Here is a 56,592-nt window from a genome sequence, read left to right on the forward strand (position 1 = left end):
TGAGGTGGAAGACTCGCCCCGGCTGAGATGACCAAACGGTCCCCAAGCATCGCGAATCACGCGTTTCGGTTACGGATGAGGGAGGCGACCATGAGCGAAAAGGAAAGAGGCTATCTCGACGCTTTTCGACGGGTGGTGCGAGTGGTGAGCGCCACCCTGGACGTGGGGGAGGTGCTGGACCTTCTGGTGCGTACCCTGCCCCAGGTGCTGGATGTGAAGGCCTGTGCCGTTCGGTTGTTGGATCCCAAGAAGAGGACGCTGGAGCTGGTGGCGTCCCAGGGGTTGAGTGAGGCCTATGTGAACAAGGGGGCGGTGGACGCAGACCAAAGCATCGCCGAGGCCATGGAAGGAAAGATCGTGGTGGTTCGAGACGCCGCCACCGACTCCCGGGTCCAATACGCAGAAGCGGCCAAGGCCGAAGGAATCTCAGGTATCTGCTCCGTCCCCCTGGCGGTCAAAGGGCGGATCATCGGCGTGCTGCGCCTCTATACGGCCGAAGCCAGGGATTTCGACCAGGAGGAGATCCACTTTGCCGAGGCCCTGGGAGAACTGGCCGCCATCGCCATCGAAAACGCCCGGATGTATGAGCGCCTGAAAAAGGACTATGAAGAGGTCATGGCCGATGTCTTTCGGTTCGTGGGTTATCGGAGAAGCCTGTAACGGGTGGGCCCCGGGACGCTGCACTCAACAAACGGCTGGAGATGGCACGGCGTCTTGAAGACGCGGGAGCGCGAAAAAAGGGCCACGGGACGGGGAGCAGGCCAAGGCCTCTTGAAAGTCCGATGTCAATGCCGATGCAAGATGATGTCGCAATTCCCAGCAATGTGGTCGAGATAAAATCTTGAAATGACAAAAACTATTAAAGGATTTGGCCGGATCGACCGAATTAAGAAGACAGGATAGGGTGCTTTGTGCTTTTGGCAATCGGCGAAGGAGAAAGTGGTGGCCATGGCCGGCAAAACCGAGGCGTTGAATCTGGCGGACCGATTGGAGATCGGCAAGGTCCAGGCGCGATCCCTTCCCACTGATCTGAATCTGCGCGAATTGGGATACGTACCTTTTCGGCTGGACTACCTCTTTTCCGAGTTTCATGTGCCGTGTGCTCTCTATGTGCCGGTGCTGGTCCAAGGGGAAGAGTCCCCCACCTTTGTGAAGGTGCTGGAACGGGGCCAGATGTTTTCCGAGGATTGGCGTTGGAGGCTTTCGGAAGAGCAGATCACCGTCCTCTATGCGGAAGAAGCAGACCTGGTGGCCATCGGCAGCTACTTTCGAGAGTCCCTGGAGGCGGCGCTGGAGGATGCGTGGGTGAGCGTGGAGGATCAGGCCCGGATGCTGCGGGCGCACGGCGCCTTCCTGGCGGAAAGCATCTTCGGCGACCCGTACCACCCGGACGTCCATGAGTCTGCGGCTTGGTGGACGGGTGCCGCGTCCCGCTTCATGGCCCAGAAGACCCCGGGGGCGTCGGTGCTTTATCGCCTCTTTTCCCGGCGCTATCAGGTCTATACCCACTGTGTGCAGGTGGCGCTGCTGGTCATGGCCGTGTGCCGGGCCATGGGGTGGCGGAGCCGGGATATTCGGGATGCCGGCACGGCCGCCCTCTACCATGACATTGGGAAGGCCTGGGTCGACTCCCGCATTCTCAACAAGCCGGGTTCCCTCACCCGGGAAGAGTTGGAACACATTCACCGCCATCCCCTGCAGGCCCATGAACACTTGAAAAGGATGGGGTGGATGAATGCCAATCAGCTGGAAGGCGTCTTGTCCCACCACGAGTCCATGGACGGAACGGGCTATCCCCACGGACTCAAGGGCAAGCACATTCACCCCTACGCCCGCGTGATCCACGTGGTGGACTGCTTCGATGCCATCACCACGGACCGTCCTTATCGACTGCGCACCTCTCCCTACAAAGCCTTGAGGATCATGCTCAATGAGATGAGGCTTTCCTTCGATCACCACATTCTGTATAAGTACATTCAATTCCTTGGTTCGTGACCACAGCCGGCACGGCCTGGCCGCCGGCTTTTTTTTCACCACAGGCAGGAGGGGCAGGTGCGTGATGAGGCGTGTGAGTATCTATGACACCACCTTACGGGATGGCACCCAGGCGGAGGATTTCAACTTGTCTTTGGCGGACAAGATCCGCGTGGCCCTGAAGCTGGACGACTTGGGAATCGACTATATCGAAGGAGGGTGGCCGGGTTCCAATCCCAAGGATCAGGGCTTCTTTGAGGAGATCCGAAATTATGAATTGAAGCATGCCAAGATCACCGCCTTTGGGGCTACGCATCATCCCGGTACACGGCCGGAAAAGGACGCCAATCTGCGGGCCCTTTTGGACGCCAAAACCAGGGTCATCACCCTTTTCGGAAAGAGCTGGACGATTCACGTCAAAGACGCTCTCAAGATCAGCCTGGAACGAAACCTGGAGCTCATCCGCGACAGCCTGGCCTATCTGAGGCCCCATGTGGAAACGCTCTTTTATGATGCCGAACACTTCTTCGATGGTTTTCGGGCGGATCCCGACTACGCCCTGGCCACACTGGAAAAGGCCGTGGAGGGCGGGGCCGAATGCCTCATCCTGTGTGACACCAACGGGGGCAACCTGCCGTCCTTCATCGAGGAAGCCATGCGGGCAGTGCAGCAGCGGTTTCCCCATGTGCCGCTGGGCATCCATGCGCACAACGATTCGGACGTGGCGGTGGCCAATTCCTTGAAGGCCGTGGAGATGGGCGCCGTGCAGGTGCAAGGGACCTTCAACGGTGTGGGGGAACGCTGCGGGAACGCCAACCTGTGTTCCATTATCCCCAATTTGTGTTTGAAGATGAACGTGGCCTGCCTGGAGCCCGATCGGGTGAAGAAATTGAGGTCGGTCAGCCGGTTCATCCTGGAGCTGGCCAACATGCCCCCCAACCGGTATCAGCCTTACGTGGGGCGAAGCGCTTTCGCTCACAAAGGGGGCGTCCACATCGCTGCCGTGGAACGCAATCCGGCCACCTACGAGCACATCAATCCGGAACAGGTGGGCAACCGGCGCCGCTTTCTCATCTCGGAAGTGTCCGGTAAGGCGGCGGTGCGTTACAAGGCCGACGAGTACGGCATCCCTCTTTCTTCCACGGATCCGGTGGCTCTGGAGGTTCTCAAGCAAATCAAGGAACTGGAATACCAGGGTTACCAGTTCGAGGCGGCGGAAGCCAGCTTTGAGCTGCTTCTCAACCGGGCCATGGGTCGGTACAAGCGTTACTTTGAGCTCATCGGCTTCCGGGTGGTGGATCAGAAGATGAGCGAAGACGAGGAGCCGGTTTCCGAGGCCACCATTCGGGTGCGTGTGGGAGGCCAGGAAGAACACACGGCCGCGCTGGGACATGGCCCCGTCAATGCGTTGGACAACGCCTTGAGAAAGGCGCTGGAAAAATTCTACCCCGAACTCAAGGGCGTGGAATTGAGCGATTACAAGGTGCGGGTGTTGCCCGGCAAGGAGGGAACCGCCTCCAAGGTGCGCGTGCTCATCGAGTCCTTCGACGGAAAGGAACATTGGGGAACAGTGGGGGTTTCCCACGATATCCTGGAGGCGAGCTGGCAGGCCCTGGTGGACAGCATCAACTACAAGATGTACATGAGTGAACAGGGGAAGGGCAAAGGCCGCAACGGATCATGACGGTGCCGGGCGTTCCGCCCGGGCACCCAAGTTCCCCCCGGAAATCAAAAGCAATCTGCTTTCACATCAAGGGACTGCGGGAGAGTCTCCGGTCGTCCCATGGGCCGACGGGTCCTGCCGCGCGCTTCGTGGGACCCTGGGGGCCCTTTTCTGCAGGTCTCAGGCCCCTCGGCTCCGAATGGAATGGAAATGTCCCGGCGTCTTGAGCCGAAGAGCCAGTCTCGGACAATTCCCATGAGCCTGTCTGAGAACGCCCAAGTTGCTCCCTTCTTGTTCGGACGGAGGGTTGGGGCTACCGGGTCCGTGTTGCCGGCCTGGCCTTGCAGCAGTAAGGGCGTGTCCCAAACCCGCCCCTACAGGGCTGCCTGAGCGCTCAAAAAACACCGCAGGCCCAGTGGAATTTTAACAGGTCAGAAAGCCCCAAAAGGCTCACAGGGTCTTGCCAGACAAGCTCTTAATTGATCAGGCTTTGGGTTGGGGCGGGGAGGCGTCCTCTCTGAAATGGCCACGGTGTCCCCCAGTCCCCTGGATGATCCGGCTCTGTGAGCAGTAATGCTTCGGAGAGTGAATCGGTTTAGCCACCCAAGGGCGTTGGCCGATTTCGACTGAGAGTCTATTGCCTGGCCGGGTATGGTCCAAGCTGGTAACTTCATTATGGGCCTTCGCGCCACGGATAGACAAACCATGGGGTTCCAGGAAGCCTATGGTCGTGCCGGGTGGTCCTCCTCACCCTCTCCCCCGCGCGGAACAGCTTGTGCCGGCAAGCGAGCAGAGTCTCGGGAGGAAAGGCAGCCGACTAGGGGAGCAGTTCGGGGTTAGGCCTGTCGGCCGATAAAGCTTGTGCATGAGCAATCTCTGACAGAATCCCCCATATATTAACAGCATTAGGGGGGCGCAGGTCTCCACCCAGGATCCTCGACCTGGCACCCAGCTTCGGCGGCTGTGCCGCGTTGGATGCAGGATACGTTGCTGCCGAACCGAACCGGGTGCGCCGTGTCGCAATGATCCCCGGTCAGGTCAAATGGGGCCCGCTTCAGGTCCCGGTGGTTTTCAGGAACCCGAAATAGTCCTGGATGAATTTGCCTGAAACCACGTGAGGAAGGGGAAAAAGAAGGCTCCGTCCCTCGATGAACACGCCGTTCAACGCGAAGAACAGATCCTGGGAAATCCGGTAGAGGAGCGTTCTGCTTTGGGCCGGAGATAGCCCCTCGGCCGGGTTCAAGTTTTCACCCCGGTTGGCATCTTCCAGCCCGAAGAGGCGGCAGGCCAACGGCCGATGATCGAAGAGGATGCAACGATCCTCCACACTCAAAGGGCAGCGGTATGCGTCTTCATTCGGTCCAGGTGGGGCCGGAACTCCGTATTCAGTCGCCTCCGGGGCGGCTGCCGGGATTAGACCCCGGGCGTTATCGGTCGACTTTACGGGTCCGGAGGAAAACCGCCGACTGCATTCGACCGCGCGCTCGACTGCGGCCAGTCGCTGTTCCCTGGTGAGAACCTTGTTCATGGTGTGACTCAGGTAGGCCGCCTCGATGAATTGGAGAAACAACAGGCGACCGCAGCAGGTTGCCGTTTCGGTTCCGCATACCAGAAGGCCCGGAGAACGCTCGGCTTGTCTGCGGAAGGTGACGTCCGCCTGTCGGGCCAGTTCCCGGTAGTCGGCGAAGTAGGGCGCCAGGTCCAGCACGTGCTTTCCTTCCAGGGAGGGTTCCCGGACGGTGAGCTGCTTTTCCTGCTTGCCGACCTTTCGAAGCATTCGCCACTGGCTGAAACTGGTGGGGCTGGAACGGATCTGCTTCAAGCGTTTCTTGGCCGATTTGATCCCGAAGCCGCAACGCAGCAGGTACGAGGTCACAAAGGTACCGGTGCGGCCGATCCCGAAACGGCAGTGGACCAACACCTTTTTGCCCAGATAAACGGATTCATCCAGCCAGTCCAGGGCCTTTTCCAGTTCCGCCAGGTCCGGTGCCCGTTCATCGGGGATCGGTAAATAGTACACCTCGAAGCCATGCCCTTCTTCCAATTCGTGCAGATCGCAATATTCCCCGCACAGGTTGACAATGGCGGTGATCCCCTGAGCCCGGATTTCATCCAGGTGACGGTAGCTCATGGGCGCGTGGCCCACCGCCAACTGATCGGTGATCCAGCGAATTTCATAATCGGACATGTTCGGATCCCTGTCGGGCACGGTTCATTCAGCGGGCGCCTCGCCGAGAGTGGCGAGCAGCGCGGCAACCTTCTGTTCCAGATCGTCTTTTTCGATCGGTTTCACGCAATATTCCCCGGCTCCCAGTTCCAGCGCCCGACGGGCCGTGTCCAGAGTCGGGTAGCCGGTCAACATCATCACCTGGATCCCGCTGTCGATCTCCTTGAGGAGGCCCAGTACTTCGATGCCACTCATTTTTTTCAGCTTGATATCGAGGATGGCCAGGTCCACCGGGTTCGACCGGGCATATTGGATTGCATCGTCTTCGTCGGTGAAAACATGGACGGTATGGCCTTTGCGGGTCAGAATTCTTTGAATCAAACGGCCGGCGTCCAAAACATCGTCGAGTACCAGAATCGTTGCCATGCTCACATCCTTCATTGCGGTGATTTATCCCGGACCCGATTCGATTGGGCGGGATGGGGGACGGCAGTGTCATCGGGTGGCGCAGCCGAATGGATGGGAAATCTGCAGATGAAGGTGGCACCCGTCGATTTCTGTCCGTTTCCTGCTGTTGCCGCGCGCGCCTCTTCCAGTTCCGATTCGTGGAGAGTTTCCACTTCGATCGTGCCGCCATGATCCTTGACAATCCCGAAGGTAACCGAAAGACCGAGGCCGGTGCCTTGACCGATCCCCTTGGTGGTGAAAAAGGGATCGAAGATGCGGCCGCGGATCTCGGGGGGGATTCCCGGGCCGTCGTCGGCAATGATGACCCGCACCTGCCCGTTGCCGCTATCGGTTGTGACCCGAATCCGGCCATTGGAGCCGATCGCCTGGTAGGCGTTGTTCAAAAGATTCATGAACACCTGCTCCAACTTTTCCCGATCGCCATGGACCAGCGGCAGGGAATCGGCGAAGTCCCGCTCCAGCAGCACGCGATCTAGGGAAAAGCTGTGTTCCACCAGGGCCAGAACTTGAGCCAGAACCTCGTTCAAGTCGAGCGGTTCCTTGATGCTCTCGGTGTGTCTGGAAAATCGCAGCAAGTCGGCCACAATCTTGCGGCACACCCGGCAATGCTTTTCCATCAGGCGCAGATCCTGGTGTTCCCGGGAATCTTCCGGGAAGTCTTCCAGCATCAACTGCACATAGCCCAAGATGATGCCAAGGGGTGTATTGATTTCGTGGGCGATCCCGGCCGCCAGTTGGCCGATGGATTCCAGTTTCTGGGATTCGGCGATCCGTTCCTGCAATTCCTTGAAATCGGTGATGTCCCGTTCGTTGCAAAGCACCCCGATGACGTTTCGCTGCTCATCAAAGACCGGGGTCTTGACCACGTGAAACCAGCGTTGCTCTTGCGCTCCCGTGACTCGTTTTTCCATCTGCAACGGCCGCGCCTCCTGCATGACCAGAAGATCCTCCTCGCGATTCTTCCGGGCTGCCTGCGAGTGGAACAGATCGAAATCCGTCCGCCCCAAGATCTCTTCTTCCTGTTTTCCAAAGAAGCGGCAGAAGGCTTTGCTCACGGCCTGGTAACGGGACTCGCGGTCCTGCAGGCAGACGATATCCGGAGTCACCTCGAGGATGGTTCGAAACACCTGCTGCTGCCGACCGAGTCGCTGTTCGGCGGCTTCCAGGGCACGCATGCGATCGCCCAGGGCGAGAGCCATCACATCGAAATATTCGGCCAGGTCCTGCAGTTCGTCGCCGGAATTGGTCTGGAACACTTTGCATTTGCGGCAACTTTCGATTTTTTTGGCATATTCGCCTTCCACACACAGGGGGCAAAGGGTGCCGGCCAGGTACCAGCAGCGCCGCCGTTCGTCGCCATGGGCGGGACACTCGGAGCGATCGCAGTCCATCAGTTCCCAGCACATGTGGGCGGGACGAGGCGCCGTCGCCACATCCAGGTTGCCTTTGATGATTTCTTCCGCAGACCGGCGCAACAGGGCCACTCGCCGGGTCACCGTGCGCGCCAGGCCGGTTCCCACCAGGGCCGCGATCCCCACGCCCAAAGCGGTGGTGAGCAGAATTGCCCCCAGCAACTCATTGAGTGTCGCCGATACCTTTTCCCGGGACATGCCGATCCGAACGGTCCCCAACCGATCGCCGCTCACCAGCACAGGGGCGGCGATATCGTAGAACCGGCTGGACCCATCGGTCAACAGCCGCACTCGAAACGACTCATCATCGGCCACCTCGTTGGCATGCGCCAGGGCCACAGGGAATCCTCCCTGGAAGGTATGCACCAGAGGAACCCCTGCCCGATCCAGCACGAACCCGTAGGAGACGTCGGGGCTGGAGCGGGTCAGTTCGTCCACCAGGTTTTTCATGGTGAGGAAATCGCGGCCGAGCATCGGTTCGGTTACCCGGGCCGCCAGGTTGAGGGCGCTCACAGCGCCCCGCTTTTTGTTTTCTTCCAGCAGGCTGCGGGTGGCGATCCGGCTGATGACCACCGCCAGGGACACACCGAACAAAAGCAGCAGGGCGATGATGCTGCAATAGATCTTGGTACGGAATCGCATTCGTCGGATCATCTGTTTCCCCGTCTCAACGGCCCAAGTCCATCAATGGTTCAAATCCATTTTGAGTCGCGTGGCCAATCGACGTACGGCATCGAACTCGGAATCATCGGAGGGGATGATGCGCTGGAAGTTGGCCGCTTCCAGTATCCGTCGGTCTTCCGGGCGATCGGGGTCGAGATCGATCAAAGCCTGGCGAATGCGTGCGACCGTCTTCGGTGGCAGCCCGCGGCGAACCGCGTAGACCCAACCGGGATACCAGGGGGTGTCGGCCAGTACGCGGATCAGCCGGCGATCGATCTTGTCGGCCACCACATCCAGGGTGCCTTCGCGTATGGAACCGATGTCGTAGCGTCCGAAAAAAACCGCCAGCACCACCTTTTCCTGCTTACCGGCGGAACCGGGGGCGAAGGCGATTTCCGCGAAATCGTTCGGCCCCAGGCCATGGTCGACAAAGAATCCCAGCGGGTACAGGTAGCCGCCGGCCGATGACGGGTCCACGGCAATCCATCGTTTTCCCCGGCAATCTTCAATGGATCGAATGTGGCGATTGTCGGCCCGGCAGATGATCCGACCGCGAAAATCCTTCTGGCCGTTTTTCTCCACGCTGCGTGCAATGGCTTGCGCCCCGAACTGACGGGCCAGTTTCACGTAGATGAACGGGTTGGAAAAGGAGATGTCGATCTGCCCCTGCCCCACCATCTTCACGTGCTCGTCGAAGGTGTTGGGAAAGATCTGGCGCACCGGGAGTCCTGTTTTCTTGCGCAGGTATTCCACCAGCAGGCGATGCCTCTGGTACGACACCCGGTGTGCGTATTGGGGCAGATAGGCGTAGGTGATGGCGTGTTCCGATTTTCCGTAGGAAATCTCCACCCGTTTTTCCATGTCCACCCAGGTGGCTTCTTCGTCCGGCCCGCACCCTCCGAGCCCCAGCACAACCAGCAGCAAGGCAATGACGCCCGCTGCAATCTCTTTGCTGCCGATTTTTCGCAGGGCGATCTCAATCATCTGCCGGATCCTCCAGGGAGAAATCGTAGCGGCCTTGCATGAATTCGTCCACGCAACCGGCCACCATGGAAGCGTCCTTGAGGCGCATGTCCAACAACCGGGTTGCCCCCAGGAGCCGGCCCAGCTTTTCGAGCTTTTCCTCGATGGCAGCGGCTTCGGCACCTTGATATTGGGCATCGATCAGATCTCCTGTGACCGTCACCCGGAACTGGAAATGGTCCAACACCCGCCGCAGAAATTCGGCTCGCAAGGACCTCTGATAGAAATCGGCACCGCCTCCGGTGAACCGAAACAGGATGTAATTGTCCTTTACACTTTCTCCGCACAGAGAGTCGAGGATCACGAAATGGTAGCCGAATTTGAGGTTCAGGTTCAGGTAATCCCGGGAAACGACGGCATAGCTTGCAAACTGGGCGGAATCGGCACTGATGATGCCGCCGCTCATGACGATCCGGTCATAGTCCGCCCAGTTGAAATGGGAGACGTGGGACCAATGGATATCGGGATGGGTCAAGCCCTGCCAAAGAGCTCGAAACGGTATGCTGAAGATATTTTCCACCGGAACCCCGCGTGCCTTGCCCGGAGTCGGTTCCATGCCGTTGCCCACGTCCAGTACGTAACAGAGCATCGGCACCGAAGACACCAGCCGGTAGGCCCCTCGCTTGCCGGCAAATCGTCGATTTCCGGTGGCGAACATCTCTTGCACCGCCTTCTCATGGCAGAATCTCAGAATGTCATGGAGCGAACGGCATTGGCCGGGTGCAAAAGCAGGCGACAGCGGGTCTGTCAAATTGAGCGGCGAAACGAAGTTCACCAGGTAACGGAGCTTACGCAGGTACGGGCTGTCATCGATGGGGTCCTGGCGAGAACAGACTTGTTCCTGCAATTCGCTCACCCGGCCGGCAAAGATCGTCCGCTGGTCGGCTGCCAGAGTGACTTGCGCTCCGTTGGGAAGTGCCGCCGCGGCATCGCCGGTGTTCACCAGTACCGGGATTCGAAACTCACGGGCCACCGAAGCGAAATGACCGGCCGGACTGCCCACTTGCGTCACCACTCCGGCCACCTGTTCCATGACCTGCACGTAATGGGGCGAGGTGTGGCGCGTGACCAGGATCGCGCCCTCCGGGACCCGATCGATATCCGATTCCCGTTCGAGCCTGAAGACGGGGCCCACGGCGAGGCCTCCCGAAGCACACTCGCCCCCGGTGAAGAGAACCCGGTTGGGGATATCTTCCAAACGACAGACCGGAAGCTCACGGGCTTCCGGTTCCAGTCGCAACGGTCGTACCTGTAGCAGCATCGGTTGGCCGTCTTGGTCCAGACACCACTCGATATCCAGGGGGCCACCGTAGAACCCTTCCAGTTTGAGGCCCCACTGGGCTAATTGGACGGCTTCTGCTTCATCGATACAGGGCGAGGAAAGTCGGTCGCGGGGCGGGGCCACTGTCCGGGTTCCGCCTTGTGGGTCCGCCACCATCTCCCGATCCTGACCGCCCAGGCGGATGTCCACCAGCCTCGGTTCCGGGTCCCGACTCATCACCAGGACATCCGGACTCACCCGGCCGGCCACCAATATCTCTCCCAGCCCCCGGACTGCATGAATGGAAAGCGTTTCGGACGTCGCTTGTTCCAGGTTTCGAGTGTAAATCACACCGCTCGATCGAGCCTTCACCATCTTGAGCACCAGCGCGGCCATGGCGGTTTCGTCGTCGCCCAGTCCGCAACGGATTCGATAAAGCAGAGCCCGCTCGGAATACTTGCTGGCGATCACCTGCTTGTAGGCATCGACCAGGCTGCTTTCGCTTACATTGAGTACGGTGCGGTATTGGCCGGCAAAGGAAAGTTCGGAATCCTCGGCCATGGCACTGCTTCTCACCGCCACCTCGAACGGCTCCCGGGCTTTCGACTGCAGTTCCCGGAAAGTTCCGAGCAGCGCCCGCTCCACCTCTTCGGGCAAGGTCCCCGCCAGGATCCTCGCCGTCAGATGTTCCGCGGTCTCTTTCAGAGTCGCCCGATCGTCCATATCCAGGCGAGCCAGCCGGCGGTCGATCTCTTCGTGCAGGCCATTGTGAACCAAGTAAGCGCGGAAGGCGTTGGTGGTAACCACAAACCCGGGCGGCGCCGGAATCTCCAGTTCCGATACGGCGCGAGCCAGCTGGTAAGCCTTGCCTCCGACCAGCTCCCGATGTTGATCTCCGATTTCATCCAGGGCCACGATCCAGGGTGGGCCCTGTTCGGCTGGCGCTGCGTTGTGTAAATGGCGCGCATAGGAATCGAGTTTCTTGAAGTAGAGATTGAGATGCTGATAGCGAGCGGGGCAGATCCGATCGAGACAGTCGATGATCGATCCCACATGCTCCGAGAGCCGGTCGTAGATATGTTCAAGGGCCTTCAAGTCCACCTTGCGGTGGTTGTAGTAGATGTCTTCCAGTTGAGCGATCAGGTCGTGGCTCGCCTTGTCGTGGCTCAGCAACATTTTAAACGCTTCATACTTTTTCTTTAGTTGCGTACTTGGTGAGAAGATCTGCCGGGCCCAGTGGCCAACCAACCGATGGAACCACATGAAATCTTACCCCCCATTTCTTCGGGCGGATCACGATAGACCTGATCTTTATGAATTATAGGCACAATCCGTGCCCGCGTCGACAGAATTGGAGTGTTCCGATGCAGTGGCCTTGTCAGCGCTGTTCCGCTAAGGGCTCGTCCGATAATCATTGCGCCGTTGGCGGGAGCGGGAGATCGGTCACAATGCATTGCCATCGGTTTCGGGACAGGTTGTTTCCTGACGAGCCCCAAGATCCCGTTCCTTGTTCTGAGCCTCGGGGAGGCTCAGCCTCGAAGATATCCTCTGAGGAGCTTGTCCGAGACCGCCCAGATTGCTCCCTGTGGGCCCGTGCGGTCGGCCTGGCCAGGCCCGCCGTAGGGGCGGCCGAACCCGTGGCTACAAAGCTCAAGAAACCTCACAGGGCACAGTTGAATTGCATTTGTCAGAAAGGCCAAGAGGCCATTGTCAGACAAGCTCTGAGCAGGCCTTCGGGTCGGGGACCGCAAATGAGACCCAGAGGGCGGGGTGGCTTGGCAGTTGTTTTTTTGCTGCCTTGATTGACCCCGGATGAAGAACGGATTCTAATTATTGTGTGGGAAGAGATTGACAAGGAAGACGTGTAGGCATGGGTGGGCCTGTTTGCACCGGTGATTCCCGGCCAATTTCTTCCTGAATCCGGGGCAGTAAAAATGCCTGCGTCTAAATAAATGCAGGATATGTCAGGGAAAACGTGGCTAAATAGGGTCCTTGTTAACTCACTCATGAGGTGATGCAATGGCGCGGTCCCCAATCAAGGTAAAGCACGGCAAGGAATCCCTTGTTAGTCACAGTGGATTGGTTTTGGTTGGTGATCTGTTGGAGGCCACCGAGCTGAAGCAGCGCCCGGCGCAAACCGATATCTACTGCGACCAGCGTAAGTTCACCCACGCGGATATCGCCTTTGCCATGGCAGGTCTGATCAGCGTCGGAAAGCCCCACTATGACGCCATTGAGTCCTTTCGGAGCAATCCAGGGTTCTTCAACAATGCCCTGGGGATTTCGGATTGTCCCTCAAGTACTACCCTAGCGCCAGAGATTGGAACTGTTGGCGGAGCAGCCGACCCTTGATTTGCTTAAAGAGGAATCGGCGTCCTTGGTTCGGCGAAAGGCGCCGTCAATCACGCCCGTGTCCACCAGTGCAGGTTGCCTTGTTCCGCTCGACATTGATGTGAGCCCCCTGGACAATTCGACGACCCATCAGCAAGGAGTGTCCAGGACCTACAAAGGTTGCGACGGCTATGCGGCGATCTTTGCCTATCTCGGCCAAGAAGGCTACCTGGTCAATCTGGAGCTGCGAGAAGGCAGCCAACATTGTCAGAAGGGCACCCCAGAATTCATCAGGCAGACCCTGCGCTCTGTTCGTTCGATCACAAACGAGAGGATCTTGATGCGCCTGGATTCGGGTAACGATAGTCGGGACAATTTCCCGGATGACGAATTCAACAACGTGGAGTTCATCATCAAGCGCAACCTGCGCAAGGAGAAGCCCTGGGCGTGACTCGCGTTGGCCAAGGCTTGCGGGCAGGAAAGATCTTGTCGCCAAGGGAAAAGAACCTGGATCGGCAAGACGGATATGGGCATCGACGGTCGCAAGTTGCCCCATGAGATCGTCTTCGAGGTTACCGAGCGCACCATGGTCAAAGGGCAACTGCTGGCGATTCCGGAAATTGAAGTGGACACCTATTGGGTCAGCCTGAAAGATCTGGAAGCTCAAGAGGTGATTGATTTGTACCATGACCATGGTACCAGCGAGCAGCTTCACCCGGAGATCAAAACCGATCTGGACCTTGAGCGTCTTGCCAGCGGCAAATTTGCCGCCAATGAACTGATCCTTCATCGGTCGGGAGAGCCTGGTTGTGAGCGATGGCGTCGAAGGATTGCCGTTGCCACGCCAAAAGGGGGGTGAAGCGGCGCAGGGTGAGGACCATTATGCAGGACTTGATCTATATGGCCGGTCGTCTGATCCGTGCGGGCAGGCAATGGTTCATTTGCTTCGGCCGGCTCAATCCTTTTGTCGATTTGTGGGAGAAACTCGAGCGTTGCCTACGAGCGGGACCCGCCGCGGGCTGATGAGACGAAACGGGCTTCACGTGGGAAAAGCCGGACAGAGCTGAGGGGGTATCAAGAAACAGGGGAGATCTCTGTCCTTTAATGTCCTAAAGCCATAAAATCGGGCGGCACCAGGCTAGGAAAGGGTCCGATACGCAAGCGAGGAGTGAAGCCCTTAACGATCCAGCCCAGCGGTGGGCATACGGCATGCAGTGTGCCACGGATTCAGGTTCTTCTTAACGATCCTTCCTCACGCCTGTGCGCGGCTTCGTCCGGAAGGCAGATCCAACCGGTTCCCGGGCGATCTCCTACTCGCGATTCTTCGCTTCTCACTGGTTCCAGTGGCTTGGCTTGGTCGGAGCACCAACCGGTAGCGACGAAATCTCCTCACAGGTGCTGTGGCAAGGTTCCTTCAGCATGGGAAGATTTTTCGGCCAATGAAAGGAATTGCCATGGAGCGGCCGGGGTATTGAAGTCTGGATTGCACCGGCTATTGATTTTTTCTCAGTCCTTACCCAGAAAGGGGGCGCAACCATGAAAAAGCAGCTTCTCAGTTACGATACCTTGCTCAGGGTTACCCAGTCCATCTCCCATTCCAGAGACCCGGAAGAAGTCGTGTTGATGACAGCCGAGAGCATAACCAGGGCTCTGGAAGTCAAGGGATGTGCGGTGTTCCTGATCAATCGCAACACCAATGAACTGGAACTCGCTGCATCGTTTGGCCTGAGCGAAGAATATCTGCACAAAGGCCCGGTGAGCGCCTTGCGCTCCATAACCCGGTCTCTGAATGACGGACCGATAGCCATTTACGATGTGGCTGATGACCCGCGGATTCAGTACCCCAAGGAGGCGCAAAAGGAAGGAATTGCATCGATTCTCTCGGTACCGATCGTGACGGCTGGTCGTCCCATCGGGGCCTTGCGGGTTTACACCGCCGAGCCCTGGGAATTTACCCTGAACGATGTGAATTTCGTGCAGGCGATGGCCACGATTACCGGTATGGCCATCGAGATGGGCAGACAATATAAGGGATTGAAGGACAGCATCGAAATCCTCAAGACGCTGAGAGATCCGAAGGCCCTCAAGTCCGGATCCTGAACATCGTACGTGGGACCCGCGGTCAGTTCAGTGCCTGAGAAAGGTCGCGCATCTCGAGCAGAACCGAGCGTTGCCACGGAATGTGTCAATGAAAACGAGACACCTCCGGCAAAAAGCTAGACTCATGCGGCATCACTCGACGGCTTGATGATCCATGCGGCAGTCGGCAATGCCGGAGGTCTGGGTATCTTGCCTTTGAAACGGCTCGGATTGGCCTCGAATGTTTGCGTGATGACCTGCTGACGATGCTCCATTACCTGAGGCGCCAACCCGTAATGGCAATGGTCCGGTGTGACCAGCCCGAGACCCGAGTGACGATGTTCTCCATGGTGCCCATTGAAAAAATTTCGGCAAAAGGAGCGGGCATTCTCGATGGAACTGAAAGGTCTTGGAAATTGCGGACAGTGCTTGAGGGTCTTGAACTGGGCTTGCGAATAGGGATTGTCATGGCTCCCATGATGCCGGCTATGAGTCTAACTTCCGGGAGCGGAAAGCCCACGCCAATACAGGGCTATTTGCGTTGAAGCGCCAGTGGCGATGCTCAACGCATCGCAACTGGCGCTTCAACTACTGGAAAAGAAAACATTCTTGCAAGAGTCAGGTGCCGGGTGTCCACAGCTCAAAAGGCCATGCAAGCAAGCCGCCTTCGATAAAGCAGACCCGGTCGTAGCCGTGAGCGTTGAGGATGCGCTGCGCTTCATAGCCGCGCATGCTCACTTTGCAAAAGGCCAGAATGTCCTTGTCCTTGGGCAGTTCCTGCCAGCGCTCGCGCAGGGCTCCCAGAGGGATATGAACGACGCGTTCATCCGGCAAACGGACCGCTTCGAATTCTTGCGGCGTGCGCACATCCAGGAGGATGAGATCCTTTTGTTCCTCCATCCTTTTCCTGGCCTCCAAGGGCGAGATGCCGTTGGCCAAGCCGTTCAGCTTGTTCAAAAGGACGTGGGCCGCCGTGACGATGGGATCGATGGGTGGGGAAAACGGCGGCGCGTAGGCCAAGTCCACATATTCCAGGTGATCCAGGGTGGCCTCAAAGAGGATGGCACTGGCCGCCACATCGAGACGCTTGGCGCCATCGCCCAGGCCCACCACCTGGGCCCCCAGAAGGCGGCGGTAGCGTTTGGAGGCGATGAGCTTGATGACGATGGGCTGGCTGCCTTCCATGTAATGGGGCCGATCCGGACCCGACCAAAGAACCGTCTCGCAGTCCAGATTGAGCTCCCTGGCCTGCTTTTCGGTGAGGCCCGTACGGCCCATGGTGTAGCCGAAGACCTTGCAGATGCTGGTGCCGCTCACGCCGAGGAACGGGGAGGTCAGTCCTGCGATGTGGTTGGCGATGACCCGGCCGTGTTTGTTGGCCGTAGAGCCCAACGGTACGTAGATCGTAGCGCCCGTAATGGGGTGTACGTAGTCATTCACCACACAGTCGCCCCCGGCATAAATGTGGGGATCCGATGTCTGACAATAGGCGTTGATGCGTATGCCGCCCCGAGGGTCGCAATCCAAACCCGCTTCTCGTGCCAGCCGGTCGTTGGGCCGAACCCCCACGGCCACCAGGACCAGATCTGCGGGCAGGACCTGTTGGTTGGTTCGAACGGCTTCCACCTTGCCGTTACCTTCCACGGCCGTCACCCGTTCACCCAACACGAGTCGGATGCCGTTGGATTCCAGATGTTTGGCGGCCAAGGCCGCCATCTCCCGGTCTAGGACCTGGGGCATGATCTGATCGAACATCTCCACGATGGTGACGTCCAGACCGCGCACCCGGAGCGCTTCGGCCACTTCCAGGCCGATGAGGCCTGCGCCCACCAAGACGGCACGCCGCAGGCCCTGCGCCTCAATGTTGTCCACCATGCCGGTGGCGTCTTCCAGACGCTTCATGAACCACACATTGTCCAGTTCCAATCCAGGGATGGGGGGGCGAAACGGTGAAGCGCCCGTGGCAATGATCAGCTTGTCGTAGGCAAGCTCGTCTTCTTTCCCGTTGTCCAGGTTCCGCACCTTCACCGTCCTGGCCTCTCTGTCAATGGAGACCGCCTCGGTTCGCACAAGCACCCGAAAACCCTTGGCTTTTTCAAAGAATACAGGCGTTCTGGAAACCCCCACCGGTGTTTCGGTGAGCATCCGCACATCGGGAAACATGCCTTCCACGTAATACGGAAGGCCGCACGCTCCGTAGGACACCACGTCCTCTCTTTCCACCATGGTGATGTCTGCATCGGGCAGAAGCCGCTTCAAGCGGCTGGCTGCCTTGGGACCACAAGCCACACCCCCAATCACCACCACTTTCAATCGAGAATCCATTCCAGCCTCCTTTTATCGCACGGGAATTGTCGCGATCTAAACAACCGCGTTCGTCACGCTGGGAGTATACAAAAAATATACCCGAAAACAAAGTCTTCGGCGGTGGAGCACGTCTCAGGGCGGAGGGTGGCTGTAAAAGGTGTTGATAAGGATAAAAATCGCTGCGGCCAGCGTGGTATAGGCAAAGAGAGGTTTCAACTTTTTCGGTTTGGTTTTAAGGGTTCACTTGCCCCCCAGGATGCCGCCGGGCACTGTGACAGAGGCCAGAGGCACAGCCCACATGGGGGCGAAATCTCCCTGCATGGAATGTCCCAAAAAGCCCATGGATGCCGTGGTGGCGATAGGCCGCACGGCACGGGGAGGCTGGCGAAGAATGGACGGTGGCGGGCGACGAATGACGCTGGGATGGCGGGGTAAGGCGGGGAGATGAATGGAACCCTGGGGGGCAAAATGCCCCCGGGGTTTTGCGGCTAAGGTGTGTTGTGCATCCTATGTGGCTGGGAACCGGTGGGCTATTGCTTGGCTTGGGGCTTTTGAGCCAGGGCCTCCAGCTGCTTTTCGGTCATTGGCTGGCCGTAGGCGGCAAATTGAATCTTCGCGGGTTGGGCGTCCTGGAGCGGCCTCCAGCCTTGGGGCGTTTTGTCCAAGTAAACCCAGTCCAGTTTGTTCGGTATCGTAGGTACAACACCTTGCCACGGGATCAGTGTGCCGTTTTCGAAGCGCATGACGGGGACCTTTTCACCCTTCACCATCCTTTGAACGGCGGCATTGCCGTGGCAGTCGTCACAGCGACGCCCTTGAGCGGAAATGGAATGGGTGAAATAGGGAACATAAGCGACAAACGGCCGATTCTTGTAGACCAGAGACATGACGTTTCCGGAGGTGACCTGCCCGTTGTAGTTGATGAGAAGCATCCAGGATTTCTCAGGCAGGAAGTTCCCCTTCTTTTGTCCAGTTTTCAAAAATGCTCCGAAATGGCAATTATAACACGACATGGTGTTCGTGACATGGCAAGCGGCGCAGGCCAATTTGCCGCCGTGAGCCGAGTGACTGGGCGTGTCGGGGTCGTAGGCCGGGGACTCTCTTTCCTGCTGAACGTGGCACTCTTCGCACGTGGCCCGAACGGCCTTCGGATGGCGCATGGATGTGCGTTCCCGGCCGTCACCGTGAACGTCGCTTCGGTAATGGCAGTCAGAACAGACCATTCCAGCGGCGACGTGCACATCCAATTGATTGTGCCGGCCGTCGAGCTTAAAGGTCAGCCCCTCGCGCGAATGGCAGGCCATGCAGGTGTTCATGGATTTGGCGGCTCGCTTGGAAAATCGCTTCTTCTCCCCTTTTTGGGTCATGTGACACGCGTCGCAACTGGTGGCATGGCATTTCTTGCAACCCAGCTGGTTGTAGGGAATTCCGGTGATACTCATGAATCCGTTGGGTTCTTCGTACCAGTAGCGCATTCCTTTCCCGCTGAAGTGGAGACTCTTGGTGAAAAAGGACGTGAGACAGGGGCCCTCGCCCGCCTCGGCGGGCCCGTGTGCGTACAGAACCACGGCACAGAGAAAAAGCACGGCAAGTAGCATTCTTCGCATCATGGCACTCCCTCCTGTCTTGTTTGGTTTCAAACACCCTCTATGCCAATGTGGTTGAGTCAACAACTAAGGTGGACCCCCATGTCAAGACCCTCAAGCGGTGTCCGTAATTTCCAGGACGTTTCGGTCCCATTGAGGATGCCCGCTCCTTTTGCGGGAATTTCTTCAATTGGTACCATCGAGAACATCGTTACTCGGGTCTCGGCTTGGTCACAGCGGAGCCGCTCCATTACGGGTTGGCGCCTCAGATAGTGGAGCAACGTCAGCAGGTCCTCACGCAAGCATTCGAGGTCAATCCGAGCCGTTTCAAAGGCAAGATACCCAGGCCACCGGCATTGCCAACTGCCGCCTGGATCCACAAGCCCTCAAACACCCTTATAAGATTCTAACTTTTTACCGTGGGTGTTTCAAGTCTTCATTGACACATTCCGCCTGAGCATCGATTGAAAATGCGTAGTGAAGAACCAAAAAAAACCGTCTAAGGATAACAATAAGTGATGCCAGAAAGTGACAAACTTGGGCTAAGGCCCCTCGGCTGCGAATGGAATGGAAATTTCCCGGCGTCTTGAGCCGAAGAGCTATTCGCGGGTCAACTCCCATGAACCTGTCCGAAAACGGCCACGTTGCACCCTTCTTGTTCGGACGGAGGGTTGGGGCTACCAGGCGGCCCGCGCTGCCGGCCTGAGCGCTCAAAAAACACCGCAGGGCCCAGAGGAATTTCAACAGGTCAGCAAGCCCAAAAGGCCGACAGGCCCTTGCCAGACAAGCTCCTAATTGATCAGGCTTTGGGTTGGGGCCGGGATGCGTCCTCCCAGCTTGATGAAACCCGATGACAGGTCGCCTTTGGGAGCCGCCATGATGGTGGCTTCGCCCAGCAACCCTCCGAAAAAGGCCTTGTCGCCCGCTTTCTTGCCCGGTACGGGAATCAGCCGCGTGGCGGTGGTCTTCTTGTTGATGACGCCGATGGCCATTTCGTCGGCGATGAGGGCCGCCAGGGTCTCCGCGGATACGTCTCCGGGAAGGGCCACCATGTCCAGGCCCACGGAGCAGACGCTGGTCATGGCTTCCAGTTTTTCCAGGCTGAGATGGCCCGCGGCGGCGGCCTGGGCGATGTTCAGGTCTTCGCTTACGGGAATGAAGGCGCCCGACAGCCCGCCCACGTAGCTGCTGGCAAAGGCTCCGCCCTTCTTCACGGCATCGTTGAGAAGGGCCAGTAAGGCCGTGGATCCAGGAACCCCGATGCTTGCAAGCCCCAGGCTCTGGAAGATCTCTCCCACACTGTCGCCCACGTTGGGTGTGGGGGCCAGGCTCAGGTCCACCACTCCGAACGGCACATCCAGCCTTCGGGCCACCTCGCGCCCGATGAGCTCTCCCACGCGGGTCACCTTGAAGGCGGTGCGCTTGATGATGTCGGCCAGTTGCCCCAAGTCCAGGGAATCCCGGTTCTTTCGCGCCCTGTCGATGGCCTTTCTCACCACGCCGGGACCACTCACCCCCACGTTGATCACGGCGTCCGGTTCCCCCACGCCCAGATAGGCGCCGGCCATGAAGGGGATGTCTTGCGGGATGTTGGCAAAGACGCAGAGCTTGGCGCAGGCGATACCGTCGGCGTGGGCGGTCTTGGCCGCGGCCTCCTTGAGGGTTTGCCCCATGAGATAGACGGCGTCCATGTTGATGCCCGCGCGGGTGCTGGCCACGTTGATGGAGGCGCACACCCGCTCCGTCTGGGCCAGAGCCTCCGGGATCGCTTCAATGAGGCAGAGGTCCCCCCCCGTAAAACCTTTCTCCACCAAGGCGCTGAAGCCGCCGATGAAATTCACCCCCGTGTCCCTGGCGGCCTTGTCCAGGGTGTGGGCTATGGCGATCATTTCTTCGGTTTGGAAAGGGGCCGCCGCCACCGCAATGGGACTGACGGCGATGCGCTTGTTGACCACGGGGATGCCGAATTTTTCCCCCACTTCGTTGCAGGTGTCCACCAGCCGTTGGGCCAGTGAGGTGGTCTTGCGGTGAACGGCGTCACAGAAGATGCCCACATCCTGGGCCGCGCAATCGAAGAGGCTCACGCCCAGGGTGACGGTGCGAACATCCAGGTGCTCGTTTCGAAGCATCTCCAGCGTGGATAGGATCTCTCGATCGGATAGCATGGTGTCGGTCTTCTCCCGTTCTGTGAATGCTTGGTCGGCGGCCGGTCTTGGCGGGACGGCCGGAAGCCCGCCGGCTAAACGCGATGAATGGCCTGGAAGATGTCCCGGTGCTGCAGGCTGAGATCCAGGTCCAAGGCTTGCGCCCGCTCTCGCAGTGCCTTCCGGAAGGCCTTCTGGTCGATGGCCAAGGGGATGTCCACTTCGTAGATCATGACGTTGCGCTGTGGGTCCGTTCCTCCACGGAAGGCCGCTCGGAGGTTGGTGATGTTCACCCCGAAGCGTGCCATCACTTCGGTGATCCCAGCCACCAGGCCCATGCGGTCGGGGCCGATGGTGATGACCACGAACGGCTCACTGGGCGGGGGATCGTAAGCCTGCTGAGCGCTCACGGGGCGCACCAGGGCGGCCAGGCCCAGGGGGCCGAGCCGTTCCTGCAACCGCTGGCTCAGAACTTCCAAGGGCATCTCCTCGGGCACCCCGGCGATAAAGACGCCGGCGAAGACGGATTGCAAGATGGTTTGGCTCACATCCTCGATGTTGCATTGGTTTTCGTACAGCACCTTGGAGATGGAGGCCACGATGCCCGGCCGGTCCGAACCCAGGACGCAGATGACGACCTTCTTCAAGTCCATGGAATACCTTCTCCCCTCCCTGGAGGTTTTTGCTGGAAACGGTTCCAAGCGATCCCCCTGGCCGGGGGACCGGTCAGGGGGGTTCCTTCGCGGCTGGAGGATCCCGACGCTATCTCCCAGCGTGCCTCAAGTCAATGCCAACTTTCATGGCCCGCTTCAATTATAAATCGACTTTACCGGTGTCAGTATGTTCTATTAGGTAAATAAAATGCGACCGCGTGGCGGCCGCGGACCTTTTGCACCCTAACGATCCCCATCCCACATGCACCGGAGGAACGCGAAGATGAAGATCCTAATGGTCTATCCCCAGGTTGCCGAAACCTTTTGGAGCTTCAAGCATGCCCTCAAGCTGGTGCGTAGAAAAGCCGCCTTTCCCCCGCTGGGGCTTCTCACCGTGTCGGCTCTGCTGCCCCAACACTGGGAGCGGCGTTTGGTGGACCTGAATGTGCAGCCCTTGGAGGACCACCAGATCCAATGGGCGGACTACGTTTTTGTGAGTGCCATGATCGCTCAACGCCAGTCCACCCAGAAAGTGGTGGCCCGCTGCAAGGCCCTGGGCGTTCCCGTGGTGGGCGGTGGCCCGCTCTTCTACGGCTATGCGGAAGATTTCCCCGATGTGGATCACATGGTCATCGGCGAAGGGGAGGCGATCCTTGACCAGGTGGCGGCGGATCTGGAAACCGGACGGGCCAGGAGAGTCTATCGCTCCGATCTCCATCCACCCCTGGACACCACGCCGATTCCGCACTGGGACCTCATCCAGATCAAGCAATATGCCAGCATGGCCATCCAGTATTCCCGGGGCTGCCCCTATAACTGCGAATTCTGCGACATCGTCGTGTTGAACGGCCGACGCCCCAGGACCAAGTCGCCGGAGCAGATGATCGAAGAGCTGGAAGCGCTCTATCGTCGCCGCTGGCGCGGATCGGTCTTCATTGTGGACGACAATTTCATCGGCAACAAGAGCCGGGTGAAGGGGGTGTTGGAAGAAATCATCCGGTGGCAGGAACGCAGGGGGCGCAAGTTCAGCTTCTTTACCGAGGCTTCCGTGGACTTGGCCGAGGATCCCGAGCTCATGGATCTGATGGTACGAGCCGGGTTCAACAAGGTGTTTCTGGGCCTGGAGACGCCGGAAGCGGCCAGCCTGCAGGAATGCGGCAAGGTTCAGAACCTGCGTCGTAGTCTGGATGAGTCGGTGAGCATCATCCAGAAGCACGGCCTGGCCGTGATGGGTGGGTTCATCATCGGCTTCGACAACGATCCTCCGGACATCTTCCAACGCCAGGTGCAGTTTGTGCAATCGGCTGGAGTGGTGACGGCCATGATCGGGCTTTTGACGGCGGTTCCCGAAACCCGGCTTTACAAAAGGCTGGAGCGGGAAGGGCGCCTGCTTTTCAAGGCCAGCGGCGACAACACCTGCACCGACGGGACGCTCAACTTCATCCCCAGGATGGACCGGGAAAAGATCCTGGAGGGGTACCGGTGGGTCATGGACACTATCTATTCACCCCAGATGTACTACGAACGGATCAAGGCGTTTTTGGAAAGCTATGAGCCCCGGGCCAAGGCGGCTCTGGAAAAGAACGATCTGATCACCTTACTGCGTTCCTTCTGGTACCTGGGCGTGCGGGATACCAAGGAATCCAGGGCCTGCTACTGGAAGCTAATCAAGGAATCGATCCTTCATTACCGAAGGTCCCTGGTGGATGTGGTGACCTTCCTGGTCTACGGCTACCATTTCCGAAAGCTATTCTGGAGGGGTTCCCGCAAACAGGCCTGAAAGTCGGCTGGGGATAGCGGTGGTATCGGTGAACCGGGCGGCGCCCAAGCCGCCCACCTCCAGCTCGGATACCCCGGCGAGCGGTTTACCGAAAGCGGCGGACACAAAAAGCCAGTTCTTGGCGCCGCAACGGCCCTCAAGCCGGGACCCGGCCGGCCAGATTCCGGAAACGTTCTTCCATTTCCGGAAAACCGCAGACGAACCGAAAGCCTCGAGCGGTCACATCCAGGATCTGGATGTGGATGTCCAGGCGCTTTTCGGGAAGGTGGGGCCCCAGCCTTTCGGGCCACTCCACCACGGCCACCCCGCTGCCGAAAAGGGCCTCCCGCCAAGGCAGTGTCTCCAGTTCGTCCAGGTCCCCGATACGGTACAGATCCAGGTGGTACAGGCGGACCCGCCCCTCGTGTTCGTTGATGATGGTGAAGGTGGGGCTGGGGACCGGGATCTCTTCCGGAACCCCCAGGCCGCGGGCAATGCTTTCGGCCAAAAAGGTCTTTCCGGCTCCCAGTTCCCCCCATAGAGCCACCACGTCTCCGGCCTGGAGCCGCTGGCCCACGGCCCGGCCCAGTTCTTGGGTCTTTTCAGGGGCGTCGGCAGTGATGGTCCATTCCTTCATGGATGCCTTTCCAATTGTCCGATCAAGTCCGGGATCCGTGGCAACAGATCCATGGCGATGAGCCCGCGGGAAGTGGCCCGGGCGGTGGCCTCTTCAGCCGCCAGTCCATGGAGATAGACGCCCAGGCACGCCGCACGGAATGGGTCCAGGCCCTGGGCAACAAAACCGGCGATCATTCCGGTGAGCACATCCCCCATGCCGCCGCTGGCCATGGCGGGGGTTCCCGTCGTGTTCACCGCCAGTCGGCCGTCGGGGGCCGCCACCAGGGTGCCATGGCCCTTGAGGACCACGATGACCTTGTGGGTGCGGCTGAATTCCGTCGCCACATGCAGCCGGTTCTCCTGGACTTCCGGGACCGAAAGGCCGGTAAGGCGTGCCATTTCGCCCGGGTGTGGTGTGAGGATCACCGGTGCCGACGCCTCCTGAAGGGGGCTGGGATCGCGGGCAAGAAGGGTCAGGGCGTCCGCGTCCAGCACGAGGGGAACGGTGCTGCCGGCCACCAAGTCTTTCAGAAGGGCCTGGGTTTCTTCGTGGAGGGAGATGCCGGGCCCCGCTGCCAGAGCTTCTTTATCGGCGACAAAGTCCAGGATGTCCTGGCGCGCCGACACGGAAAAGCATTGGGATTCCGTTTCGGCCACGGGGAGGGTCATGGCTTCCGTGAGCTTTACTTCCATGATGGGATTGAGGGAGCGCGGCACAAAGAGGGTGACCAGCCCCGCTCCAACCCGCAGAGCCCCTTGGCAGACCATGGCTGCCGCTCCCGTCTTGCCGGGGGATCCCGAAAGGACGCACAAGTGCCCCGCTCGGCCCTTATGGGCGTCCGGCGGGCGAGGCCCGATCCAGGAGGCGCACAGGTCCCGATCCAGCAGCCACCTGGCCATGCCGCTGGATGCCACCACGGCCGGCGGAATCCCAATGTCCACCACCTGGACCCGGCCTGATCTGGCCGGGCCGTCGCCCACCACGTGGCCCACCTTGAGGCATCCGAAGGTGGCGGTGGCGGTGGCCTGGATGGCGGATCCCAACACCCGGCCGGTTCCCGCGTGCAGTCCCGATGGCACATCCACGGAAAGAACCGGCTTGCCCAGGGCATTCACCCCTTCGATCACATCCCGATAGAGGCCCCGGACTTCGTTTTGCAGCCCGGTTCCCAGAAGGGCGTCCAGGATCACATCGGCCTTCTGCACCTGGACGAACTGGGAAGCGAAGTCTTCCTTTTCGTCCCAGTGATAGACGGGAATCCCCAGCCGGTGAAGGATGTTGTAGTTGACGAGGGCGTCGCCCTTCAGGCGATCGGCGGGACGCAGGCACACCACCCGCACGGTGGCCCCCTTGCCATGGAAGATTCTGGCCAGGGCGAAACCGTCTCCGGCGTTGTTTCCCGATCCGGCCAGCACCAGCAGGTGCCGGGTGCAGAGGTCTGGAACGACGGTTTCAAAAAAGGCTGCGGCGCCGCGAGCCGCATTTTCCATCAGGACGATCCCCGGGATGCCGATCTCTTCCATGGTCTTTCGATCCAGTTCAGCCATTTCCGAGGCAGTAGCCAGCAGCATGGTCTCCTTCCTTCACGATACACGTATGTGCCGATCATATCGATGCCAGCGTCGATACCTTAGGTAGGGGCGGGTTCGGAACCCGTTCCTACCGGGTGTTCGCCCATGGGCTTGGTGCTGAGGTGGGCACCTTTGCCCATGGTGATCTCCTCTGGTCCGTGACCCGCGCAAGCCTTTCCATCGGGCCGATGGGCCGGGTGAAGGGGCGGCACAAATCGGGATTCGTATTGTCGGGAATGTGCCCAAAGGGGGCGGATGGTCCGACCCCCTGCCTTTGCCATTCTTGGAAAGCCGGACGGACCCACTGTGCTCCCAGGTTCCCATCGGGGAGGACGGACTAGGGTTTATGGGGCGCGGAGGGGGGGACGTCTTCCAAGATCACCACCGCTGCCCCGTACAGGCCGTCGTCGGTCAGACTCACATGCCAGGAACGCACGCCGCGTTGTTCCAAAAACCGGCGGGCCCTTTCGGAAAGGACCAGGGTGGGTTTGCCGGCTTCGTCGTTTCGAATCTCCATGTCCCGCCAATGGAGCGGAGCTCGGATTCCGGTGCCCAAGGCCTTGGCGAAGGCTTCCTTGGCGGCGAAACGCATGGACAGGCACGACACCCGCGAGGCCTTGGCCGCACAGGCATCCTGTTCGGCCGGCGTGAACAAGCGATCCAGAAACTTGGTCCCCCAGCGTTCCAGGCCGGCGCCGATGCGATCCACTCGCACCAGATCGATGCCTATACCGTAGACTGCCATGATCCGGTCACCAGGGCGATCATTTCCCGAACGGCCTTTTCCAGACCCACCAGCACGGCGCGGGCGATCACGGCGTGGCCGATGCTGAATTCCTCGATTTCCCGGATGTTTCGGAGCCACAGGATATTGCGGTAGTCCACGCCGTGTCCGGCATGGACCACGAGGCCCAGCTTGGTGGCCAATTTGGTGGCGTTTTCCACCCGTTCGTATTCCTCCTGCCGGCGCAGGTAGGAGGTGGCTTCCGCGAAGGGGCCGGTGTGGATCTCCACGCAGTCCGCCTCGATCTTATGGGCCGTCTTGATCTGTTTGGAGTCCGGGTTGATGAAAAGGCTGACCGGGATACCCCCGTCGTGGAGCGTCTTGACCACTTGCCTCAGGTTGTCCTCGTAGAGGACCACGTCCAGGCCGCCTTCGGTGGTCAGTTCCTGCCGCTTTTCGGGCACCAAGGTCACGATGTCCGGCTTGATACGCAAGGCCAACTGGACCATCTCCTGAGTGGCCGCCATCTCCAGGTTGAGGCGCGTCTTGACGGTCTTTCGAAGGATCTCCACATCCCGGTCTTGAATGTGGCGCCGGTCTTCGCGAAGGTGCACCACCACACCGTGGGCCCCTGCCAGTTCCACCAAGGCCGCCGCGGTCACAGGATCGGGCTCGTGGGCCAGCCTCGCCTGTCTTACCGTCGCCACGTGATCCACATTGATGGCTACCCGTGCCACTTGCTAATCCTCCTCTTCTTTCCGCTTGGCGTATGGGGCGGATGTTTCGTACCAGGCAAAGTCTTTGGGATCGTGCCCCAAAAGCGTCAAAAGGTCCAGGGTCTTGCGGTCCATGCGCCGGGCCTCTTGAGGATCGGCATGATCGTAGCCCACCAGGTGAAGGACGCCATGGATGAGGAGCAGATCCAGGACGGCTTCCAGGGAAATCCGGTGGGCGGCCGCCATGGCGTCCGCGGTCTCCACGGAAAGAACCACATCTCCCAGCATCTGCGGGGCGATATCCGCAAACTCCCCTTGGCCCATGGGAAAGGACAGAACGTCCGTCGGCTCGTCCACGCCCCGATATTGGGCATTCAGTTTGCGGATGGCTTCGTCGTCCAGCACAGCGAGACTCAATTCGGCCTCATTGCAACCCAAGGCGTTTAAGATCCGCTCGGCCGCTTGTTCCATTCGCCGCCGATCGATCTTTATCTTGCTTGGACTCACGCTGATTAGAATCTCCGCCATGGGCTTTCCCTTTGGTGGTTTGTCCCGGCTGAGCGGGATATTCGATGCGCTTGTGATGCACGGTGGCCAGGATCTGGTTGAAGTGTTTGGCAATCTGGTGGAGGTCCTTCAGGGTGAGTTCGCATTCGTCCAGCTGACCGTCGATGAAGGCGTTGTTGATCAAGCGGTTGACCAGGCCCTGGATCCGTGCTGCGGTGGGTTCCGAAAGGGACCGGCAGGCGGCCTCCACCACGTCCGCCAACATCACCAGCCCAGCCTCTTTCGTCTGGGGCTTGGGGCCCGGGTACCGGTAGTCCTCGATGTCGATGGGTGGCAGGTCCGCTCCCTTGCTGTTCTGGGCCTTCTCCCGGGTTTCCATGGCCTTCTGATAGAAATAGGAAATCAGGCTCTTGCCATGGTGTTGGCTGATGATCTCCATGATGGGGCGTCCCAGCCGGTGCTTCTTGGCCAATTCCACCCCTTCCTTGACGTGGGAGATGAGGATGAGACTGCTCATGGAAGGGGCCAATTTTTCGTGGCGGTTTTCGCCGTCCAGCTGATTTTCGATGAAGTAGAGCGGCTTTTTGATCTTTCCAATGTCGTGGTAATAGCCCGCCACCTTTGCCAGAAGGCTGTTGGCCCCGATGGACTTGGCGGCGGCCTCCACCATGTTGCCCACGATCAGGCTGTGATGGTAGGTGCCGGGGGCTTGAATCATCAGCTCCTGCAACAGGGGCTGATCCATGCTGGCCAGTTCCAGGAGCCGGATATCGGTGGTGTAGCCGCACAGCAGTTCCGCCAGGGGCGTGAATCCCGTGGCCAGAACGCCGGCGATGATGCCGCTGAGAAAGGCCAGGAGGGTGTTGGTGCAGAGGGTGAGCGTGGAGGGATTTTCCTGGAACAGGGCGATGAGAACGAGTGCGGTCACGTTGGCCAGTCCGGTCAGCAGGCCGGCCTTGATGGGAACCAGGCGGTTGCGGCACGGATTGACTCCGTAACTGCCCACCAGCGATCCCAGCAGGGTGTAGGCAAAGAGATGATAGTCGGCTCCGCACAGGAGTCCCACAAAGACCGCCAACGTCAAGGAGAAGAAGACGGCGGCGGTGATGCCGAAAAAGATGCTGCACAGCATGGCCCCGGCGGCCATGGGCAGCGCGTACAAGAAGCTGCGGGTGTCCAAATAGCCCAGGCCGGAGCCCAAAGAGGAATTGATCCAGTCGGCACATCTTCCAACCGCCAAGATGATGAGCAAAATGGCGGCCAGGAAGAGGTAGTCCTTGAGTTCCAGCCGAACGGACGGCACCCGGGCCTCCACCAGGTGCCCCAGAACTCCCAGGAAGAGGCAGGAGAACAAAAAGACGCCGGTGAAGGCCAGCAGGCCCCCCTGCTTGGAGCTACTGTCCGCGTAGGCCTGGAGCTTTCGCACGTCCTCGGGGCGCAGCCGTTGGCCCTCCCGGATGAGCATCTCATTTTTCTTGATCTGGATATAAACGGGTTTGACCGCCTGGACGGCGGCGTTTTCCAGGGAGGCCGTCTCCAGTGGGTTGTAGAAAAGGGTGGGTTCCAGCAAGGGGGCTGCCAGGGAGATCATGGCCCGGGCCAGCTCCGGATCCGGCTCCTCTTCACGGATACGCTGGGACAAACGTCGGCGCGCTTCGTCCAGATCCGGAAACCGGCGGATGGATGGGACGCGAAACTCTTCCAGGGACGGGATTCTTCGCACCACGATGGGCCCGGCGGTGAGCTTGAATCGTTTTTCCTCTTCCACTTCCGGCGGCGATTGGGTGGCCAGGATTCCCTGCTGTTGGATTTCTTGGATCCACCGCAAAAGGTTCACTTCCATGTGCCGGGAAAAGCGGTGCTGGGCCAGGACGGAAAAGTCCTGATCCGGCACGGTAAAACCCAGCGGCTTCTCGAAGGACTCTCGATCCAGGGCCGCCAACGGGTTCGGGGCCGGCGTTCCGATTCGGCCTTGAACCATCAGCTCGTGCCAGCGGTCCGGAAAGAGGCCCAGGGTGAGGGCCCGTTGGGCGTTGTGGATCTGGCGGCGCATGAGTGCGAAGGCCTTGGAGAGGCGCACCGCCACCGTTTCGTGGGTCCTTTCGTGAAGGTCGAAGACCAGGGGGGCTTCCCGCCGGGCCGCTTCCTTCTTGCGGGCCGTGGCCTCTTCGTCCAGCAGCAGAAAGTCTCTGTCTGCCTTGACGTTGCGCACCGCCACGTCCCCCGGTCGGTAGGTGGGCGTTCGTGCCAGAAACGAGGGGGTGATCAAAAGGGCGGTCAGGGCAGACACGGTGAGAAGCACGATGAGTTTACCGTGTTCCAGGCCTGTGGGCCGGGTGCTTGCCGGTTTGGAGGCATCCAAACCCTCAGACTTCCTGCGTCGGGATTCTGTTTTCTTTTCTTTTTCCATGGTCTCGCCGATCCGGCCTTTCACTCCTCCGACCGAACGCTTCGGACTTCAGCGGATTCGTAGGCCTCGATGATGTCCTGGACCAGGCGGTGTCGGACCACATCCGCATTGGAAAAGAAGACGAAACGAAGTCCCCGGATGCCTCCCAGCAGCTCCATGGCCTCCACGAGGCCGGAAGGCTTGTTTTCGGGCAGGTCGATCTGGGTCACATCCCCAGTGATCACGGCCTTGGAGCCCAGGCCCAGGCGGGTGAGAAACATCTTCATCTGTTCGCTGGTGGTGTTCTGGGCTTCGTCCAAAATGACGAAGGCCTCATTCAGCGTGCGTCCTCTCATGAAGGCCAACGGCGCCACCTCGATGGTACCGCGCGCCAGAAGTCGGGAGGCTTTCTCGAAGTCCATCATGTCGTGCAGGGCGTCGTAGAGCGGCCTCAGGTAGGGGTTGACCTTTTCGGCCAGGTCCCCGGGCAGGAATCCCAGTTTTTCTCCAGCTTCCACGGCGGGCCGCACCAGGATGATCCGCCGCACCTGATCGGCGGTGAGCGCCGCCACCGCCATGGCCATGGCCAGGTAGGTCTTGCCCGTACCGGCGGGGCCGATGCCGAACACGATGTCGTGGGTTCGGATCGCTTCGATGTATTCCTTCTGCTTGATGCTCTTGGGGGTGATGACCCTCTTGCTGGAAGTGACGAAGACCTTGTCCAGGAAGATCTCATGAAGCCGGCGGTGGATGTTTTCGCTTAGGATGCGTATCCCGTAGAGGACGTCGTTGGGATAAAGGGGATAGCCCTTTCGGACCAATCCGGCCAGCTCATCCAGAAGGCGGTCGGCCAGCTCCACCTGGGGGCGTTCCCCGGAGATGGTGATCTGAGTGCCGCGTAGATGAAGCCGAAGGTCCAGTTGCTTTTCGATGATCTTCAGGTGGGCGTTTCGCTCCCCCACCAAAACCTGCAGGATTTGAGGGTCCTCAAAGACCTTGGTCTGGCTCCAGGGTTGATCGGTGCCGAGTTTCGGTGCCAACAAGCGATCTTCCTTTCCATTGCTGTCCATGGCAATGATGTGGCGCATGCCGGAGCAAGCCACAGATAACACTCCGGGAGGCGTCTGACAATAGAAACGCCGCCACGGAAACCAAACCCGTTGATCGACCGTGGCAAAATCCTCTATGGTGGCGGGTGGTGGAGACACAGACGCCGGATTTCTACGCGGGAGAGGATGCATCCAATGAATGGATTGGACTGGGTGTTGGCGGCCGTTGGGATCTTGTGCGTGGCACGGGGCCTGTGGCGCGGTGCGGTGTCCCAGGTCTTCGGGATCGTTGGAGTGGTGGGGGGGTTTTACCTGGCGGGATCCTATTGCGGAGCGGTGGGAGCGCGGATCGCTCAAGCGTTTGGTTCCCTTCCCCAGCCGGTGATGGTGGCCTTTGTGCTCTTGTTCGTGCTCACGTGGATCGTGCTGGGGCTGACCGGAGCCTGGCTGTCGCGATTGATTCAGGAAAGCCCGGCCGGCTGGCTGGACCGGCTTTTCGGAGGGGCCTTGGGCTTTGCCAAGGGGCTGGTGGCGGCGGTGCTGATGGTGTCCTTTCTGACCCTGTTTCTTCCCGCCACAAGCCCTCTGCTCCGGGAGTCCCGCCTGACTCCGTATGTGCTGCAGGCCGCCCGCCTTGCCGTGAGCGCCACTCCCAAAAACCTGCAGGAGAAGTTCGACCGGAATCGGAGAAAACTTTACAAGCATTGGGCGCATCGACGGGAAGCATGAAAGGATGGCTGGAGATCATGGAAGAGGCGAGAACGACGGAGTCGGATACGACCCTGGACCTGGGTCGTTGGGATGGTGTGCGACGCATCTGGGAGATCATCGATCGGCTTCGGGGCGAAGGGGGCTGCCCCTGGGACCGAAAGCAAACGCCCCATTCGGTTCAGACCTATCTGGTGGAAGAGGCCCACGAGGCGGCGGCGGCCATCCGGGCGGATCGCAAGGAAGAGGCTGCGGAGGAGCTGGGCGATCTCCTGTTCATGGTGCTTTTCCTGGTCCATCTGTATGAGGAGAAGAGGGCTTTTTCGTTGGAAGATGTGTGCCGTGCCATTTGCGAGAAGATGATCCGACGGCACCCCCACGTGTTCGGCGATGTGCAGGTGCACTCGGCCAAGGACGTGCGGTCCAACTGGGAAAAGATCAAGGAGGCCGAAAAGAGAGGTAAACGCCGGGGGCTGGGCATTCCCAAGACGTTGCCGGCTCTGGTGCGGGCCTACAGAATCCGCGCGCGTCAGGAAGACGCCGGGGCCGCTTCGAGCTCGTTGAAAGAGGCCGTGGAGATGTTCCAGGCCAGCGTCCGGGATCTGGATTCCGGGGATTTGAGCGATCCCGTCCAGGCCCAGAAACGGCTCGGGCATCTGCTCTACCGGGCCGTGTGTCTGGCCCGGGCCCTGGGCCGCCGGCCGGAAGACTCCCTGCATGGCTACTTGGATGCGCTGGAATCTTCCGTGGCACCCAACGACGATCAGGCGTGAGCCCGAAAATCCTTTCCACCCCAAGCCAGTCCGTTCAGGACGGCATGACACGAACAGCTGGTGGCCAGAATGTGGCGGCCGGGCACGGCCTCCACGGCATGGAGGATATCGTGGAGATGCCCCAGGGTGTATCCTCCCACCCCGGGAGCCAACTGCCAGCTGCGCAGCACATGGATGGAATGGCCGGGCACGGACACCCGAGCCAGATGCCGATACAGGATGCCCGGGCGGGGTTTGCCCGTGAAGGTGCAGATCTTGTCGGGCTCCGGGCAGTTGTCGGGACATTTGAAATGAGCGAAGCTGGCATAGAGGGTTTCCCCATCGATGCGCAGCGGATTCGGCACCTGGTGGTCCATTTCCGCCGGCACGGGCAAGGGATGGGCAGAGCCCACCTTTTGGAGCCGGGACAGGACCCATTGCCAGGCCACATGGATGGGCACGGCCGGGACGATCCACAGGTTGGGTCGTTCCAGCGTGTTCAGGAAGGTCAGGGCGTCGTCTTGCACCTTCTCCACGGGGGATGGCGCGTCCACACCTTGGAGGCGGGAAGCGTCCCGGTCCACCAAAACAATGGACGCCTTCCGATAGCGGGCGGGAAGTCGGCGGGCGGCAAGGCTCCCGAAACGCCCCGCGCCTAGAACAACGATGGTGCCTGGTTGAACCGGAGGAAATTTCATGAGTAATATCCTCGCTGTTTTTGAAAAACTGGCCGAGCAGAAGATTCAAGAAGCCATGGCCCAGGGAGAATTCGACAATTTGCCCGGCAAGGGCGAACCGCTTCACCTGGAAGATGACAGCCATTTGCCTGCGGACCTGCGCATCGCCTACAAGATCCTGAAGAACGCCGACTGCCTTCCCCCGGAGCTTCAGCTGCGCAAAGACATCCAGACCACCGAGGAGCTCCTTGCGGGCATAAAAGACACGCAGGAGAAGTACCGTCAAATGAAAAAACTCAATTACCTGATCATGAAGCTCAACATGATGCGGCGGGTGTCGCCCCTGCTGGAGGAAGACCAGAGATATTACCCCAAGGTGTTGGAACGGATCTCGGGCACAGAGCGGCATGGGGAAAAGTGATGGCGGAAGTTTCCGGTTGTGGCGATTCGTGTCGCTTTGGATGTGACGTTTTCCTCTCGGAGCCGCCTTCCTGGCTCTTTACCCGGCGTGTGGGAATCCTGGCCAACCAGGCGTCGGTCACCCGGGAATTCCGGAATGTGGTGGATGCGGTTGTGGCCTTGGGGGGGCGGGTGACGGCCGTCTTTTCTCCCCAACACGGGTTCTTCTCGGAAAAGCAAGCGAACATGATCGAATCGGATCATGGGATCCATCCGCGCTATGGAATCCCCGTTTTCAGCCTCTATGGTGAGGTGCGCCGGCCGACTCCGGATATGCTCGAGCGCATCGACGTGTTTTTGATTGATTTGCAGGACGTGGGCACCCGGGTCTACACCTATGGGACCACGGTGGGGCTGTGCGTGGAGGCGGCCGCCGCCGCCGGCGTGGACGTGGTGGTGCTGGATCGGCCCAATCCCTTGGGAGGCGCGCGCCTGGAAGGGAATCTGGTCCAGGAAGAATACCGCTCTTTTGTGGGGCGCTACGCGCTCCCCATGCGCCATGGCCTGACCCTCGGGGAATTGGCCCTCTGGGTGTCCCGTTTGCTGGGACGGCCTGAAGCCGTGCAGGTGGTTCCTGTTCAGGGGTGGCGACGCGACGCTCTGTGGCCGTCCACGGGCAGACCCTGGATCTTTCCCTCTCCCAATATGCCTTCCTGGGAAACCGCGCTGGTCTATCCCGGCATGGTGCTTTTGGAGGGGACCAACGTGAGCGAAGGGCGGGGAACAACCCTGCCGTTTATGCTCTTCGGCGCTCCTTTCGTGGAGCCGGATGAGCTGGAGGCTCACCTGGACCCGCGGGATCGGCAAGGGGTGGTGCTCCGGCCGGTGAGTTTTGAGCCGACCTTCGACAAATGGGCCGGGCGCCTGTGCCGGGGGTTTCATCTTGTGGTGACCGATCCTGATCGTTTTTGGCCCTATCGTTTCGGCCTTTCCCTGCTTCGTGCCTTCCTCAGGGCCTATCCCGATCAGTTCCAGTGGCTCCCGCCCCCCTACGAATATGACCACGAGCATCTGCCCATGGACATTCTGATTGGGGACGGCCAAATCCGAAAAGCCCTGGAAGAAGGCGAAAGCTTGGACCACCTGGAGGCCCGGTGGCTGAGCGATTTGAAAGAGTTCGAAGCGTCTTGCAAACCAGCGCTTGTCTATTCCTGAGGGGATGTGGGCTCGGAAAAACCCCCTTCCATTGGCGGCCGGTCCCGCCAAGTCAACTTTCGAAGGTCAACAAAACCGCTTCGGCCACTTCCCGCATGGAACGGCGGCTATCCATGCTCTTTTTCTGGATCCAACGGTAGGCTTCTTCGCCGGAAAGCTGCAATCGATCCATCAAGAGGTCCTTGGCACGATCGATGATCTTGCGTTTTTCCAGCTCCTCTTGGATGACTCGTGTCTGCACCAGCAGTTCCGTATTTTCGATGGCCACGGCGGCCTGATTGGCCACCGCTGTCAGGACGTTCTTCTCCAGGTCCGTAAAGTGATGTTCAAAAGACGTGTAGCAGTTGATGACGCCGATGACCCGGTCTTTGACCCGCATGGGCATGCTCAACATGGACACCAGCCCCAGACGCCGAGCCAGCTCTTTTTCCTTGAAGTAAGGATCCTTGAGGACATCCAGGGCCACGTAGGGCCGGTCTTCCACCACCACCTTGCCCACCACGCCTTCACCGACCTTGACGGTCCTGTCCTTGACGTATTCGGGGTTGATGGCCTGGGTGGCTCGCAGCCGCAGCGCTTGCGCCTTTTCATCCAGGAGCCAGAGACTACAGACGCTGGAATTCATGACCTCCGCCGTGACCATGACGATCAACCGAAGGATGTCTTCCAGGTAGTGTTCAGAGGTGATGGCCTTGCTGATAAGGGTGAGGGCCTCCACGCTCTTATCGGCGCTCGTGCCATCAGCCTGGGGGAGTCCCAGGAACCGCGGCGGAGGCATGCGTTTGTGGGCGGATGCCTCCTGCAGGGTTCGGATCTTTTGGGCCACCTGCGGATCCACTGCTTCCACCTGCCCCTGGAGGAAGGAATCCAGCTGCTCGTAGGTAAAGCCCAGCTCTCCTTCGTCCGTCTGCCCCTCCCAGAGTCCCGCCGAAGGGGGACGTTCGATGATTTCCCGGGGTAGTTCCAGCGCCCGTGCCAAGATCCGCACTTCGCCTTTGAGAAGGTGGATGATGGGCTGGAGGTCGGCCGCTCCGTCCGCGTGCTTGGTGAAGTAACCGATCTCCCATTCGCTCCGGTTGCTCGTTCCGAGCACCAGGTAATGGTGCGATGCCGCCCGATGGTAAAGGGTGGCCATGCGGAGTCGTGCCTTGAGGTTTCCACAGAGCTTGGGATCCGCCGGTCCGAGCGCGTGTAAGAAGGCGTCGAAAACGGGGCTCAAGTCGATCTCTTCGACCGGCAGACCGATGTGCTGCGCCACTCGACGGGCGTCCTGCAGGTCCGCGGGGCTGCTGTGGCAGGGTAGGAGCAGGCCCAGCGTGTTTTGTCCCAGGGCCTTATGGGCCAGGGCGGCGCACACCGCCGAGTCGATGCCGCCGCTGATGCCGATCACCACGCCCCTGGCGCCGGCTTCCCGGACACGGTGGGCGATCCACTGGCTGATGTCTTCTGCATGCTGAAGAGCGACTTGTTCGTTCGGGATCATGTCCTGCCTTCTTCTTTTTCGCTGGGCCTGGATGGCGTCCTGGGTGGTGGAACCGCCGCGGGCCAGGCCTTGGCTCCCACCTTACCGGTCTCTCCGGGGGCTGTGCGATCCTGCCACGGGCGGCCCGTTTTCGGATCGTGCCTTCCCAACATCAGCCATGGTGCAACCCTTTTGCCGGCTGGATCCTTGGTTGGCGAAGCAAGTCGCAATGGGCCTTGGTTTCAACCGGCGTTCTCAGCCCCTGCCTCGCGAGGCACCGTCAGTGGAGCAGATGACCGATCCTGTTCCAGCGCACGTAACATCGGGCCGGGTCCAGCGTGAGCTCCCCCTCCTTGTTCCAGGACCAGTAGATGATAAAGGCCTTGCCTTTGAGATCCGATTCGTCCACGAATTTCCAGAAGCGGCTGTCGTAGCTTTCGTCTCGGTTGTCGCCCATGACGAAAAAGCTGTGGGGTGGGACCACAAGCGGGCCCAAATTGTCGCGAGGGCTCACGGCTCCGGGCAAAATTCTGGGGTCCGTGAACCGGGCGTAAGGTTCTTTCAACGGTTGTCCATTGACGAAAACTTTTTTGTTCCGTATGACTATGGTGTCGCCCGGTAAGCCTATCACTCTTTTGATGAAGTCTTTGGACGGATCCTGGGGGTACTTGAAGACCACGATGTCTCCCCTCTGTGGGCTCCCCAGATGGATGATCTCCTTGTCCAGGACAGGGATTTTGAGGCCGTAGCTGAACTTGCTGACCAGAATGTGATCCCCGATGAGCAAGGTGTTCTTCATGGACCCGGAAGGGATCTTGAAAGCCTGAACCACAAAGGCCCGGATGAAAAGGGCCAGCAGGACGGCCACCACGACGGCTTCGGTGTACTCGCGAAAGGTGCTCTTTTTTTTGTCTCGTGACGCGCGGGTGAATGAAAAAAAATTCAATGCAACCTCCCATTCTGCCGAATTAAAAAAAGAGGTCCAAATTCGTTTGTGGATAGACGAGCCAAGATGATAAATAACAAATCCCGATGTGTGTCAATCCCTATTCGATGAAGGGGCCGAACGAGTCGCCATGTTGCGAAGAAAAAAAGAGATTGTGGGGCTGGATCTGGGGTCGCACGCCATTAAGATGGTGCGTCTTGTGGAAGGCAAAGCGGGCTATCGCTTGGATAGCCTGGGAATGGCCATGGTGCCCCACGAGGCTTTCTCGGAGGGGCGGATCGAGAAGCCCGAGCTGATCGCGGACGTCTTACGAAAGCTGGCCAAGAATCTCCAGATCAAGCCCGGTCCCGTGGCCACGTCGGTTTCCGGCTACGAGGTGATGATCAAGACCATCGAGATGCCCTCCATGTCCGAGGAGGAGGTGGAAAAGAGACTCCGTGGAGAAATCGCCCAGTACGTGCCCTATCAACTGGAAGAAGTGAACGTGGATTTCGAGATCCTGGACCTGTCCAAGGAGCGTCCCCACCACATGGAGGTCCTCTTGGTGGCGGCCAAGAAGGAGTCGGTGGCCGAATATGCGGCGCTGATTGAGAAAGCGGGTTTCGAGCCGGCGGTGGTGGACGTGGACTACTTCGCTTTGGGCAACGCCTTCGAGGCGGTCCATGGCGTCTTCCCGGATCAAGACATCCTTTTAATGGATATCGGTGCCACCAAGACCACTCTGACCATCGTGCGGGGCGGTCGGCCCGTTTTCATGCGCGATTTGATGGCGGGCGGCCGGAGCATCACGGAACGGATCGCCTCGGAATTGCAGGTGGATGTGGAGCGGGCGGAGCGGATCAAGCTCGGCCTGGGCTCGGAGCAGGTGGAGGCGTCGCGCCTGGAGGCGGCCTTCATGGGGGCGGTGGGCGACTGGCTGGCCGACGTGCGCCGGGCCATGGATTTTTATTACACCACCTATCCGGAATCCAGGATTCATAAGATCTACCTGAGCGGCGGCTCGGCGAGGCTGCCGGGCCTCGATGCCCTGGTCAAGAACGAGCTGGGTGTGGATGTGGACCTATTCAATCCTTTGCTGCGCCTGGAGGCCGGCCCGAACAAGTTCGATCCCGATTACCTGGATCAGGTGGGGCCGCAGATGGCCATTTGCGTTGGGTTGGGGCTGAGGAGAGCGGACGACAAATGATTCGCATCAATCTGCTGCCGGTTCGAAAGAAAGAAAAGAAGAGCACCGCCCGTCAGATTCTGTTGCTTTACGGGCTGTGTGTCATCCTCACAGGCATCGGCATCTTTTACCTCTGGCAGACCCAGGCGCGGGAAATCGACCGGCTGAGCAAGCGGGACGCCCAGCTGCGGGCCGAAGTGGCCAAGTACGCCAAGTATGAAAGACTGGTCAAGGAGATCCAAAAGAAGAAAGAGGTCATCGAACGAAAGAAAACGGTGATCCGCGGTCTTCAAAAGGACCGGGACCAGATGGCCCGGAACCTGGCCCTGATGAGCCTCCTGGTTCCTCCGGAAAAGATATGGTTCCAGAGCCTGTCGCTGAGCGGCGGGCGGGCGGATATCAACGGCATCGCCAGAAGCAACGAGGCCATTGCTGAATTCATGAGAAACCTTCGGGCGTCGCCCTATGTTTTCAAGGACAGCGTGCAGCTTTCCCACTCAAAACAGGTGACCATCGCAGGGCGCAAATTGAGGGAGTTCAAGCTGAGTTGTTCCATACGCGCCTATTCTGAACTGAGGGCCGCGTTGCAAGAGCAAAAAGCGAAGGAAAAGACCGGGACCACGCCATCCGCCCCGCAAGGCGCCAAGTCCGTATCCCAACCGCAAGGGTAAAGTCCGGAGTCGCTGATGAGATGGAATCCCCCTTCCATGCAAAGCATTGAAGAACGAGTGGATGCCCTTCCCAATTCCCAGAAGGTGCTGATCTTTGTGCTGACGCTGGTCCTGCTGGCGGGGGCCTTCTACTTTCTCAAATACAAGCCCCAGGAAAAGGAAATCCGCCGTCTTCGCTCCAGCGTTCAGTCCCAGGAGCGGCGGCTGGCGCAGCTCAAAAAGTATGCCGCCCAGTACGAAACGCTGCAGGAAGAGCTTCGCAAGTCGGAAGAAGAGTTTCAGGCCCTGCTGGCCCTTCTGCCGGATCGGCGGGAGATACCCGAACTTTTGGAAACCGTTTCCGGCATCGGGGCTCAGGAAGGCCTGGAAAACCTGCTGTTCCAGCCCCAAGGGGAGCAAAAGCATGAATTCCATGCCACCATTCCCGTGCGGTTGGACATGGTGGGCACCTTCCATCAGCTCGGATCTTTCCTGGACAAGATCAGCCGGCTGAATCGCATCATCCGGGTGAAGGCCCTTTCCCTCAAGCGAAGAAAAGACTCCGCCCTTCAGATCAATTGTGACATCCAGACGTTCCGCTTTTTGGAAGAACATGAAAGAACTTCCGGCTCGGCAAAGAAGAAATAGTTGATTGGATCACAAAGGCCGTTGTATGCCTTGGCGAACTCACGAGACAGGCGGGAAGCATATGAAGACGCAAAAAGGTTTTTTCAGAAATTCGATTCGAACGCTGATCTCGACGATGGCTGCAACGATGCTGCTGGCGGGCTGCGTGACAGCCTCCCAGCAGGCCCGAACGTCCGAATCGCCCGCAACCGCACCGGCACCGGGGACCGTGCAGCAGACGGACGTCTGGAGTGGGCACGCCAAGGTCTTCGGCGTCCAGGCCTACGACCGGGAAGGCCGAACGGAGCTGCGCATTGTGATGGATCGGCCCGCCGCCGGCCATCGGGTGGTGCGTCGCGGCAGCCATGAGTTCACGGTGGAGCTGGACGGAGTGGAGACGCAACTGGGCGGCGGCTCCATCCCCACAGCGTCCAAGAAGCTGATCGCCCTGAGAGCGAACGCGACCTCCGGTGGAGGTTTCTTGCTGAGGGGGCGGGTGGTGGATCCCATCGGCCGTTTGGAGGCGCGCACGGTGGGAAAGGATTTGGTGGTGGAACTCTTTCCCGCAGCGCCCGACCGGCGTCCTGCTTCTGCGGGTGTTAACACCGTCCAGGCGCCCCGAAAAAGGACACCATCCCGGCCGGCGACCGTGGTGAGTCGCCGCCGAACCGTGCGCTCCCCCAAGGCCATGTCCGATGACGCCGTGTTGGGCTACAAGCGTCATTATCGGGGCAAACCCATCAGTCTGGATCTTCAAAATGCGGATGTTCAGAATGTTCTGCGACTGTTGGCCGACATCAGCGGCATGAACATTGTCCTGGAACCCGATGTGGCCGGTAAGGTGACGCTCAAGGTGGAAAACGTGCCCTGGGACCAGGTGCTGGATATGGTCCTGATGATGAATCGGCTGGGCAGGGAGGAGATTGGAGGTGTCATCCGCATCGCCCGCCAGGAGAAGCTGAAGGCGGAGTGGAAAGAACGTCAGGACCGCATCAAGGCCCAGCAGGAGCTGCTTCGGGCGCAAAAGGACCTGGGGGAATTGGGAACGGTTTACCTTCAGGTCAATTACGCCGACCCGGATTCCATCGCCTCCAAGATCAAGGAGATTGCCAGCGGGGATGGGAAGGTGAGCGTGGATCAGCGCACCAACCTGATCCTCTACACGGACTATCCGGCCAGGATCGCCGAAGCGCGGGATATCTTGGCGCGTCTTGACCGCCCCACCCGCCAGGTCCTTATCGAGGCGCGGATCGTGCAAATCAACAGCAATGCTTCCAGGGAGCTTGGGATCGACTGGGGATTTAATCTGACCAAAACCACGGATCATGTGGTTTCCGGAGAGTTTGCCGTGAACCACCCTGTGGCCGCCACTTCCTCGGCCTCCATGACCATAGGCAGACTGGTGGGAACCACCCTGTGGAATCTGGACCTGCGCTTGAGTGCCGCCGAGACGGCGGGCCAGGGCAAGGTCATTGCGGCGCCGCGGGTGCTGACCATGAACCATGTGAAGGCCACCATCTCCCAGGGAACCCAGATCCCGTACCAGGAAAAGACCGGACAGGGTAACACTTCGGTGTCGTTCAAGGACGCCACCTTGGAACTCCAGGTCACGCCGCACATCACGCCGGACGGTCGGGTCCGACTGCAGATCCAGGCCAAGCAGGACAGCCCCAATCTTTCCATTACGGGCGGAACCGGGGAGCCGGCCATCGACACGCGCCGGATCGATACGGAACTGCTCGTGGACGATGGATCCACGGTGGTCATCGGCGGGATCATCAAAGAAGAGGACTCCAAGGAGGAAAGCCGCACGCCGGGTGTCCATCGGATTCCCATCCTGGGATCTCTGTTCAAGTCCAAATCGGTGACCAAAGACAAGAGCGAATTGATGATCTTCATCCACCCGAGGATCGTGGACCTCTCCGATCAGCGGGCGGGGTCGCAAATGTAAGCGGACGAGCGCTCATTTCATGGAAAGAATCCGGATGAAAGGTTTTGGGGAGGAACCCGCGGTAAAATCTCACCTCGTGGGCGCTTTGCGCATTCCGGCGCACCTGATCGTGCCCGTGATGTTTTTGTCTCTGCTTTTGATGACGGCCTGCACCGTCCAGGGCCCCGCTTCCAGCGGTGAGATTTCAAAACAGGAGGCAGGGCAAAAGAGGGACGCCAAAGAGATCACGCGGCCCCGTGTGAGCGAGCTGAAACCCGTCCGCATCGACTACCTGCGGCCGGTGGAAGATATCCTGGACCCTCAAATCTTCATCTACAAGGACAAGAGGCGCCTTTACGTCATGGACCGTGGGGTCCTGGTGCGAAACTACCCCATCGGACTGGGTAACAACCCCAAAGGAGACAAGATGGCGGAAGGCGACGGCCGGACCCCGGAGGGAAGGTTTTACATCTGCCTCAAAAACCCTCGAAGCAAGTTCTATAAATCTCTTGCCCTGTCTTACCCCGAGAAGAAACACGCCGAGCGGGCCTTCATGGCCGGGCTGCTCTCGCCCACTCAATACCGCGATATCATCCTGGCTCTGGAAAGGGGAGTCCAGCCACCGTGGGATACGCCCCTGGGTGGAGAGATCTTCATTCACGGGGGCGGAGCGCAAGGCGACTGGACGGATGGCTGTGTCGCGCTGTACAACAGCGACATGCGTGAACTGTATACCATGGCGGATCTCGGGACTCCGGTGATTGTTCGTCCCTGATGGGCCCCCGTGGCGCGTCCCCACCACGACGGCGGCGGTTCCATGGCGCGTCTTTACGCGTACCAGCGGCGCCGTTCCATCCATTCCCAAAAGGACTTTCGCACCGTCAATTCCGCAAAACGCGGATGGGACAAATAATTCCAATTGGTGCTGAGAAAGTCCTCCTTGAGCTGTTCCAGGGCGGCATCCTTTTCCCCGGCGTCCACAAAATTCTTCTCCTTCTGGTAGCGGTATATGTAGGGGTCGCCCACCTGGTGCCGAAAGGCGTCCAGCACATCCTTGTCTTCAGCGTCCAAGGTGCGGAGCATGGCATCGTCCAAAGGGATGGGAATCTCCACCTGCAGCTGCACGTACCAACGGTCGCCGGCGATTTTCCTGGAACCATCGTAGAGATGGAGCGCAAGCCCCGTGGGGAGCTTTCTGGACTCCAGGAGCACTCGTTCATCGCTCATCTTCACTGCTCTCCTTGCTTTTGGGTTAAGACGTCCTCTCATACCCAATCGGGCCCCACCGACGCAAGAGGGAAGGGGAGGGATCCCCGGCTGACGGTCCCATGAGCCGGGACTTCCTGTCCTGCGGGTCACGCCCCCATCCGGTGCGAAGGGAAGCGTTGACGGGCGGTGGGCAAAAAGGATAAACAAGGAGCTCTGCCTATGTTGCCAGAAGAGCTCACCACCAACGAGGAGCAGGCCGATTCCCATGAAGAGAAAATACATTCAAGTCCGATGGCATGGTCGCGGGGGGCAAGGCGCGGTGACGGCCGCCATGATTTTGTCGGAAGCCGCCTTTGAGGAAGGTTATCGGGGGGTCACGGCGGCTCCCTTTTTCGGAGCAGAACGCAGGGGGGCTCCGGTGATTGCCACCAACCGGTTTTCCTGGCGCCCGATCCGGACCTATTCCCTGGTGGTGGAACCGGACATTGTGGTGGTTTTGGATGAGACCCTGGTGGAGACGGTGGACGTGACCGCCGGGCTGGCCGCCGACGGACTGGTGTTGATCAATTCGCGCCGCCACCCGGAAGACTTCCCCTTTTCAGACCGGTTCACCGTGGCGACCACGGACGCCACGCGGTGTGCCAAGGAGGCGGGGCTTGTGATCGCCGGGGCGGTCATTTCCAACACCGCCATCCTGGGCGGGTTCGCGCGCGCCACGTCGCTGGTGAGCCTGGAGAGCTTGGAGAAGGCCTTGGCCAATCATTTTCATGGGGACGCCCTGGAAAAGAACCGTCGGGGGGGCCAACTGGCTTTCGAGCGGACGATTCTGGCCGGGGAGTGTACTTTGGAGTGCGCGTGATCCCGCTGTCCCGTGGGCTGTTGCTGTACGAAGGAGTAAAACGACCATGACCGAACCGAGGAAGGATCCCTTCACGTTTGCCCATTCACGACCCTGCGTGGGAGAGGGGGGACGGACCGGCGACTGGCGTTCCGAACGTCCGGTCATCGACCCCGACAAGTGCACCCCCACTCGGAACAAGCGCCCGTCGTGTTTCCTCTGTTGGCTCTACTGCCCCGAAGGGGTGGTGACTCGGGGCATCCCCGTGGAGATCGACTACGAATACTGCAAGGGGTGTGGCATTTGCGCCGAAGAGTGCCCGACCAAGGCCATCAAGATGGTGGATGAAAAAGGAGAGGAGGCGGCCGAGTAGAACCGTGGGATCCGCCCATCACGTGGGCTTTTTCGACCGGCCTTTTCATCATTTGTTACGGGCCACGTCTTTCATGCTTCGCCGTGGCCCTGTGCCCTGGAAAAGCTCTAAAGCTTGTCTGACAATCGGCCCCTCGGCCTTTTGTGGCTTTCTGATCAGTTGAAATTCCACCGGCCCCGTGGTGCTTTTTGAGTTCTCAGAGAGCCTTGTAGGGGTGGGTTCGGAACCCGCCCTACAAGGCTCAAAAAGAGCCACAGGGCACAGTGGAATTTCAAGCAGTTAGAAACCTCCCGAATAGAGTGAAAGGCCATTGCCAGACAAGATCCTAAGGCGAGGAACCTTTACGGGCCGTGAAGACGGTGCGCCAGAAGGGCTCCAACTCGCAGACCCACTCCCGGAACTGTACCTCCCCAAAACCGGCCGATTCCAATAGGTGGACGATCCGTTCAGGTGTTTCCGCCCCGTTGAGGCACCACGCCCAGCCTGCCTCTTCCTGGATGCACTCATGGGGTAGAGGGCCTGTGCGGGCCAGGTCGGCCACCACCAGCCCCCCTTGGGGGACGATGACCCGCGCCAGCTCCCGAACCAGGGTGTCCTTGCACGGAAACAGGTTGAAGGCGCCGTTCATGACGACCCAGTCGAAGGAGTGCGCTGAAAAGGGAAGCCGCTCTGCATCCGCCTGAACCCAGAACAGGTGGCCGAGTCCGTTCCACAACATCGGTTGAGCCTGGAAACCGAAGGCCAGGGCTTCGTGGGAGATGTCCAGGTTGACCACCGTCCCGGAAAAGGCCTGCATCCGCATGAGAAAGAAGGCGTCCAGACCGACGCCGGAGCCCGCGTTGAGCACCCGCTGGCCGGGGAGCACCTGCAGGCAGGGCAGTGGATTTCCGCATGGAAAGAACCGGCGCCAAAGGCCGTCTGCCACGTCGTGCAGCACAGACTCCGGGTATCCCAGGGTGCGGGCCATGTCCTTGCCGCCGAGGACGGGAAGGGTGGGCGAGGTGCCCGCCTGGTAGAGGGATCGGTAGGTTTGAGTCACCAGGTCCTTGGTTTCTCTTGCTTCCATTGCGGTCTCGGCTCAGAGGCGTTGTCGGGTGCCTTCGGGCATGATAAGAGAAATAAAAGTCATCCTATGTTCCCACCTGGTCAAGACCTGCAGAAAGGGGGCGGCCATGGCTGTTCGCGTGCTGATCGAAAGGATCGTGGACCCTGACAAGGAGCTCCAACTGCAACACAAGCTCGTGCAGTTGCGTGCCAAAGCCATGCAGGCCGGGGGCTACATCTCGGGCGAAACCCTCCGAGCCGTGGGGGATCCCCAGCGGTTTCTGGTCATCAGCACTTGGGCCAGCCTGGAGGACTGGAAGGCCTGGGAAGCGAACCCCAATCGGCAGGCCTTGAAGGAAGAAATCGATGCCCTCCTCAGGGCCCCCGCCAAGGTGTCTGTCTACTCGTACGCATGACGCCCTGGGCCCTTCTCAGCGTGGAGCGAAACGTTCCATCTCGCTGTAGATGCATCCGCAGTACTGCTGGCGGTAGATGCCCAGCCGTGCCGCCTGTTCCTTGCCGTCACGCCAGCCGGTACGAAAGTCCTCATAGACGAAGGGGATGCCCCATCTCTTGGAGGCCTCCTGTCCCAGGGAACGAATCAGCTCGTGCTTCTGGAACTTGCTGTAGAGCAGGGTGGTCGTGAAGGCGTCGAAGCGGCTCTTCTTGGCCAGGCGCGCCGCCGCTTCGATTCTTCGCGAATAGCAGTAGAGGCATCGGTCGCGTTCCCGGAAGGCCGTCTGCCGGAGGAAGGTTTCCAATTCATAGTCCTTGCGCACGATCAGGGGCACGTCTTTGGCCTCCGCGGCCTCTTCCAGAGCCTGCAGGCGCCTTTCCAGCTCCTGGTACGGTTGGATGTGGGGGTTGTAGAAGTATGCGTGGACGGTCCAGCCCTCCTCCCGCAACCAGTCCAGGGGGTAGAGGAGACAGGGGCCGCAGCACGTGTGGAGCAGGATTCGGGTCATGGCGATCATCCTCCGTGAAGCGCCGGTCGACGGCCTTGGGAGCCGAAGGCGTCTTGGCAGGCCTGCGCCAGTCGGCGGGGCACGTCGTCCATGCTGCCGTTGCTCATGAGAAGAAGGGTGTCTCCGGGACGAATCCTTACCATGAGATCTAAAACCACCGGGTCGTCTTCCCTGTAGAGCTGAGCAGGAATTCCGCGCCGGGCGATCTCATGGACCAGGGCGCGGGTGTCCAGCCTCTCTTCGGAAGGGATGGCGTGAAATCCAGCGGGTTCTTTGATTCCCACCCAGTCCGCTTCCGTGAAGGCTTCCGGGTAAGTCTCCTGGAAGAAACGCCTCCGGCTGGTGTTGGTCCTGGGTTCGAATACGGCCAGCAGCCGGCTGTGCGGGTAGCATTCCTTGATCGCTCGAACGGTTTCCCGAACGGCGGTGGGGTGGTGTGCGAAGTCGTCGATGATCGTGATGGATCCATCCTGATAAAGGATGTCCTGACGCCGCCGCATGCCTTCAAAGCGCCGAAGGGCCTCCTGGACGGCTTCGTCCGGAATCCCCAGCTCGCGGCACAGGGCCAGAACGCCCAGGGTGTTCAGGGCGTTGTGTCTTCCCAAAAGGGGAGATTCCCATGACGTGGATCCGCCGAAAGGATCCCGGACGGTAAGGCAAACTCGGCCCTCCAGAGGCTCCACGCGGTCCAGTCTCCAGTGGCAGTCCGGCCCCCGGCCATAGGTGACCACCTCGGCTCGGCATTCCTTGGCCGCATCCAGGCATCGGCTGTCGTCGCCGCAGGTGACGAGCAGCCCGTCTTGGGGAATGAGGCGGCAGAGTCTCCGAAAGGCCTCCTCAATGTGGCCGATGTCCCGGTAGATGTCGGCGTGGTCGAATTCGATACTGGTCAGGATCACCGCCCAAGGCTGGTAGTGTAAAAACTTGGGCCCCTTGTCGAAGAAGGCCGTGTCGTACTCATCGCCTTCCAGGGCCATATAGGGACCGCTTCCGATCCGGTAGCTCCGATCCCAATTCTTGACGAACCCTCCGATGAAGACCGAGGGATCCAGTTCGGCTGTCTCCAGAACGAAGCCCAACAGGCCGGTGGTGGTTGTTTTGCCGTGGGTCCCGCACACCACAAGGCTTCGGTGGCGGTAGAGGACGAATCGTTCCAGGGCCTGCGGCATGGAGATCATGGGGATTTCTAAGGCCGCCGCTTCCTGCGCCTCGGGGTTGTCCTTTCGGATCACGTTGCCCACGATCACCATTTCCGGCCTGGCGGCACGTATGTTTTCCGCCGCATAGCCGGGCAGGACCGGTATCTGTTTCCGTTCCAGAAAGGTGCTCATGGGAGGATAAAGTTGGGTGTCGGATCCGGTCACATGGTATCCCATGTCTTGGAGCATCCCCGCCAGCGTTCCCATGGCAATGCCGCCGATTCCCATGAGATAGAGCCGCTTGGAAGGTGTCGTCGCAATTCCAGACAAGAAGTGCCTCCTTTACTTTAGAATCTGCGTCTTCATGGGTTAAGGCCTTTCAGCGCCCGCATCACCTGATCGTGGAACAGGGGACGGAAGGTTCGGATGCGTTCGTCATTCCTGGACGGGTGCACGCGGTTTGTCAAGAGGATGATGGCGGTGCCCGTGGCCGGATCGAGCCAGAAGGACGTTCCCGTGAATCCCAGGTGCCCCACGCTGTCCGGGGGAAAATAACGGCCGGCACTGGGGGTGTCTCCCGAAGGGTGATCAAAACCGAGACTCCAGGGTTCTCCCTGGGGGTCCAGGCGCCGTTTCCAGAAAAAACGCACCGTCTCGGCCGAAATCCTTAAGGCCGCCTGAGGGGCCGCGACGGGGTCCGAGGGTACCGTTCTTTTCACCGGGGATCGGCTATGGGAGGAAAGAGGGGGAGCCGAGATGTCCCATTGATTCTCGGCTTTCAGCGGGCCGGCAGGACCGGACATGGGAGGTGGTGAAAAAGCTCCAGCCCAGTCGCCCCTGGCGTTGAGCCAGAGCGCCTGCAGCCATCGCCACACATCGTCGGCCGTTCCAAAAAGACCGGCATGGCCGGCCACGCCGCCCAGGCAGTGCGTGTTTTCGTCGTGGACCTCGCCTTGCAGGATTCTGCCGCGCCACGGACACCTTTCCGTGGCGGCTATGGAGGGAACCGGGGGCTCCGGCGGCAAAGGACCGATCTTTCGGGGGGCCAGGGGCCGAAAGGCCAAGGTGCTTTTCAAGGGACCGGCGATCTTTTCGACAAAAAGGTGCTCCAGGGGCGTTCCCGAAACCTCTTCCAGGATCCAGCCCAGGAGGATGTAGCCCAAATCGCTATAGAGGCGCGCTTTTCCCGGCTGATGTTGAAGGGGTTCCGCCAGGATCCAGTCCAAAAGCGTTTCGCGTCGGCGCCGGGTCGGGATCCTTGCCAGGCTTTGGAAGTAGGGGCGGTAAGCGGGAAGGCCCGACCGGTGGGACAAGAGAGTCTCCAGGGTGATGGCTTGCTTGGCGGAGGGGATCCGGGTTCGAGGGAAAAAACGCGGGAGCGGATCCTCCAATGCAACCTGCCTCGTTTCATGGAGCATCATAAAGAGCGTGGCGGTCGCCACGGGCTTGGTCAACGAGGCCAAGTCAAACAAAGTCCGAGAAGTCACGGGGGCGGCCGGGGAATGAAAGGACGTGGTGCCCCAGCTTCCTTCGTAGATCTTCTGGCCTCCAACACCCACCACCACGGAGGCGCCGGAAAAGGCCCCTTCTTCGATGGCCCGGGTTATGAAGGGGGTGAGCACCATCATGGGCGGTTCGCAGCCCGGAAAGGGTCGTCGGTCTTCGGTGTGCCGCCTGTCTCCCCGCGCGTCGGTGTTCTGGGAGACGTTCTGATAGGGCGTAAGATTGGACTTCCCATCGCTTTTTCTTTAACTCCGTCAAGCCGGGGGGGCTCCATTTTCAGTAGCTTCCGCAAGGTTTTTCCTGCGGCGGGAGCGGCAAGCGGCCAAGGGGCTCTTTGGTAAAAAAGGGTCAGGATTTTTCTTGCCTCTCACTCCTTGCTTGCCACCCCGTGCTCCTCGGCTCCAATCCCCGCTCACGGATCCAAGGGGGGTTCCTCGCAGGCCAGCACTCCCCGGGACGTGTCCAGAATGAACCGGGCGCCCAGCGGTAGGACGTCGTTGCAGTGGCCGTGGCCGAAGGGAAGTCCCAGGACCACGGGGATGGGCCGCGCGGCGGTGTATTCTTTCAGGATCATGCGGATCTCATCGGGGTCGCCACAGTCTGTGAAGGTGCCGCCGATGAGGCCGGCGATCCGGTGAAGGATGCCGGCGGCTTTCAGGTGCATCAACATGCGGTCGATGCGGTAGGGCGCTTCCGCCTTGTCTTCAAGGAACAGGAGGGCGCCGTCCACGTCCGGCATGTAAGGGGTTCCCACCAGATGACTGAAACAAGTGAGGTTGCCGCCCACCACCCTGCCTTCGGCTCTTCCTTCCTGAAGGATCACGGAGTTCGGCAGGGCCCATTGAAAGGGCCGGGTGCCTTGCAAGAAAGCCAGCGTCCTTTTCAGGACCTGGGGGTCTTCGGCAAATTCAATGGCATTGGGGCCGTGGAACGTCACCCATCGGGCCAGGGTGCCCAGCGCCGCATGCAGGAATGTGATGTCGCTGTAGCCGCACAGGAGCTTGGCTTTGGCGCCCAACGAGCTTAAAGGAAGGCGCGTCAAGAGGCGGCTCGACCCATAGCCGCCTCGAATGGTGAAGATGGCATCCACCTGGGGATCGGTCAGCGCCCAGAGCAGGTCCCGGGCCCTGAAGGCATCGGGGCCGGCCAGGTAGCGGTCCCGGGTGTGGATGTGGCGACCGGTCACCACCTGGAAGCCTTCGTCCCGGAGCAGGCGTTGGATCGTCTCCACTTGAGCCGAGGGAAAAGGGCCGGCGGGCGCCACCAGCGCCATGGTCATGCCGGGCTTCAGGGCGGCAGGGCGCTTGTGGGTGCTGGAAAAGCGGCGGGAACGACGGGGAATCATGGTCTTTATCGGCGGTTCCTTTCGAAGAGGATTCTCAGTCCCTGGAGGGTCAGGTATTCGTCCACCTCTTCGATGGCCGGGCACTCGCTGGCGATCAGAGGGGCCAGGCCGCCCGTGGCCACCACCCGCAGGGGAGTCCCTATCTCCTCTTGGATCCTCTGGATGATTCCCGCCACGAGTCCCGCGTAACCGAACACGATGCCGGCGTTCATGGAGGCAATGGTGTTCTTGGCCAAGATCGACTTGGGTCTGGCGAAGATCTCCACCCGGGGCAGCTTGGAGGCCTTCTGGAAGAGCGCCTCGCAGGAGATCAGGATGCCGGGGCAGATGACGCCCCCCATGTATTCGCCCCGCTCGGAGACGTAGTCGAAAGTGGTGGCGGTGCCGAAATCCACCACGATGATGGCCGCCTGGTATTTTTCGTAAGCGGCCACGGCGTTGACGATCCGATCGGCTCCCACCTCTTTGGGGTTGTCGTACAGGATCGGCATGCCCGTTCGGATGCCCGGCCCCACGATCAAAGGCTCCAGATGGAAATACTTCTGGCAAAAACGTTCCGCGTTGTTGAGCAGCGGCGGCACGACGCAGGAGATGATGATGTCCGTGACCGCTTCGAAGCGCAGATCCCGGGTCTCGAAGAGGTTTTTCAAAAGGATGGCGTACTCATCCACCGTGGTGTTCACTTCGGTTCGAATCCGCCAGTCGTGCAGCAGGCGTTCCTGGTCGAAGAGGCCCAGGACCGTATTGGTATTTCCGATGTCCATTACGAGCAGCATGGGGAACCCTCGGCGGTGGCCGGCGCGGGCCGGCTGAAGTGTTTCCGGATGAGCTCCGCCATCTCGTCGGCCAGTGTTTCGATGAGCGCCTCATCGCGACCTTCGATCATGACGCGGATGACGGGCTCGGTGCCGGAGGGGCGTATGAGCAGACGACCGTCGGAGCCCAGAGTCTCTTCGATCTTGGAGGCACAGGCCATGATTTCCGGAACCTCTTCGATCTTTCCTTTCTCGGCCACGGACACGTTCTTCAGGGTCTGTGGAAAGCGCTCCATGACGGTCTTGAGCTCGGAAAGGGGCCGCTGGGCTTCCAGCATCACGGCCAGGACCTGCAGGGCGGACAGGATGCCGTCTCCGGTGGTGCTGTGGTCCAAAAAGATGATGTGCCCCGACTGTTCTCCTCCCAAGCAGTAGTCGTCCTGGATCATCTTCTCCACCACGTATCGGTCTCCCACGGCGGTCCGAACCAGGCGGATACCCATGGACCGCAGGGCCACTTCCAGGCCCATGTTGCTCATGACCGTGGCCACCACCGTGTTCCGTTTCAGGCGCCCCAGCTCCTGCAGGTGTTTGGCGCAGATGGCCATGAGCTGGTCGCCGTCCAGGATGTCGCCTTTCTCGTCCGCCAGAATGACCCGATCCGCATCGCCGTCGAAGGCCAGGCCCACGTGGGCTTGATGTTCCCGGACCAAGCGCGCCATGCTCTCGGGATGCAAAGAGCCGCACTCCCAATTGATGTTCTTGCCGTTGGGCCGGTCTCCCACCACGATCACCTTGGCGCCCAGTTCTTCGAAGACGGCCGGGGCCACCTTGTAGGCGGCGCCGTGGGCGCAGTCGAGCACGATGCGCAGGCCTTCCAGGGTCAGGTTCCGGGGAAAGGTATTCTTCAGGTACACGATATAGCGCCCGTAAGCGTCATCAATCCGCTTGGCGCGGCCGATCTCGCTGACTTCCGGCCTGGGAATGCGGTCGATCTCCCCGGTGAGGATGAGCCGCTCGATTTCCCCTTCCACTTCATCGGGCAGCTTGAAGCCTGTTCCGGCAAAGATCTTGATCCCGTTGTATTCGTAGGGGTTATGGGATGCGGAGATCACGATGCCTGCGTCCGCGCGCATGCTGGTGGTGATGAAGGCGATGCCCGGGGTGGGCAGCGGTCCCACCAGCAGCACGTCCACCCCCAGGGCGCAGATGCCCGCCGTGATGGCCGTCTCGATCATGTAGCCGGACAATCGGGTGTCCTTGCCGATGACGATCTTGGGTCTTTGGTGGCGGTTCCTGAAGAGGTGGGCGGCGCCCATGCCCACTTTCAAGGCAATGTCCGTGGTCATGGGATATTCATTGGCGATCCCCCGAATCCCGTCCGTACCGAACAGATCTCCCATCTTTCAGGCTCCTTGCTTCTCAGTGCTGGGGTCCATCTTCGCGCCAGGAGGCGTCACGAAGCGCGTCCGCCATGAGGGCCACCTGTTTGTGGACGCGCACGTCATGGACGCGAAGTATGTGCGCTCCCGCGGCGACACCGAAGGCATGGGCGACCGCTGTCCCCACTTCCCGGTCTTCCACGGGACGGTCGAGAATCGCCCCAATGAACCTCTTTCTGGACGCTCCCAGGAGGATGGGGCGTTCCAAGCTGGAAAGGACGTCCAGGTCTCGAATCAGCCGGAGGTTGTGCGTGACTGTCTTGCCGAAGCCGATTCCCGGGTCCACGATGATCTGGTTCCTGTCGATTCCCCGGGCCACGGCCCATTGTAGGCGCTCTTCCAGAAAAGCGGTCACTTCTGAGAGAAGGGACTGGTAGACGGGGGCTTGCTGCATGGTCTTGGGTGTTCCCAGCATGTGCATCACAATGACGGGAACCCCCGTTTCGGCGGCCAGAGGGGCCATTTCGGGATCGAAGCGCAGGGCGCTCACGTCGTTGATGATGTCAGCGCCGGCCTCCAGGGCTCGGCGGGCCACTTCGGCCTTGGTGGTGTCGACGGAGATGGGAACGGCCGTCCGACTTCGCAGCTCCTGAACGACCGGCACGACCCGTTCCAGCTCTTCGTCCAGGGGAACCGGATCGGAAAAGGGCCGGGTCGATTCACCGCCGATATCCAGAATGTCGGCGCCGGCTTCCACCAACTCCAAGGCATAACGGACCGCGGCTTGTGTGGAAGCGAATCGGCCCCCGTCGGAAAAGCTGTCCGGCGTCACGTTGACGATGCCCATGATGAGGGTTCGGTGGCCCAGGGTCCAGTCGTTGGATCGCAACTTGAGCGTGAACAGAGGGCGATTGGCAGGTGTCATTTGGTCTCGTCTCCGAACGTTTCTTCCCTTTCCTGGTCGTCGGCTTCCGGTTCTTCCGGCTCGCTGGAATCACTGGACGACGGCGCTTCTGTCTGCATGGAATCTTGTGGGGGCGCTGTCCCCGGCTCTGCCTGGGAGGCCGATGCCTCCTCCGTCTCCTCCGGTTCTCCCACGGGGCGCGCCAGATCCGGCCGGATGGAGCCGATGATCTCCTCGATGTCCTTCTTGTCCAGCGTCTCTCTTTCCAGGAGGGCCGAGGCCATGGCGTTCAGAATCTCCCGGTGCTCTTCCAGGATGTCTTTGGCCTTGGCGTAGTTTTCCTCCACGATTCTCCGCACTTCCTGGTCGATCTGGATGGCCGTCCTTTCGCTGTAATCCTTGTGATGTTGGACGATCTCCCGGCCGAGAAAGACCTGATCTTCCATCTTTCCGAAGCTGAGCGGTCCCATCCGATCGCTCATCCCCCATTCGCACACCATGCGCCGCGCCAGCTGGGTGGCCCGCTCGATGTCGTTGGAGGCGCCGGTGGTCTGGTGGCTGAAAACCACTTCCTCGGCGGCTCGCCCTCCCATGAGGATGGCGATGGTGTTGACCAGGTATTCCTTGGGATAGGTGTGGCGTTCGTCCTGGGGCAGCTGCTGGGTGAGTCCCAGGGCACGGCCCCTGGGGATGATGGTCACCTTGTGCACGGGGTCGGTTCCGGGCAGCATGCGGGCCACCAGAGCGTGTCCCGCCTCGTGGTAGGCGCTGGTCCGCTTCTCCTCGTCGCTCAAGATCATGCTCTTGCGCTCCAGGCCCATCATGACCTTGTCCTTGGCCTCTTCGAAATCGGCCATCTCGATCTTGTCCTTGTTGTGCCGGGCGGCCAGAAGGGCCGCCTCGTTGACCAGGTTTTCCAGGTCCGCTCCGGAGAAGCCGGGAGTTCCCTTGGCCAGGGTCTTCACATCCACATCGTCGGACAAGGGCTTGCCTTGCAGGTGCACGGCCAGTATCCCTTCCCGGCCGCGAATGTCCGGCACCGGCACCACCACTTGACGGTCGAAACGGCCGGGACGCAGCAGGGCGGGATCCAGGACATCCGGGCGGTTGGTGGCGGAAATGAGGATGACTCCTTCGTTGGACTCGAAGCCGTCCATCTCCACCAGAAGCTGATTCAGGGTCTGTTCCCTTTCGTCGTGACCGCCGCCCAGGCCGGCACCCCGGTGGCGACCCACGGCGTCGATCTCGTCGATGAAGATGATGCAAGGGGCGAATTTCTTACCCTGCATGAAGAGATCGCGGACCCGTGAGGCGCCCACGCCCACGAACATCTCCACGAAATCCGAACCGCTGATGCTGAAAAACGGAACCCCCGCCTCCCCCGCGATGGCCCGGGCCAGGAGGGTCTTGCCCGTTCCGGGGGCGCCCACCAGCAGCACGCCCTTGGGAATCCGACCGCCCAAACGGGTGAACTTCTTGGGATCCTTGAGAAACTCCACCACCTCCTGGAGCTCTTCTTTGGCCTCCTCGATGCCCGCCACGTCTTTGAAGGTCACCTTGCGCGCGTCTTCGCTCAGCAACCGGGCCCGGCTCTTGCCGAAGCTCATGGCCTTGCCGCCCCCCATCTGCATCTGGCGCATGAAGAAGATCCACACGCCGATCAGGAGCAACATGGGGAACCAGCTGATGAGGATGGTCATGTACCAGGGGGAATCCTCTTCAGGTTTGGCCTGAATGTTGACCCCCTTCTTCCTGAGGATTCGGATCATGTCCGGATCGGGAGGCGCATAGGTCTTGAAAGGCTTGCCGTCCATGTAGATGCCCAGGATGTTGTCGCCCTGGATCGTCACCTGGGCCACTTCTCCCTTCTCAACCGATTCGAGAAACTGGCTGTAGGTGGTTTCCAGCCGGGCCTGCTGGGGCTGGTTGAACATGTTGAAAAGCAGGATCACCATGAGGCTGATGACCAGCCACAGGGCAAGATTCTTGTAAAACGGACTCAAAGGTTTCCTCCTAATCTGGTCTTTATGGAGCGTCCTTGCTGAATTGGTTTGATCCTCAATTGCCTCATTCTACCATCGCACCGGGAGGGTGTGAACATCAATTATTCCGCATCCTTTCCATGCACGTGTTCCAGGCCCTTTCGGTACCATTTCTTGCCGCGGGAGGTGCGTAAATCTTCCCCTTCCATCTCCGGCGGCAGGGATCCGGAACAGGCCTGCTGGATCAGCTTGAGCTTGCTGCTCGCATCCAGCACCGGCAATCGGCACACAAAGGAGATCCATCGCTTCAATCCTGGAGCGTCCAGCGTTGCATCCCGTTCACATTGGGAAAAAACCTTGAAGCAGGCCAGGGCCAAATCCCGTTCTTCGTTGTGGATGAAAGGCTGGGCACTATAGAGGCGGATGGCTTCCTTGCCCACCTGGTTGACCAAGGTGACGTGAAACCATCGCAGCATCAAAAAATAGCCCTCCTGGGACAACTCCTTTCCGAGCCAGTAGAAGGGGTTTTTGATATTCCGCAGGTTCCAGAACATGCGGGCCACCTTGTAAATGCGTTTGTGCCTCCGGAGTCCCTGTACCAGGCGATTTTCCTGAACGGTTTGGTAAGATCGGTAGAGGGATCGATAGTGAGCCAGGCGCCGGGAGGCCAGGAGACGGAAAGGGCCATAGGCGGCAACGGCCAGCAGGCGGCCCGTGACCCGTTGCGTCAGTTGGAGCAGGCCGTCCAGGGATGCTTGGTATTCCGCTTCCTCTTCGTCCGGATGGTAGATGCGCGCGATTGTTCGAACCACATGCTGGGAGCGCTGAAAGAGGCTTTCAAAGGTGATGGAAAGCTGGGATTCAGGGACGTGGAGGATCTCCCGGCGCATCCGCTTCAGGCACTCCAGGGCTTGGCGATCCTGGGGCGTCAGCTTCTCGGGATCTCCCAACTGAAAACCGTCGACGGCGCTTTCCTGAAGGAGGGCGTGCCATCGGCGGCGGAGCCACCAGCGCAGGACCACAACGACGCCCACAACCGCAAGGGTCAGGGCGCACACGAGGAGACTGGTGAGGTGCTCGGCCGCGAGCTGTCTGAGCCAGTCGAGCGCAGGTTGGGCGTACATACTATCCGGCCCCGCCGGTTGGACGGTGTGCTATTGGGACGTTCCCTCGATCCACTGCCGCAGGGCCGGCAGGGTGTCGGAGTTCCACGATGGGCTGAGTCTGGAGCTCAGAAAACGTTGAAACAGGGCGTTCCACACCGCGAAGGTCTCTTCAAGAAAGAACATCTTTTCCAGGAAACGCCCGTCGGGATCCTCTTCATCGAATTCGGGCATTTGTTTGGGAGTTTTCAGTCCCTTGAAGGCCCACAGGTCCCGATCCAGGATCGCGATGTATTCGTTGTCGCCCACGGTGACGATCCATTGGGCTTCCTCAACGAGTTTGCCCTGGCGCAGGGCGGTTCTGGCTTCGTCCATGGCCCCCGCCTGAGTGGTGCAAATCACCCGCTCCTTGCCGTCATCCAACCGGCTGAGTACGATTCGCTCTCCCAGGGCC

General features: G+C 60.0%; 51 protein-coding genes (1 of these 51 running past the window's edge). 20 read left to right on the plus strand and 31 right to left on the minus strand.

Translation table 11 applies throughout. The features are described 5' to 3' along the window. The first annotated feature begins 90 nt into the window (after positions 1–90). The 3 genes from B9A12_RS01945 to cimA all read left to right on the plus strand — a co-directional run bounded on the left by B9A12_RS01945 (position 91) and on the right by cimA (position 3,658). A complete protein-coding gene (locus B9A12_RS01945) occupies positions 91–660 on the plus strand; it encodes a GAF domain-containing protein (protein ID WP_170920270.1) in 570 nt (189 codons plus the stop codon). 288 nt (positions 661–948) lie between these two features. Further along, a complete protein-coding gene (locus B9A12_RS01950) occupies positions 949–1,995 on the plus strand; it encodes an HD-GYP domain-containing protein (protein ID WP_139796438.1) in 1,047 nt (348 codons plus the stop codon). 64 nt (positions 1,996–2,059) lie between these two features. Then, the gene (gene cimA, locus B9A12_RS01955; RefSeq protein ID WP_084055852.1) at positions 2,060–3,658 is read left to right on the plus strand and encodes a citramalate synthase; all 1,599 of its coding nucleotides are present in this window, start codon (positions 2,060–2,062) and stop codon (positions 3,656–3,658) included. 1,033 nt (positions 3,659–4,691) lie between these two features. Here the strand turns inward: cimA and B9A12_RS01960 are convergent. From B9A12_RS01960 to B9A12_RS01980, 5 genes are read right to left on the minus strand one after another with little or no spacing between them, the layout of a single operon-like run. Further along, on the minus strand, positions 4,692–5,825 hold the full coding sequence (locus tag B9A12_RS01960) for a protein-tyrosine phosphatase family protein (RefSeq protein WP_084055853.1): 1,134 nt from the start codon (positions 5,823–5,825) through the stop codon (positions 4,692–4,694). A 24-nt stretch (positions 5,826–5,849) separates the two neighbouring features. Beyond that, a complete protein-coding gene (locus B9A12_RS01965; RefSeq protein WP_084055854.1) occupies positions 5,850–6,230 on the minus strand; it encodes a response regulator in 381 nt (126 codons plus the stop codon). Between the two features lie 11 nt (positions 6,231–6,241). Then, positions 6,242–8,338 (minus strand): ATP-binding protein, encoded by a 2,097-nt coding sequence (locus B9A12_RS01970; protein WP_084055855.1) that lies wholly within the window; start codon positions 8,336–8,338, stop codon positions 6,242–6,244. Positions 8,339–8,368: 30 nt separating this feature from the next. Next, the gene (locus B9A12_RS01975; protein WP_084055856.1) at positions 8,369–9,331 is read right to left on the minus strand and encodes a phosphate/phosphite/phosphonate ABC transporter substrate-binding protein; all 963 of its coding nucleotides are present in this window, start codon (positions 9,329–9,331) and stop codon (positions 8,369–8,371) included. Further along, a complete protein-coding gene (locus tag B9A12_RS01980) occupies positions 9,324–11,807 on the minus strand; it encodes a PEP/pyruvate-binding domain-containing protein (RefSeq protein ID WP_170920271.1) in 2,484 nt (827 codons plus the stop codon). The genes B9A12_RS01975 and B9A12_RS01980 overlap by 8 nt, the downstream gene beginning before the upstream one ends. An 843-nt stretch (positions 11,808–12,650) precedes the next feature. Here B9A12_RS01980 and B9A12_RS17200 point away from each other — a divergent pair. The 4 genes from B9A12_RS17200 to B9A12_RS02000 all read left to right on the plus strand — a co-directional run bounded on the left by B9A12_RS17200 (position 12,651) and on the right by B9A12_RS02000 (position 15,062). Further along, the gene (locus B9A12_RS17200; protein ID WP_084055858.1) at positions 12,651–12,983 is read left to right on the plus strand and encodes a hypothetical protein; all 333 of its coding nucleotides are present in this window, start codon (positions 12,651–12,653) and stop codon (positions 12,981–12,983) included. A gap of 25 nt (positions 12,984–13,008) precedes the next feature. Beyond that, positions 13,009–13,413, plus strand: coding sequence for a transposase (locus B9A12_RS17205; protein WP_084055859.1), 405 nt, complete (start codon positions 13,009–13,011; stop codon positions 13,411–13,413). 75 nt (positions 13,414–13,488) lie between these two features. Next, complete coding sequence (locus B9A12_RS17210) at positions 13,489–13,821, plus strand: hypothetical protein (RefSeq protein ID WP_139796440.1); 333 nt, start codon at positions 13,489–13,491, stop codon at positions 13,819–13,821. 677 nt (positions 13,822–14,498) lie between these two features. After that, positions 14,499–15,062: a GAF domain-containing protein gene (locus B9A12_RS02000; protein WP_084055861.1), complete on the plus strand. Its 564-nt coding sequence runs from the start codon at positions 14,499–14,501 to the stop codon at positions 15,060–15,062. Between the two features lie 597 nt (positions 15,063–15,659). Here B9A12_RS02000 and B9A12_RS02010 read toward each other — a convergent pair. The 4 genes from B9A12_RS02010 to B9A12_RS02025 all read right to left on the minus strand — a co-directional run bounded on the left by B9A12_RS02010 (position 15,660) and on the right by B9A12_RS02025 (position 21,731). After that, the gene (locus tag B9A12_RS02010) at positions 15,660–17,366 is read right to left on the minus strand and encodes an FAD-dependent oxidoreductase (RefSeq protein WP_084055863.1); all 1,707 of its coding nucleotides are present in this window, start codon (positions 17,364–17,366) and stop codon (positions 15,660–15,662) included. A 512-nt stretch (positions 17,367–17,878) separates the two neighbouring features. Further along, positions 17,879–18,958, minus strand: a complete 1,080-nt coding sequence (locus B9A12_RS02015; protein WP_084055864.1) for a cytochrome c3 family protein — start codon at positions 18,956–18,958, stop codon at positions 17,879–17,881. 767 nt (positions 18,959–19,725) lie between these two features. After that, positions 19,726–21,099, minus strand: a complete 1,374-nt coding sequence (locus B9A12_RS02020; RefSeq protein ID WP_084055865.1) for a PFL family protein — start codon at positions 21,097–21,099, stop codon at positions 19,726–19,728. A 74-nt stretch (positions 21,100–21,173) separates the two neighbouring features. Further along, positions 21,174–21,731 carry a glycine cleavage system transcriptional repressor gene (locus B9A12_RS02025; protein WP_245802316.1) on the minus strand — a complete coding sequence of 186 codons (558 nt, stop codon included), beginning with the start codon at positions 21,729–21,731 and terminating at the stop codon, positions 21,174–21,176. 283 nt (positions 21,732–22,014) lie between these two features. On the opposite strand from B9A12_RS02025, the gene B9A12_RS02030 reads away from it, so the two are divergent. Then, a complete protein-coding gene (locus B9A12_RS02030; protein ID WP_084055866.1) occupies positions 22,015–23,511 on the plus strand; it encodes a B12-binding domain-containing radical SAM protein in 1,497 nt (498 codons plus the stop codon). A gap of 136 nt (positions 23,512–23,647) precedes the next feature. On the opposite strand, the gene tsaE is transcribed toward B9A12_RS02030, so the two are convergent. The 7 genes from tsaE to B9A12_RS02065 all read right to left on the minus strand — a co-directional run bounded on the left by tsaE (position 23,648) and on the right by B9A12_RS02065 (position 31,059). Next, positions 23,648–24,127, minus strand: a complete 480-nt coding sequence (gene tsaE / locus B9A12_RS02035; RefSeq protein WP_084055867.1) for a tRNA (adenosine(37)-N6)-threonylcarbamoyltransferase complex ATPase subunit type 1 TsaE — start codon at positions 24,125–24,127, stop codon at positions 23,648–23,650. After that, entirely contained in the window at positions 24,124–25,680 is a 1,557-nt protein-coding gene (locus B9A12_RS02040) for an NAD(P)H-hydrate dehydratase (protein WP_084055868.1), read from the minus strand. Before B9A12_RS02040 ends, tsaE begins: the two co-directional genes overlap by 4 nt. A gap of 337 nt (positions 25,681–26,017) precedes the next feature. Continuing rightward, positions 26,018–26,425, minus strand: a complete 408-nt coding sequence (acpS, locus tag B9A12_RS02045; RefSeq protein ID WP_084055869.1) for a holo-ACP synthase — start codon at positions 26,423–26,425, stop codon at positions 26,018–26,020. Then, positions 26,407–27,141 (minus strand): pyridoxine 5'-phosphate synthase, encoded by a 735-nt coding sequence (locus B9A12_RS02050; protein ID WP_084055870.1) that lies wholly within the window; start codon positions 27,139–27,141, stop codon positions 26,407–26,409. The genes acpS and B9A12_RS02050 overlap by 19 nt, the downstream gene beginning before the upstream one ends. A gap of 3 nt (positions 27,142–27,144) precedes the next feature. After that, positions 27,145–27,591, minus strand: coding sequence for an rRNA maturation RNase YbeY (gene ybeY, locus B9A12_RS02055; protein WP_084055871.1), 447 nt, complete (start codon positions 27,589–27,591; stop codon positions 27,145–27,147). Further along, the gene (locus B9A12_RS02060; RefSeq protein WP_170920273.1) at positions 27,545–29,989 is read right to left on the minus strand and encodes an HD family phosphohydrolase; all 2,445 of its coding nucleotides are present in this window, start codon (positions 29,987–29,989) and stop codon (positions 27,545–27,547) included. The genes ybeY and B9A12_RS02060 overlap by 47 nt, the downstream gene beginning before the upstream one ends. 68 nt (positions 29,990–30,057) lie before the next feature. Next, on the minus strand, positions 30,058–31,059 hold the full coding sequence (locus B9A12_RS02065) for a PhoH family protein (RefSeq protein ID WP_245802317.1): 1,002 nt from the start codon (positions 31,057–31,059) through the stop codon (positions 30,058–30,060). 201 nt (positions 31,060–31,260) lie between these two features. Here B9A12_RS02065 and B9A12_RS02070 point away from each other — a divergent pair, with 201 nt between their 5' ends. Both B9A12_RS02070 and B9A12_RS02075 read left to right on the plus strand, forming a co-directional pair. Beyond that, the gene (locus B9A12_RS02070) at positions 31,261–31,794 is read left to right on the plus strand and encodes a CvpA family protein (RefSeq protein ID WP_170920274.1); all 534 of its coding nucleotides are present in this window, start codon (positions 31,261–31,263) and stop codon (positions 31,792–31,794) included. A 17-nt stretch (positions 31,795–31,811) separates the two neighbouring features. Further along, a complete protein-coding gene (locus B9A12_RS02075; RefSeq protein WP_212636792.1) occupies positions 31,812–32,546 on the plus strand; it encodes a MazG family protein in 735 nt (244 codons plus the stop codon). Here B9A12_RS02075 and B9A12_RS02080 read toward each other — a convergent pair. Next, complete coding sequence (locus B9A12_RS02080; protein WP_084055875.1) at positions 32,537–33,223, minus strand: potassium channel family protein; 687 nt, start codon at positions 33,221–33,223, stop codon at positions 32,537–32,539. The genes B9A12_RS02075 and B9A12_RS02080 overlap by 10 nt on opposite strands. On the opposite strand from B9A12_RS02080, the gene B9A12_RS02085 reads away from it, so the two are divergent. Further along, a complete protein-coding gene (locus B9A12_RS02085; RefSeq protein WP_084055876.1) occupies positions 33,222–33,623 on the plus strand; it encodes a DnaJ family domain-containing protein in 402 nt (133 codons plus the stop codon). The genes B9A12_RS02080 and B9A12_RS02085 overlap by 2 nt on opposite strands. Beyond that, positions 33,623–34,816: an exo-beta-N-acetylmuramidase NamZ family protein gene (locus B9A12_RS02090; RefSeq protein ID WP_084055877.1), complete on the plus strand. Its 1,194-nt coding sequence runs from the start codon at positions 33,623–33,625 to the stop codon at positions 34,814–34,816. The genes B9A12_RS02085 and B9A12_RS02090 overlap by 1 nt, the downstream gene beginning before the upstream one ends. Before the next feature lie 52 nt (positions 34,817–34,868). Here the strand turns inward: B9A12_RS02090 and nadE are convergent, their stop codons facing one another. Further along, positions 34,869–36,299, minus strand: coding sequence for an NAD(+) synthase (gene nadE / locus B9A12_RS17215; RefSeq protein WP_084055878.1), 1,431 nt, complete (start codon positions 36,297–36,299; stop codon positions 34,869–34,871). Between the two features lie 259 nt (positions 36,300–36,558). After that, positions 36,559–37,224 carry a signal peptidase I gene (gene lepB, locus B9A12_RS02100; RefSeq protein WP_084055879.1) on the minus strand — a complete coding sequence of 222 codons (666 nt, stop codon included), beginning with the start codon at positions 37,222–37,224 and terminating at the stop codon, positions 36,559–36,561. A 130-nt stretch (positions 37,225–37,354) separates the two neighbouring features. Between lepB and pilM the strand changes: the two genes are divergently transcribed. The 5 genes from pilM (at position 37,355) to B9A12_RS02125 (ending at position 42,371) form a co-directional block, all read left to right on the plus strand. Beyond that, the gene (pilM, locus tag B9A12_RS02105; RefSeq protein WP_084055880.1) at positions 37,355–38,410 is read left to right on the plus strand and encodes a type IV pilus assembly protein PilM; all 1,056 of its coding nucleotides are present in this window, start codon (positions 37,355–37,357) and stop codon (positions 38,408–38,410) included. Then, complete coding sequence (locus B9A12_RS02110) at positions 38,407–39,060, plus strand: PilN domain-containing protein (RefSeq protein ID WP_084055881.1); 654 nt, start codon at positions 38,407–38,409, stop codon at positions 39,058–39,060. Before pilM ends, B9A12_RS02110 begins: the two co-directional genes overlap by 4 nt. Before the next feature lie 36 nt (positions 39,061–39,096). Then, entirely contained in the window at positions 39,097–39,687 is a 591-nt protein-coding gene (locus B9A12_RS02115) for a type IV pilus inner membrane component PilO (RefSeq protein ID WP_170920275.1), read from the plus strand. Between the two features lie 61 nt (positions 39,688–39,748). Beyond that, entirely contained in the window at positions 39,749–41,617 is a 1,869-nt protein-coding gene (locus B9A12_RS02120; RefSeq protein ID WP_170920276.1) for a type IV pilus secretin PilQ, read from the plus strand. Positions 41,618–41,651: 34 nt separating this feature from the next. After that, entirely contained in the window at positions 41,652–42,371 is a 720-nt protein-coding gene (locus B9A12_RS02125) for a L,D-transpeptidase family protein (protein ID WP_245802318.1), read from the plus strand. A gap of 53 nt (positions 42,372–42,424) precedes the next feature. On the opposite strand, the gene B9A12_RS02130 is transcribed toward B9A12_RS02125, so the two are convergent. Continuing rightward, positions 42,425–42,823 (minus strand): hypothetical protein, encoded by a 399-nt coding sequence (locus B9A12_RS02130; protein ID WP_084055884.1) that lies wholly within the window; start codon positions 42,821–42,823, stop codon positions 42,425–42,427. Between the two features lie 247 nt (positions 42,824–43,070). On the opposite strand from B9A12_RS02130, the gene B9A12_RS02135 reads away from it, so the two are divergent. Further along, positions 43,071–43,664: a 2-oxoacid:acceptor oxidoreductase family protein gene (locus tag B9A12_RS02135; RefSeq protein WP_084055885.1), complete on the plus strand. Its 594-nt coding sequence runs from the start codon at positions 43,071–43,073 to the stop codon at positions 43,662–43,664. Positions 43,665–43,710: 46 nt separating this feature from the next. Then, complete coding sequence (locus tag B9A12_RS02140) at positions 43,711–44,016, plus strand: 4Fe-4S binding protein (RefSeq protein ID WP_084055886.1); 306 nt, start codon at positions 43,711–43,713, stop codon at positions 44,014–44,016. A 325-nt stretch (positions 44,017–44,341) separates the two neighbouring features. Here the strand turns inward: B9A12_RS02140 and B9A12_RS02145 are convergent, their stop codons facing one another. Continuing rightward, positions 44,342–45,082, minus strand: a complete 741-nt coding sequence (locus tag B9A12_RS02145; protein WP_084055887.1) for a methyltransferase domain-containing protein — start codon at positions 45,080–45,082, stop codon at positions 44,342–44,344. Positions 45,083–45,188: 106 nt separating this feature from the next. Here B9A12_RS02145 and B9A12_RS02150 point away from each other — a divergent pair, with 106 nt between their 5' ends. After that, entirely contained in the window at positions 45,189–45,476 is a 288-nt protein-coding gene (locus B9A12_RS02150; protein ID WP_084055888.1) for an antibiotic biosynthesis monooxygenase family protein, read from the plus strand. 15 nt (positions 45,477–45,491) lie between these two features. Here B9A12_RS02150 and B9A12_RS02155 read toward each other — a convergent pair whose 3' ends face one another. The 10 genes from B9A12_RS02155 to rdgC form a co-directional block, all read right to left on the minus strand. Further along, positions 45,492–46,025: an epoxyqueuosine reductase QueH gene (locus tag B9A12_RS02155; protein WP_245802319.1), complete on the minus strand. Its 534-nt coding sequence runs from the start codon at positions 46,023–46,025 to the stop codon at positions 45,492–45,494. A gap of 5 nt (positions 46,026–46,030) precedes the next feature. Then, positions 46,031–47,494 carry a UDP-N-acetylmuramate--L-alanine ligase gene (locus B9A12_RS02160; RefSeq protein ID WP_084055890.1) on the minus strand — a complete coding sequence of 488 codons (1,464 nt, stop codon included), beginning with the start codon at positions 47,492–47,494 and terminating at the stop codon, positions 46,031–46,033. Between the two features lie 32 nt (positions 47,495–47,526). Further along, positions 47,527–48,792 (minus strand): serine hydrolase domain-containing protein, encoded by a 1,266-nt coding sequence (locus B9A12_RS02165; RefSeq protein ID WP_084055891.1) that lies wholly within the window; start codon positions 48,790–48,792, stop codon positions 47,527–47,529. Positions 48,793–49,079: 287 nt separating this feature from the next. Then, a complete protein-coding gene (locus B9A12_RS02170; protein ID WP_084055892.1) occupies positions 49,080–50,012 on the minus strand; it encodes a S66 peptidase family protein in 933 nt (310 codons plus the stop codon). A 5-nt stretch (positions 50,013–50,017) separates the two neighbouring features. Further along, on the minus strand, positions 50,018–50,788 hold the full coding sequence (locus B9A12_RS02175; protein ID WP_084055893.1) for a type III pantothenate kinase: 771 nt from the start codon (positions 50,786–50,788) through the stop codon (positions 50,018–50,020). Then, the gene (glmM, locus tag B9A12_RS02180) at positions 50,776–52,170 is read right to left on the minus strand and encodes a phosphoglucosamine mutase (RefSeq protein ID WP_084055894.1); all 1,395 of its coding nucleotides are present in this window, start codon (positions 52,168–52,170) and stop codon (positions 50,776–50,778) included. The genes B9A12_RS02175 and glmM overlap by 13 nt, the downstream gene beginning before the upstream one ends. A 19-nt stretch (positions 52,171–52,189) precedes the next feature. Next, entirely contained in the window at positions 52,190–53,074 is an 885-nt protein-coding gene (gene folP, locus B9A12_RS02185; RefSeq protein ID WP_084055895.1) for a dihydropteroate synthase, read from the minus strand. Beyond that, a complete protein-coding gene (ftsH, locus tag B9A12_RS02190) occupies positions 53,071–55,056 on the minus strand; it encodes an ATP-dependent zinc metalloprotease FtsH (protein WP_084055896.1) in 1,986 nt (661 codons plus the stop codon). Before ftsH ends, folP begins: the two co-directional genes overlap by 4 nt. Before the next feature lie 101 nt (positions 55,057–55,157). Further along, entirely contained in the window at positions 55,158–56,159 is a 1,002-nt protein-coding gene (locus B9A12_RS02195) for a hypothetical protein (RefSeq protein ID WP_084055897.1), read from the minus strand. A 30-nt stretch (positions 56,160–56,189) separates the two neighbouring features. Further along, positions 56,190–56,592 carry the 3' portion of a recombination-associated protein RdgC gene (rdgC, locus tag B9A12_RS02200; protein WP_084055898.1) on the minus strand. The gene runs 719 nt beyond the window's last position, so only the last 403 of its 1,122 coding nucleotides appear in the window; its start codon lies off the right edge, out of view; it ends in the stop codon at positions 56,190–56,192.

The organism is Desulfacinum hydrothermale DSM 13146 (genome assembly GCF_900176285.1).
Taxonomy (GTDB): Bacteria; Desulfobacterota; Syntrophobacteria; order Syntrophobacterales; family DSM-9756; genus Desulfacinum; species Desulfacinum hydrothermale.

What these genes read in the sequence shown, in the direction of transcription:
- B9A12_RS02090 (WP_084055877.1), top strand. Translation starts at nt 33,623, where the DNA reads ATGGCGGAAGTTTCCGGTTGTGGCGATTCGTGTCGCTTTGGATGTGAC.
- B9A12_RS02010 (WP_084055863.1), bottom strand. Translation starts at nt 17,366, where the DNA reads ATGGATTCTCGATTGAAAGTGGTGGTGATTGGGGGTGTGGCTTGTGGT.
- B9A12_RS02165 (WP_084055891.1), bottom strand. Translation starts at nt 48,792, where the DNA reads ATGATGGTGCTCACCCCCTTCATAACCCGGGCCATCGAAGAAGGGGCC.
- B9A12_RS02125 (WP_245802318.1), top strand. Translation starts at nt 41,652, where the DNA reads ATGAAAGGTTTTGGGGAGGAACCCGCGGTAAAATCTCACCTCGTGGGC.
- B9A12_RS17210 (WP_139796440.1), top strand. Translation starts at nt 13,489, where the DNA reads ATGGGCATCGACGGTCGCAAGTTGCCCCATGAGATCGTCTTCGAGGTT.
- B9A12_RS02020 (WP_084055865.1), bottom strand. Translation starts at nt 21,099, where the DNA reads ATGCTATCCGATCGAGAGATCCTATCCACGCTGGAGATGCTTCGAAAC.
- B9A12_RS02150 (WP_084055888.1), top strand. Translation starts at nt 45,189, where the DNA reads ATGGCTGTTCGCGTGCTGATCGAAAGGATCGTGGACCCTGACAAGGAG.
- pilM (WP_084055880.1), top strand. Translation starts at nt 37,355, where the DNA reads ATGTTGCGAAGAAAAAAAGAGATTGTGGGGCTGGATCTGGGGTCGCAC.
- B9A12_RS02130 (WP_084055884.1), bottom strand. Translation starts at nt 42,823, where the DNA reads ATGAGCGATGAACGAGTGCTCCTGGAGTCCAGAAAGCTCCCCACGGGG.
- B9A12_RS01980 (WP_170920271.1), bottom strand. Translation starts at nt 11,807, where the DNA reads ATGTTGCTGAGCCACGACAAGGCGAGCCACGACCTGATCGCTCAACTG.
- B9A12_RS02030 (WP_084055866.1), top strand. Translation starts at nt 22,015, where the DNA reads ATGAAGATCCTAATGGTCTATCCCCAGGTTGCCGAAACCTTTTGGAGC.
- B9A12_RS01975 (WP_084055856.1), bottom strand. Translation starts at nt 9,331, where the DNA reads ATGATTGAGATCGCCCTGCGAAAAATCGGCAGCAAAGAGATTGCAGCG.
- B9A12_RS02000 (WP_084055861.1), top strand. Translation starts at nt 14,499, where the DNA reads ATGAAAAAGCAGCTTCTCAGTTACGATACCTTGCTCAGGGTTACCCAG.
- B9A12_RS02195 (WP_084055897.1), bottom strand. Translation starts at nt 56,159, where the DNA reads ATGTACGCCCAACCTGCGCTCGACTGGCTCAGACAGCTCGCGGCCGAG.
- B9A12_RS02080 (WP_084055875.1), bottom strand. Translation starts at nt 33,223, where the DNA reads ATGAAATTTCCTCCGGTTCAACCAGGCACCATCGTTGTTCTAGGCGCG.
- B9A12_RS02115 (WP_170920275.1), top strand. Translation starts at nt 39,097, where the DNA reads ATGCAAAGCATTGAAGAACGAGTGGATGCCCTTCCCAATTCCCAGAAG.
- acpS (WP_084055869.1), bottom strand. Translation starts at nt 26,425, where the DNA reads ATGGCAGTCTACGGTATAGGCATCGATCTGGTGCGAGTGGATCGCATC.
- B9A12_RS02175 (WP_084055893.1), bottom strand. Translation starts at nt 50,788, where the DNA reads ATGCTGCTCGTAATGGACATCGGAAATACCAATACGGTCCTGGGCCTC.
- B9A12_RS02170 (WP_084055892.1), bottom strand. Translation starts at nt 50,012, where the DNA reads ATGATTCCCCGTCGTTCCCGCCGCTTTTCCAGCACCCACAAGCGCCCT.
- nadE (WP_084055878.1), bottom strand. Translation starts at nt 36,299, where the DNA reads ATGATCCCGAACGAACAAGTCGCTCTTCAGCATGCAGAAGACATCAGC.
- folP (WP_084055895.1), bottom strand. Translation starts at nt 53,074, where the DNA reads ATGACACCTGCCAATCGCCCTCTGTTCACGCTCAAGTTGCGATCCAAC.
- B9A12_RS02120 (WP_170920276.1), top strand. Translation starts at nt 39,749, where the DNA reads ATGAAGACGCAAAAAGGTTTTTTCAGAAATTCGATTCGAACGCTGATC.
- glmM (WP_084055894.1), bottom strand. Translation starts at nt 52,170, where the DNA reads ATGGGAGATCTGTTCGGTACGGACGGGATTCGGGGGATCGCCAATGAA.
- B9A12_RS01965 (WP_084055854.1), bottom strand. Translation starts at nt 6,230, where the DNA reads ATGGCAACGATTCTGGTACTCGACGATGTTTTGGACGCCGGCCGTTTG.
- ybeY (WP_084055871.1), bottom strand. Translation starts at nt 27,591, where the DNA reads ATGGAACAAGCGGCCGAGCGGATCTTAAACGCCTTGGGTTGCAATGAG.
- B9A12_RS02135 (WP_084055885.1), top strand. Translation starts at nt 43,071, where the DNA reads ATGAAGAGAAAATACATTCAAGTCCGATGGCATGGTCGCGGGGGGCAA.
- B9A12_RS01945 (WP_170920270.1), top strand. Translation starts at nt 91, where the DNA reads ATGAGCGAAAAGGAAAGAGGCTATCTCGACGCTTTTCGACGGGTGGTG.
- B9A12_RS01950 (WP_139796438.1), top strand. Translation starts at nt 949, where the DNA reads ATGGCCGGCAAAACCGAGGCGTTGAATCTGGCGGACCGATTGGAGATC.
- B9A12_RS02025 (WP_245802316.1), bottom strand. Translation starts at nt 21,731, where the DNA reads ATGGACTTGAAGAAGGTCGTCATCTGCGTCCTGGGTTCGGACCGGCCG.
- B9A12_RS02140 (WP_084055886.1), top strand. Translation starts at nt 43,711, where the DNA reads ATGACCGAACCGAGGAAGGATCCCTTCACGTTTGCCCATTCACGACCC.
- cimA (WP_084055852.1), top strand. Translation starts at nt 2,060, where the DNA reads ATGAGGCGTGTGAGTATCTATGACACCACCTTACGGGATGGCACCCAG.
- tsaE (WP_084055867.1), bottom strand. Translation starts at nt 24,127, where the DNA reads ATGAAGGAATGGACCATCACTGCCGACGCCCCTGAAAAGACCCAAGAA.
- B9A12_RS02145 (WP_084055887.1), bottom strand. Translation starts at nt 45,082, where the DNA reads ATGGAAGCAAGAGAAACCAAGGACCTGGTGACTCAAACCTACCGATCC.
- B9A12_RS02075 (WP_212636792.1), top strand. Translation starts at nt 31,812, where the DNA reads ATGGAAGAGGCGAGAACGACGGAGTCGGATACGACCCTGGACCTGGGT.
- B9A12_RS02040 (WP_084055868.1), bottom strand. Translation starts at nt 25,680, where the DNA reads ATGCTGCTGGCTACTGCCTCGGAAATGGCTGAACTGGATCGAAAGACC.
- B9A12_RS02070 (WP_170920274.1), top strand. Translation starts at nt 31,261, where the DNA reads ATGAATGGATTGGACTGGGTGTTGGCGGCCGTTGGGATCTTGTGCGTG.
- B9A12_RS02155 (WP_245802319.1), bottom strand. Translation starts at nt 46,025, where the DNA reads ATGACCCGAATCCTGCTCCACACGTGCTGCGGCCCCTGTCTCCTCTAC.
- B9A12_RS01970 (WP_084055855.1), bottom strand. Translation starts at nt 8,338, where the DNA reads ATGATCCGACGAATGCGATTCCGTACCAAGATCTATTGCAGCATCATC.
- B9A12_RS02110 (WP_084055881.1), top strand. Translation starts at nt 38,407, where the DNA reads ATGATTCGCATCAATCTGCTGCCGGTTCGAAAGAAAGAAAAGAAGAGC.
- B9A12_RS02085 (WP_084055876.1), top strand. Translation starts at nt 33,222, where the DNA reads ATGAGTAATATCCTCGCTGTTTTTGAAAAACTGGCCGAGCAGAAGATT.
- B9A12_RS17200 (WP_084055858.1), top strand. Translation starts at nt 12,651, where the DNA reads ATGGCGCGGTCCCCAATCAAGGTAAAGCACGGCAAGGAATCCCTTGTT.
- B9A12_RS02015 (WP_084055864.1), bottom strand. Translation starts at nt 18,958, where the DNA reads ATGATGCGAAGAATGCTACTTGCCGTGCTTTTTCTCTGTGCCGTGGTT.
- B9A12_RS01960 (WP_084055853.1), bottom strand. Translation starts at nt 5,825, where the DNA reads ATGTCCGATTATGAAATTCGCTGGATCACCGATCAGTTGGCGGTGGGC.